The sequence below is a fragment of the Vibrio sp. McD22-P3 genome (genome assembly GCF_021568915.1).
GTDB classification, from domain to species: domain Bacteria; phylum Pseudomonadota; class Gammaproteobacteria; order Enterobacterales; family Vibrionaceae; genus Vibrio; species Vibrio mediterranei.
In genome coordinates this window covers 1-57,671 of sequence record NZ_JAKGTN010000025.1, presented here as the reverse complement: position 1 = coordinate 57,671, position 57,671 = coordinate 1, and the positions used below count along the sequence as shown (strand labels likewise).

Annotated in this window: 54 protein-coding genes and 12 pseudogenes (1 of these 66 running past the window's edge); 49 read left to right on the top strand and 17 right to left on the bottom strand. The window is 42.7% G+C overall.

Translation table 11 applies throughout. From position 1 onward, the window contains the following. Positions 1-283, bottom strand: the 5' portion of a protein-coding gene (locus L2W36_RS23240) for an MATE family efflux transporter (RefSeq protein ID WP_236111721.1). Its footprint begins 20 nt before the window's first position; the window shows 283 of its 303 coding nt (coding positions 1-283); its start codon is at positions 281-283; its stop codon lies off the left edge, out of view. Positions 284-666: 383 nt separating this feature from the next. On the opposite strand from L2W36_RS23240, the pseudogene L2W36_RS23235 reads away from it, so the two are divergent. Beyond that, a pseudogene (locus L2W36_RS23235) lies at positions 667-1,413 on the top strand (transporter substrate-binding protein); the annotation flags it as partial. A gap of 502 nt (positions 1,414-1,915) precedes the next feature. On the opposite strand, the gene L2W36_RS23230 reads toward L2W36_RS23235, so the two are convergent. Then, positions 1,916-3,358, bottom strand: coding sequence for an SEFIR domain-containing protein (locus L2W36_RS23230; protein WP_236111720.1), 1,443 nt, complete (start codon positions 3,356-3,358; stop codon positions 1,916-1,918). Between the two features lie 402 nt (positions 3,359-3,760). Here L2W36_RS23230 and L2W36_RS23225 point away from each other — a divergent pair. Continuing rightward, a pseudogene (locus tag L2W36_RS23225) lies at positions 3,761-4,121 on the top strand (DDE-type integrase/transposase/recombinase); the annotation flags it as partial. A 78-nt stretch (positions 4,122-4,199) separates the two neighbouring features. Here L2W36_RS23225 and L2W36_RS23220 read toward each other — a convergent pair. The 4 genes and pseudogenes from L2W36_RS23220 to L2W36_RS23210 form a co-directional block, all read right to left on the bottom strand. Then, positions 4,200-4,886 (bottom strand): EAL domain-containing protein, encoded by a 687-nt coding sequence (locus L2W36_RS23220; protein WP_236111719.1) that lies wholly within the window; start codon positions 4,884-4,886, stop codon positions 4,200-4,202. Between the two features lie 290 nt (positions 4,887-5,176). Next, positions 5,177-6,084 (bottom strand): annotated as a pseudogene (locus L2W36_RS23215) (IS5 family transposase). A 67-nt stretch (positions 6,085-6,151) separates the two neighbouring features. After that, positions 6,152-6,456 (bottom strand): annotated as a pseudogene (locus L2W36_RS27570) (hypothetical protein); the annotation flags it as partial. A gap of 2 nt (positions 6,457-6,458) precedes the next feature. Next, positions 6,459-6,989, bottom strand: a complete 531-nt coding sequence (locus tag L2W36_RS23210) for a hypothetical protein (protein ID WP_236111718.1) — start codon at positions 6,987-6,989, stop codon at positions 6,459-6,461. A gap of 243 nt (positions 6,990-7,232) precedes the next feature. Here L2W36_RS23210 and L2W36_RS23205 point away from each other — a divergent pair. The 26 genes and pseudogenes from L2W36_RS23205 to L2W36_RS23085 form a co-directional block, all read left to right on the top strand. Continuing rightward, positions 7,233-7,423: pseudogene (locus L2W36_RS23205) on the top strand (hypothetical protein); the annotation flags it as partial. 1,004 nt (positions 7,424-8,427) lie between these two features. Continuing rightward, positions 8,428-9,132, top strand: coding sequence for a helix-turn-helix transcriptional regulator (locus L2W36_RS23200; protein WP_236111717.1), 705 nt, complete (start codon positions 8,428-8,430; stop codon positions 9,130-9,132). Positions 9,133-9,141: 9 nt separating this feature from the next. After that, positions 9,142-9,357 carry a type III secretion system needle filament subunit SctF gene (gene sctF, locus L2W36_RS23195; RefSeq protein ID WP_236111716.1) on the top strand — a complete coding sequence of 72 codons (216 nt, stop codon included), beginning with the start codon at positions 9,142-9,144 and terminating at the stop codon, positions 9,355-9,357. Beyond that, positions 9,354-9,671 (top strand): EscG/YscG/SsaH family type III secretion system needle protein co-chaperone, encoded by a 318-nt coding sequence (locus tag L2W36_RS23190; protein WP_236111715.1) that lies wholly within the window; start codon positions 9,354-9,356, stop codon positions 9,669-9,671. Before sctF ends, L2W36_RS23190 begins: the two co-directional genes overlap by 4 nt. Next, on the top strand, positions 9,649-9,954 hold the full coding sequence (gene sctI / locus L2W36_RS23185) for a type III secretion system inner rod subunit SctI (RefSeq protein ID WP_236111714.1): 306 nt from the start codon (positions 9,649-9,651) through the stop codon (positions 9,952-9,954). The genes L2W36_RS23190 and sctI overlap by 23 nt, the downstream gene beginning before the upstream one ends. After that, positions 9,951-10,679 carry a type III secretion system inner membrane ring lipoprotein SctJ gene (gene sctJ / locus L2W36_RS23180; protein ID WP_236111713.1) on the top strand — a complete coding sequence of 243 codons (729 nt, stop codon included), beginning with the start codon at positions 9,951-9,953 and terminating at the stop codon, positions 10,677-10,679. Before sctI ends, sctJ begins: the two co-directional genes overlap by 4 nt. A gap of 2 nt (positions 10,680-10,681) precedes the next feature. Then, complete coding sequence (locus tag L2W36_RS23175; RefSeq protein ID WP_236111712.1) at positions 10,682-11,260, top strand: type III secretion system domain-containing protein; 579 nt, start codon at positions 10,682-10,684, stop codon at positions 11,258-11,260. Then, the gene (locus L2W36_RS23170) at positions 11,257-11,907 is read left to right on the top strand and encodes a type III secretion protein (protein WP_236111711.1); all 651 of its coding nucleotides are present in this window, start codon (positions 11,257-11,259) and stop codon (positions 11,905-11,907) included. The genes L2W36_RS23175 and L2W36_RS23170 overlap by 4 nt, the downstream gene beginning before the upstream one ends. 16 nt (positions 11,908-11,923) lie before the next feature. Then, a complete protein-coding gene (locus L2W36_RS23165; protein WP_236111710.1) occupies positions 11,924-12,937 on the top strand; it encodes an HrpJ domain-containing protein in 1,014 nt (337 codons plus the stop codon). Positions 12,938-13,016: 79 nt separating this feature from the next. Next, complete coding sequence (locus L2W36_RS27395; protein WP_268980828.1) at positions 13,017-13,139, top strand: hypothetical protein; 123 nt, start codon at positions 13,017-13,019, stop codon at positions 13,137-13,139. Between the two features lie 227 nt (positions 13,140-13,366). Next, a pseudogene (locus L2W36_RS23160) lies at positions 13,367-13,824 on the top strand (DDE-type integrase/transposase/recombinase). Between the two features lie 147 nt (positions 13,825-13,971). Then, positions 13,972-14,190, top strand: coding sequence for a hypothetical protein (locus tag L2W36_RS23155; protein ID WP_236111709.1), 219 nt, complete (start codon positions 13,972-13,974; stop codon positions 14,188-14,190). Between the two features lie 3 nt (positions 14,191-14,193). Beyond that, entirely contained in the window at positions 14,194-14,910 is a 717-nt protein-coding gene (locus tag L2W36_RS23150) for a hypothetical protein (protein WP_236111708.1), read from the top strand. A gap of 445 nt (positions 14,911-15,355) precedes the next feature. After that, positions 15,356-15,712 (top strand): hypothetical protein, encoded by a 357-nt coding sequence (locus L2W36_RS23145; protein ID WP_236111707.1) that lies wholly within the window; start codon positions 15,356-15,358, stop codon positions 15,710-15,712. Positions 15,713-15,714: 2 nt separating this feature from the next. Further along, positions 15,715-17,760: an EscV/YscV/HrcV family type III secretion system export apparatus protein gene (locus tag L2W36_RS23140; protein ID WP_236111706.1), complete on the top strand. Its 2,046-nt coding sequence runs from the start codon at positions 15,715-15,717 to the stop codon at positions 17,758-17,760. Then, positions 17,744-19,063 (top strand): FliI/YscN family ATPase, encoded by a 1,320-nt coding sequence (locus tag L2W36_RS23135; protein ID WP_236111705.1) that lies wholly within the window; start codon positions 17,744-17,746, stop codon positions 19,061-19,063. Before L2W36_RS23140 ends, L2W36_RS23135 begins: the two co-directional genes overlap by 17 nt. A 4-nt stretch (positions 19,064-19,067) precedes the next feature. Then, the gene (locus L2W36_RS23130) at positions 19,068-19,460 is read left to right on the top strand and encodes a hypothetical protein (protein ID WP_236111704.1); all 393 of its coding nucleotides are present in this window, start codon (positions 19,068-19,070) and stop codon (positions 19,458-19,460) included. Further along, a complete protein-coding gene (locus L2W36_RS23125; RefSeq protein WP_236111703.1) occupies positions 19,453-19,899 on the top strand; it encodes a hypothetical protein in 447 nt (148 codons plus the stop codon). The genes L2W36_RS23130 and L2W36_RS23125 overlap by 8 nt, the downstream gene beginning before the upstream one ends. Then, positions 19,892-20,716 (top strand): hypothetical protein, encoded by an 825-nt coding sequence (locus L2W36_RS23120; protein WP_236111702.1) that lies wholly within the window; start codon positions 19,892-19,894, stop codon positions 20,714-20,716. Before L2W36_RS23125 ends, L2W36_RS23120 begins: the two co-directional genes overlap by 8 nt. Positions 20,717-20,912: 196 nt before the next feature. After that, positions 20,913-21,095 carry a hypothetical protein gene (locus tag L2W36_RS23115; protein ID WP_236111701.1) on the top strand — a complete coding sequence of 61 codons (183 nt, stop codon included), beginning with the start codon at positions 20,913-20,915 and terminating at the stop codon, positions 21,093-21,095. Positions 21,096-21,653: 558 nt separating this feature from the next. Continuing rightward, positions 21,654-22,304 (top strand): type III secretion system export apparatus subunit SctR, encoded by a 651-nt coding sequence (gene sctR / locus L2W36_RS23110; RefSeq protein WP_236111700.1) that lies wholly within the window; start codon positions 21,654-21,656, stop codon positions 22,302-22,304. Further along, positions 22,301-22,570, top strand: a complete 270-nt coding sequence (locus L2W36_RS23105; protein WP_236111699.1) for an EscS/YscS/HrcS family type III secretion system export apparatus protein — start codon at positions 22,301-22,303, stop codon at positions 22,568-22,570. Before sctR ends, L2W36_RS23105 begins: the two co-directional genes overlap by 4 nt. Further along, positions 22,571-23,353, top strand: a complete 783-nt coding sequence (sctT, locus tag L2W36_RS23100) for a type III secretion system export apparatus subunit SctT (protein WP_236111698.1) — start codon at positions 22,571-22,573, stop codon at positions 23,351-23,353. A 2-nt stretch (positions 23,354-23,355) separates the two neighbouring features. Next, positions 23,356-24,408: an EscU/YscU/HrcU family type III secretion system export apparatus switch protein gene (locus L2W36_RS23095; protein WP_236111697.1), complete on the top strand. Its 1,053-nt coding sequence runs from the start codon at positions 23,356-23,358 to the stop codon at positions 24,406-24,408. A gap of 169 nt (positions 24,409-24,577) precedes the next feature. Beyond that, positions 24,578-24,850, top strand: a complete 273-nt coding sequence (locus tag L2W36_RS23090) for a response regulator (RefSeq protein ID WP_236111696.1) — start codon at positions 24,578-24,580, stop codon at positions 24,848-24,850. Positions 24,851-24,904: 54 nt separating this feature from the next. Continuing rightward, positions 24,905-25,225, top strand: a complete 321-nt coding sequence (locus tag L2W36_RS23085) for a LuxR C-terminal-related transcriptional regulator (RefSeq protein ID WP_236111695.1) — start codon at positions 24,905-24,907, stop codon at positions 25,223-25,225. A 223-nt stretch (positions 25,226-25,448) separates the two neighbouring features. Here L2W36_RS23085 and L2W36_RS27390 read toward each other — a convergent pair whose 3' ends face one another. Beyond that, positions 25,449-25,571 carry a hypothetical protein gene (locus L2W36_RS27390; protein ID WP_268980826.1) on the bottom strand — a complete coding sequence of 41 codons (123 nt, stop codon included), beginning with the start codon at positions 25,569-25,571 and terminating at the stop codon, positions 25,449-25,451. Between the two features lie 14 nt (positions 25,572-25,585). After that, complete coding sequence (locus L2W36_RS23080; RefSeq protein ID WP_236111694.1) at positions 25,586-28,366, bottom strand: two component system sensor kinase; 2,781 nt, start codon at positions 28,364-28,366, stop codon at positions 25,586-25,588. 1,014 nt (positions 28,367-29,380) lie between these two features. On the opposite strand from L2W36_RS23080, the gene L2W36_RS23070 reads away from it, so the two are divergent. From L2W36_RS23070 to L2W36_RS23040, 7 genes are read left to right on the top strand one after another with little or no spacing between them, the layout of a single operon-like run. Next, a complete protein-coding gene (locus L2W36_RS23070) occupies positions 29,381-29,956 on the top strand; it encodes a secretion protein EspA (protein ID WP_236111693.1) in 576 nt (191 codons plus the stop codon). A gap of 48 nt (positions 29,957-30,004) precedes the next feature. Continuing rightward, entirely contained in the window at positions 30,005-30,775 is a 771-nt protein-coding gene (locus L2W36_RS23065; RefSeq protein ID WP_236111692.1) for a secretion protein EspA, read from the top strand. Positions 30,776-30,784: 9 nt separating this feature from the next. Then, entirely contained in the window at positions 30,785-31,258 is a 474-nt protein-coding gene (locus L2W36_RS23060; RefSeq protein ID WP_019274671.1) for a SycD/LcrH family type III secretion system chaperone, read from the top strand. Then, a complete protein-coding gene (sctE, locus tag L2W36_RS23055; RefSeq protein ID WP_236111691.1) occupies positions 31,251-32,690 on the top strand; it encodes a type III secretion system translocon subunit SctE in 1,440 nt (479 codons plus the stop codon). Before L2W36_RS23060 ends, sctE begins: the two co-directional genes overlap by 8 nt. A 14-nt stretch (positions 32,691-32,704) precedes the next feature. Beyond that, positions 32,705-33,295: a pathogenicity island effector protein gene (locus tag L2W36_RS23050; protein WP_236111690.1), complete on the top strand. Its 591-nt coding sequence runs from the start codon at positions 32,705-32,707 to the stop codon at positions 33,293-33,295. A gap of 53 nt (positions 33,296-33,348) precedes the next feature. Continuing rightward, on the top strand, positions 33,349-33,825 hold the full coding sequence (locus tag L2W36_RS23045; RefSeq protein WP_236111689.1) for a type III secretion system chaperone: 477 nt from the start codon (positions 33,349-33,351) through the stop codon (positions 33,823-33,825). Between the two features lie 32 nt (positions 33,826-33,857). Then, a complete protein-coding gene (locus L2W36_RS23040; RefSeq protein WP_236111688.1) occupies positions 33,858-35,522 on the top strand; it encodes a hypothetical protein in 1,665 nt (554 codons plus the stop codon). A gap of 358 nt (positions 35,523-35,880) precedes the next feature. Here L2W36_RS23040 and L2W36_RS23035 read toward each other — a convergent pair. Continuing rightward, positions 35,881-36,468: pseudogene (locus L2W36_RS23035) on the bottom strand (IS6 family transposase). 437 nt (positions 36,469-36,905) lie between these two features. On the opposite strand from L2W36_RS23035, the gene L2W36_RS23030 reads away from it, so the two are divergent. The 6 genes from L2W36_RS23030 to L2W36_RS27565 all read left to right on the top strand — a co-directional run bounded on the left by L2W36_RS23030 (position 36,906) and on the right by L2W36_RS27565 (position 42,448). Further along, a complete protein-coding gene (locus tag L2W36_RS23030) occupies positions 36,906-37,499 on the top strand; it encodes an efflux RND transporter periplasmic adaptor subunit (RefSeq protein WP_236111687.1) in 594 nt (197 codons plus the stop codon). Positions 37,500-38,023: 524 nt separating this feature from the next. Beyond that, the gene (locus tag L2W36_RS23025; protein ID WP_236111686.1) at positions 38,024-38,650 is read left to right on the top strand and encodes an efflux RND transporter permease subunit; all 627 of its coding nucleotides are present in this window, start codon (positions 38,024-38,026) and stop codon (positions 38,648-38,650) included. Between the two features lie 57 nt (positions 38,651-38,707). Beyond that, complete coding sequence (locus L2W36_RS23020; RefSeq protein WP_236111685.1) at positions 38,708-39,766, top strand: DUF418 domain-containing protein; 1,059 nt, start codon at positions 38,708-38,710, stop codon at positions 39,764-39,766. A 109-nt stretch (positions 39,767-39,875) separates the two neighbouring features. Next, positions 39,876-40,769, top strand: coding sequence for a LysR family transcriptional regulator (locus L2W36_RS23015; protein ID WP_236111684.1), 894 nt, complete (start codon positions 39,876-39,878; stop codon positions 40,767-40,769). After that, entirely contained in the window at positions 40,766-41,662 is an 897-nt protein-coding gene (locus L2W36_RS23010; protein WP_236111683.1) for a LysR family transcriptional regulator, read from the top strand. Before L2W36_RS23015 ends, L2W36_RS23010 begins: the two co-directional genes overlap by 4 nt. A 294-nt stretch (positions 41,663-41,956) precedes the next feature. Continuing rightward, positions 41,957-42,448: a DUF723 domain-containing protein gene (locus L2W36_RS27565; RefSeq protein ID WP_443088406.1), complete on the top strand. Its 492-nt coding sequence runs from the start codon at positions 41,957-41,959 to the stop codon at positions 42,446-42,448. Positions 42,449-42,847: 399 nt separating this feature from the next. Here the strand turns inward: L2W36_RS27565 and L2W36_RS23005 are convergent. The 8 genes and pseudogenes from L2W36_RS23005 to L2W36_RS27385 all read right to left on the bottom strand — a co-directional run. Continuing rightward, positions 42,848-45,754 (bottom strand): annotated as a pseudogene (locus tag L2W36_RS23005) (alpha/beta fold hydrolase); the annotation flags it as partial. An 834-nt stretch (positions 45,755-46,588) separates the two neighbouring features. After that, positions 46,589-46,831: pseudogene (locus tag L2W36_RS23000) on the bottom strand (hypothetical protein); the annotation flags it as partial. 296 nt (positions 46,832-47,127) lie between these two features. Then, a pseudogene (locus tag L2W36_RS22995) lies at positions 47,128-47,691 on the bottom strand (IS6 family transposase). A 105-nt stretch (positions 47,692-47,796) separates the two neighbouring features. Further along, on the bottom strand, positions 47,797-48,444 hold the full coding sequence (locus L2W36_RS22990) for a two component system response regulator (protein ID WP_236111682.1): 648 nt from the start codon (positions 48,442-48,444) through the stop codon (positions 47,797-47,799). Between the two features lie 987 nt (positions 48,445-49,431). Next, a complete protein-coding gene (locus L2W36_RS22985) occupies positions 49,432-49,638 on the bottom strand; it encodes an ATP-binding protein (RefSeq protein WP_236111681.1) in 207 nt (68 codons plus the stop codon). Next, positions 49,610-49,822, bottom strand: a complete 213-nt coding sequence (locus L2W36_RS22980; RefSeq protein ID WP_236111680.1) for a histidine kinase dimerization/phospho-acceptor domain-containing protein — start codon at positions 49,820-49,822, stop codon at positions 49,610-49,612. The genes L2W36_RS22985 and L2W36_RS22980 overlap by 29 nt, the downstream gene beginning before the upstream one ends. A 108-nt stretch (positions 49,823-49,930) precedes the next feature. Next, the gene (locus tag L2W36_RS22975; RefSeq protein WP_236111679.1) at positions 49,931-50,128 is read right to left on the bottom strand and encodes a HAMP domain-containing protein; all 198 of its coding nucleotides are present in this window, start codon (positions 50,126-50,128) and stop codon (positions 49,931-49,933) included. A 527-nt stretch (positions 50,129-50,655) separates the two neighbouring features. After that, positions 50,656-50,790 (bottom strand): hypothetical protein, encoded by a 135-nt coding sequence (locus tag L2W36_RS27385; RefSeq protein ID WP_268980824.1) that lies wholly within the window; start codon positions 50,788-50,790, stop codon positions 50,656-50,658. Positions 50,791-51,079: 289 nt separating this feature from the next. On the opposite strand from L2W36_RS27385, the gene L2W36_RS22970 reads away from it, so the two are divergent. The 8 genes and pseudogenes from L2W36_RS22970 to L2W36_RS22935 form a co-directional block, all read left to right on the top strand. After that, positions 51,080-51,469: a hypothetical protein gene (locus L2W36_RS22970; RefSeq protein WP_236111678.1), complete on the top strand. Its 390-nt coding sequence runs from the start codon at positions 51,080-51,082 to the stop codon at positions 51,467-51,469. Further along, positions 51,466-52,920, top strand: a complete 1,455-nt coding sequence (locus L2W36_RS22965; RefSeq protein ID WP_236111677.1) for an EscC/YscC/HrcC family type III secretion system outer membrane ring protein — start codon at positions 51,466-51,468, stop codon at positions 52,918-52,920. Before L2W36_RS22970 ends, L2W36_RS22965 begins: the two co-directional genes overlap by 4 nt. A 12-nt stretch (positions 52,921-52,932) precedes the next feature. Next, entirely contained in the window at positions 52,933-54,138 is a 1,206-nt protein-coding gene (gene sctD / locus L2W36_RS22960; RefSeq protein ID WP_236111676.1) for a type III secretion system inner membrane ring subunit SctD, read from the top strand. An 8-nt stretch (positions 54,139-54,146) separates the two neighbouring features. Then, positions 54,147-54,335 (top strand): EscE/YscE/SsaE family type III secretion system needle protein co-chaperone, encoded by a 189-nt coding sequence (locus L2W36_RS22955; RefSeq protein WP_236111675.1) that lies wholly within the window; start codon positions 54,147-54,149, stop codon positions 54,333-54,335. A gap of 56 nt (positions 54,336-54,391) precedes the next feature. Beyond that, entirely contained in the window at positions 54,392-54,736 is a 345-nt protein-coding gene (locus L2W36_RS22950) for a hypothetical protein (RefSeq protein WP_236111674.1), read from the top strand. 85 nt (positions 54,737-54,821) lie between these two features. Continuing rightward, positions 54,822-55,389: pseudogene (locus L2W36_RS22945) on the top strand (IS6 family transposase). A gap of 546 nt (positions 55,390-55,935) precedes the next feature. Continuing rightward, a pseudogene (locus tag L2W36_RS22940) lies at positions 55,936-56,698 on the top strand (IS91 family transposase); the annotation flags it as partial. A 424-nt stretch (positions 56,699-57,122) separates the two neighbouring features. Next, positions 57,123-57,671 (top strand): Ig-like domain-containing protein (locus tag L2W36_RS22935; RefSeq protein ID WP_236111673.1); only part of this gene is annotated, 549 nt, incomplete at its 3' end.

Genomic DNA, 57,671 nt, shown 5'->3' with positions numbered 1-57,671 from the left:
CGCTATCAGTCAGATTGTTGACCCATCGATGGCTGAAAACACGCCAAGTAGCGGGGAAAGCTTTGACGATCTCTTCTGATGTCATCATTAACAATACTACCGGAAACGACCAGTCAAAGAACATCGCACCAATACCTGCAGCAGCGACTTCCTGAGTACCTAATTGACTGATCATTAAACTATCAACAAACCCCAAGCTGCTCATCAGTAAGCTTTGCAAAGCGATAGGCACGCCGAGCACCAATACACGTTTGATAAATTCGCTAAAGGTTTGTTGTTGCATCGCTTTCTCCCTGCTGTCTGTCTTATTAAATTAATAAGAATCAACATGGTATGCAATCAGTTACCTTAGATGAGATGTCGAGTTAGTCGCAATTTTTCTTATATGGAAGCGTTAACCAAGGAGGCTTTTTCTAGCTTGAGGCTAAAGAACAAAGACAGGTGATAAATATTGCGAGAGATATCGCTAACTTGGTGAAATTCTACCTGTGATTGCACCAATATGCAGCGCGCCAGAATGAGTATTAAGCTTCAATCTGGAGTTGGTTGAGATAAAGGCCTTAATATTCAGTTGGTTGAGGTTGTGTAATTATCCTTATCATATCTGGCATTCTTCTTGAAATATGAAAGTTAGACATAACTATTCATAATAAGGAGATATCCAACATGAACATGACGTTCAAACTTAAACTTGCTGCAGTGAGTGCTTCAATGGCGCTTGTATCGGGTATAGCAGTGGCTGAGGAAGAAACGATTAAAGTCGGAGTATTGCACTCCTTATCTGGCACCATGGCCATCAGTGAAACCACGCTAAAAGATACCATCTTAATGCTGGTGGAAGAGCAAAATAAAAAGGGCGGTTTACTCGGGAAGCAGCTAGAAGCTGTGGTTGTCGATCCTGCTTCCAACTGGCCATTGTTTGCGGAGAAAGCTCGCGAGTTAGTGGAAAAAGAAAAAGTAGATGTGGTGTTTGGTGGGTGGACATCGGTCTCTCGTAAGTCGATGTTGCCCGTTTTTGAAGAGTTAAACAGCATCTTATTTTATCCAGTGCAGTACGAAGGCGAAGAGTCTTCGAAGAATGTGTTCTACACTGGTGCCGCGCCGAACCAGCAAGCCGTTCCTGCCGTTGACTACCTGATGACCGAACTGGACGTCGAGCGTTGGGTGCTGGCAGGGACGGACTATGTTTATCCGCGCACGACGAATAAGATCTTAGAAGCTTACTTAAAAGACAAAGGCGTCAGTGAGAAAGACATCATGATCAGTTACACGCCATTTGGTCATTCTGATTGGCAGTCGATTGTTTCAGACATTAAGAAGTTTGGCTCTGAGGGTAAAAAAACGGCGGTGGTTTCTACGATTAATGGCGATGCGAATGTCCCCTTTTATAAAGAGTTAGGCGCGCAAGGTGTCGTGGCATTATGTACACTCGATTTGTTGACTTAAGTGAGTGACCCCATAAACTTTAGCATAACGAGAGCCCTTATTAAAATATATTTTATGTCAACAGTGACAACAAATTTCGCTTTCACTCTCCCTTGAAAATCACTGCCAATAATAGAGTTGCTATAGATTTTGTTGACATAGTTTTGATTCACATCTCAAAAACACTCAAGCAAACTCATCTTTAAACATATCTGATAGATCACATTCTCTTTGGGTGCTTCCAACGTTGAGTGTCCCCCAAAGTATTTTACTTTTTCTTGTTTTGTTGTTATCGAGGAAGTTAAAGTTTGAAACTAAGACTCCACCAACACGGCAATCCAAAGACCGTGTGGCAACAAAGTTCGAAACTCACTTTTGGACAAAAGTGCGTTAGAGGTGACCCTGCTTAAAATCAAAAAGAGGTCATATCGACCTCTTAGGTGGATTCGTACTCTCGGTTCTAGAAGACTTACAAACTAAGCACTCGAACTCACTTCACTGTATCTAACTTATCTAAGTTCATCAGGAGACCAAAATCAGGAGCGTAGAAAAAGAAACGCGCTTGATATTGACTTCTTTTCTGTAACTCGTCTCCTAATTTTTGCCTCAATAGATTTGCATCTTGAATGCCTGTTATTACAGCCAGATTAGAATAGTTCTTGTGTTGAGCAGCTCGTAAGAAGAAAGGCAACTTCTCATAGTGTTCAGCGTAATGAAGTGTTGCGGGATACCAATGGACTTCTTGGAGCATAGACATCATAAAGACTAGAGTTTCTGCCTCTATTAAGTTTTTAAAAGTAATGTCTTGTCTATCAGCCTGTCCTTTAAATAACTCTGCCACTGGAGATAAGAGGTTATCATTAGGTCTTAAGACCTCTTGTAGTGAATCTGCATTCCCATAGAATGTGCTAAAGCTCTCAAGTTCAGTACCTCTTTGAACAAGTTCTGGTGGAGCCATGTAGCTAGAAGTGAAGAGTTCATGAAGAACTTGATAGCACCTAACCTTTAAGAGAGCTGCCACTATATAGAGGAATGACTCATATAAGAAAGCTTTAGGAGCATCACTCCATCTTTCATTCCAGTAGCTCAATTCGAGTGGTCTCGTTTTCATCTCTCTAAGCTTCTCAAGAAGTCCAATAATATCCTGAGCTAGCTCTTGCTCATTTGTTACATTACCTTCAAGAAGAACCCAATCACATATCTGATTCCTGACTACTTTTAGCTTTCCGCAATCTTCGAGTACCTTGCTAGGGAAGCTACTTTCATCTGGACGTTCTTTCACTCTAATCTCTTGGACATAAGTCACCACCGAGTCAAAGAAGTCCTCTCTATACATTCTTAAACCTTTCTTCTCTTGAAGAACAGCTTGCTTTAATGACTCAAACTTAGCTCTAGCTTCATTAGCTGGTAGAGGTGTATCACTTGTAATGTAGGCAGGAACAGCACCTTTCTTTGGTTTCACATGAAGAGGCTTACTGTAAAGGAGTCTTACTAGTTGCTCCCAGTTTTCATTGACAGCTTCAGGAGTAGAGAAGTTAATGCCAATTCTTGCATCCATGAATACAGGAGCAACAGGCTCACCATTGTCTTCAAATTCACACAGTATAGGAATGAACTTGCTTTGCTTTACCTGAGAGTAAACTTTACTTGAGATGATAGTAGACTCAGTACCAACTCCCTTCTCTCTAGCATCAGCTCTCTCTTTGTACTTAGAATCACATACAACTAGAACATGAGTCACGTCTGGGTCAGTTACCATAGACTCCATGAAAGCATACTTATTATCACCTTCATTCAAGTCATAGATATCAAGTATTACTTCTACACCATCACTAATTAGCCTATCAGCCCACAGCTTAACCATCCCTTGATGATGTGTACTAGACCAGCTATACGAGATAAAGACTTTTGGTTGCTTGAGTTCTTCTGTCATCAATGCCACTCCCAGAAACAATCTACTTCTAACAAAACATTATCTTACAATGGAATCTATGCCACAAGTTTGATGTCTACCTATAACTTTAAAGGATGTTCCATAGCCACACCAAAACTGACTACAAATTACAGCAAAACGTCACATTCGCTAGGGTAATAAAGCAAAATCAATATTTTAGTTGCAGCATTTATTCGTAACAGCCCTATAACATAGTCATACCTAACTGAGGGCACTAGTTCCGAATATCATAAGATAGCGTTTGAACTCCTTGTGATAGTTTTATCAGAAAGATGGTACTTTGATAGAAAGGGCATAAGAACTATGCATTTGAATCCCCTCAAACTAACTTTGGGGCAAAGACTCAGAATTTCTTCTTTCTCCATCTAATCCTGCTGTTCAATGACTAATCCCGAATTTAAATGGAAACATTTTGCCCCTGAAATCACCTTATGGTGCCTACGCTGTTATGGTTTAATTCCAATGGGCTACCCTAACCTCAGCGACATGCTGCAAGAGCGAGGAATTTCGGTTAACCGCTCGACCATTTATCGTTGGTTCATTGAGTATGCTCCAGCACTACGCAAGAAATTACGTCGTCGTCAATTCATCCGTTACGACACTTCGTGGCAGCTTGATGAAACCTGTGTAAAGGTGAAAGGAAAATGGCATTATCTGTACCGAGCTATTAACAAACAAGGAGAGAGGCTAGACTTCTATTTCTCCCACAAACTATCAGTTCCTGAAGCGGTGTCTGCGCCACGCACCTAGTAGCGGCAAACATACTTTTTAACAATGTTTAGTAGAACGCAAAGACGCTACCTAAAGTAAACAGAACAGTCTATTCACAATTGAAAAAAGGTAAATAGGAAGCCTTATTATAAATATTTGTCTTCGCGTTAAGAGGTCTACTTAAATAAAACCCCTGGTGTGCATATACTCCACTCTTCTTACATATTATTAATTGTTCAAGGCTTTCAATCCCCTCTACGATTAATGAACAGTCATGTTTTGTTAAGAGGTTTACAAGCCTATGTAAATGTTCCAAGACTGAGTCACTTTTAATCGCGCTCCAAAACTCATGTTTATCTAGCTTCACAAAACTGAGATTCATCTGGTTTAATAAACCGTTGTCAAAGTTCGATAATGTTATATCATCCAGTACTAATTTAATACCTGCGTCACTAATCAACTGCAGATTATTCAAGGATGAACTATCGAGACTATCATATCCTCGCTCTGTAATTTCTATGTAATCTCCGCTTTTAAGACCTCTGAGTAAAATATGAAAAGTGGATCTGTGTTTAAGTAATCGTGGTTCAATATTGACCCCGACTGGGCTACTTGCCCTTGAAATACATACCACGTTCATCTGTTCTCGGAGTAACTCTAAGAGGACGTTTTCCTCTGCGCTTTCGAAGAAATAATCTGAGTCATAGTCGGTTACACGTGTAAGCAGCTCGTTATAGAGTACGCCATATGGTGTAAAAGCGGGTTGAAAAAAATAGGTTGCGTCTAAGTCTAACATGAGATTTCGTTACCATAAAGATAAAGACAGGAATGTATATCTAATTCTGAGGCTAACCCAAGTTAGAACCTATCTCATCAAACTACTCTTTTACGGAATACTCATGGGCGGAATTTTGCAGTTTAATATGAGTGTACTGCTCAGATTACACTTTAGCCGGTAACTACGGCAAGACTAGATACAGAAAGTTGTACTTTATGTAGGTTGTAAAAATGGAAAGGTAGTATATTGAAGGGGGCTTTGTTACTTAATTCGGTGAGAAAACATGTTAGCCCCATATTGTTCACTTCTTAAACAACATACAGAGTTTTAGGCATACCAGGCCCTGTAAGCTTGTTCAACGCTTTAATCATAGCGTAAAGTCTCACCAACCTGAGCATTGTAATTTCTTAGGTTTAGCTTCCCGCCTAGCAGCTGTTTTACTCGGTACATTGCAGTCTCTGATAGAGAGCGCTTATGATAACCATACCGCTTTTTCCACTTCTTATCGGAGCCGTAGAGCTTTTGGCAACCTACCGCTAAGTTACGAGGATGCCCTTGTTCCCAGAAAGCTGCTCCCTCCCTTGACGGGATAAGCGGAACAGCACACTTGAACTGTATGGCACCATGTTAATTCCGTGTGTCATAAGTGCCATCGCCTGATATCTCAATGATTTTGCGACGTGTTTGCTTAAGTAGGTTGGGAAGCACTTCGGCATCGGTAACGTTAGATAACTCAACTCTGCTACGACTATTTCGTGGGTGTTGGTATCTACCGCGACATGTAGTTTACGCCAACCCCTACGTTTCCTGTCAGTACCATGCTTCTTGACCTTCCATTCACCTTCACCATAAACCTTAAGACCAGTGGAATCAATGGCTAGGTGTTGGATTGCTCCTCGAGTTTTGGGTTTAAATGAAACCTCAACGGCCTTGGCTCGACGACTTACACATGTGTAGTGCGGGCAAACAAGCGGGATGTTAGCCAGCTCAAATACGGAGTCAAGAAAACCTTGTAGCGCTCCCAATGGCATAGAGAAGACGCGTTTCACCATCAGAGCGGTAGTAATGGCTAAGTCGCTGAATCGGCGTGGTCTACCTCGCTGCATTGTTTTTTTTGCTTCCACTCGGCAATCGCTTCGTCATCAATTCAAAAGGTCAGAGAACCACGGTTGATTGACGCCTTCCAGTTAGTTGTTTTGTAACGAGGTTTAGGGATGAGGCTACAACGATTGATGGGTATAGCCGATCAGATCGTAGCTTCTTGAATTAGTTCCATCACATCAAAGCCATTCTCCTTTCACTTTGATATAGGTCTCGTCCATACGCCATGAGCTAGATACTGGCTTTTTCGACGCCTTGCCTTGTGCTCTAGGGTTGGTGAAAAGTAAAGAGTACAACGATTAATCGTTGCGTGGTCAACGGTTACTCCACGCTCCCTCTGAATCTCCTCAATTTCACAATAACTGAGTTTGTAAGCTAGGTAATAGCGATTGGTTTCAAGCATAACTTCGGAGGGAAAGTGATAGCCTTGAGCGTGAATATATGTACCACGTTGTTTAGTGCGCCCAAGGCATCCATTTTTAGTCATAGCTATTGGGAAAAGGTATCGAGTTCTATATCACCTTTCGATGTCAATACTCGTTGAAGCTCACGCTGTACCACCGCATATTTTGTCAAAAATTGTAGTCTGACTCCACTGACAAAAGACGCTTGCTGAATTTCTACGTACTCCATCAAAGCGTCTGCTAATTCGAGATAAATCTGAGCCTTGACATAAATTTCTAAGGTTCCTTTATTCGTGTCCCCGCGTATGTCTTTGGAATAAATATCGGCGATATAGTAAAAGGTTAGCGCTTCATCAAGTATCTCTCCGAGTGTTTTATTATGTACGATCTTTTCAAAAATCGTACTGACCGCCGAGCCAACATATGGCATTCTTCCAAGAAGAATAGCTACGACTTTTTTGTAGGCTTCTCTAGAGTTTTCTTTAAGCATACGTTCTGATACTTGAAGTTTCGCCACTTCATAATTTTTTCTAACAAACGTTTCGACAATATTACGGCCTGCCAAACGACTCTTCTCTGCAGAGAGTATTTGGGTTAATGCAGTTTTAGATAACATAGATTTTTCCTCGGTTACAAAAATAAAACTTTGTTCTTATTCATCTAAGTTAAATGTAGTTTCTACAATAAAACTAACCCCATCCGTAAACATGGAAAGGAACGTTAAGGCTTTTTAGACGTCTCGAATGGAGTAAACGCTTCCAACTCTATTATATCTACGATGCTCGTAAGTTATATGTAAAAAAAAGATTGTAATTACCCCCTTACTCGTGGATTCAATAGTCTGAGGGGAGTTTAGTTAACCATTCAAGGATTCGAATCACTGCGAATGCTGAATAAGGTCAACTAGGTTTTTGGTTGAGAAAAAGTGTTCTGAAAATTCTAATACGGGAGCGATCTACTTTTATGATTAGTTTGTTCAATGTTGAGATTGTTTCAACTAAAATTAGTCCTCCCTGCCTAAAGCTCACTTTAAGATGTTTTTTGCAATAAGCCCGTTTTTACTCCCTACAAGCAATAGGGAAATGTTGTCTTTAAGCTCGGTTTTACTTTGTTTTCGAATCAAGATAATTTACAAAATACTACTTATTCTTGTTGAATAACAATATCTAGAAGATAGAAAGAAGACCATAAAAAAATCGAACCAGTAATAACTAGTGTTAATGCAATATCCAACATCATTAACTTCAAAGAAAATGACAATAGAGCAAGTGAGATAATAAAAAGGATGGTAATCAATGTGTTTGAAACCAACTTATTGCCCCTGTGCCAATTGTAGTACTTGCTTCTTAATATTTTTAGCATTCTTCTTATTCCACTAATCTAATAATAAATCACTGTCTACGAAATCTACTACTTTTCAAATTTCACGCAAGATAGTAACTATGCCAAAAGAGGGAAAAACCTCTGATAGCAGCAAATCATAGAGTTTATATTGCCAACACTTCTTTATTTAATAAGGAAGATATTTCCAACCTATACACTTACTTATCCTACGGAATTATCTAGCTGTCCGTTAGGCCACTACGACAACTAGCATGGCTGGAACATGTATATGTTGTTGGTTTGGGTGCAGTTATCGTTTTAACAACTTGACTCTTGAGCTCAGGGGGCCATTTTAGTGATTTAAAAAGAATCTACAATTTAACTATTTCTTATAGTTCCATACCCAAGTTTATCAGACGTACGTTTTATCCATAAGAGATAGGATGTATCTTTTATGTATAGCATTTTTACTAATAAAATCACTAAGTACTTTTTGAACAATTCACTTAATACTATGAAACAAAAGTATGAGCTATAGCGTGTTGATATATCTAGACTTTCATTCCATCTATGAAGAAGGTTCTGTTGTAAGGATACGGCGTAAAGTCATTCAACCCCTTATAAATAAACACTTTCCACCCCCCCCTAAAGCAGAACTCAGGTGTTCACCCGATATCGATCTTGCCTTGACCTAGGCAAACTGAGCACAAAAACAACAGAAGGTCATTGATATGAAAGCATTACAAGTGGTGTTGTTTTATAAGCCTGGTCATATCGATTATCACGGAAAGCGAACAGAGGTGGCAGCGAACCAGATCGTTATGGTCGGGGAAGAGGCCGAAATACATGCGGCAAACCGCAATGACTGGATGAGCGTATTCTTTTATCCGGGTGAAATTTGCTTAGTTTATCCATTATTAACAGACCTTATTAAATCCAGCGATACAGCTTTTCAACCCGCAGTTGGTGAAGTGAACGCGGTTCCTGTGTTTGATGAACTGGTGAATGTCATTCAGCAGCTTCACAAAGTGAACAAAGCAGTGATGTTGCGGTTCGTCTTTACCTACTGCCTTGAGATGGACAAGCCTTACTTCTCCAATCTTCTTAACCTATATGCGAATTCTAATGAAAAAGTTTTTGATTTTGTAAACAAGCATTTATACGAGCAATGGACAGTATCTCGCTACGCCGAAAAGCTTGGAATGGAAGTGACTAAGCTCAACACAGCTTTTTACAAATACTACGGCCAATCAACTAAAACCTGGCTGACCGAGCAACGCCTAAAGTATGCAAAACAGGTGATTTTAGAAACGGATTGTAGGATCGCAGACGTCGCTTTTGATGCCGGTTTTAGTAGCCACTCCCACTTTATTGGTGCTTTCAAAAAGCGCTACCAATGCACCCCATCCGAGTTTCGTGCGGATAGCAAAAGATAGGAGGTCGATATGGACCTTAATGCGATTATCAACGAATTGTCCCAGATGTCTGCTCAATCAGCACAGGACATTAAAACCAAAATGGCACAAGCTAACCCCAACAACCCAGATCAAATGCTGCAAGCCCAATTTTCAGTGCAGCAGTATTCCAACTTTCTAGGGTATGAGAGTGCCTTGATCAAAGCAGTCAAAGACATGGTGCAGGGGATCATAGCGAAGATATGAACAGTTCAAACAAACAACTGCTTGTTGAAGCAGCACTGGCAGCGGCAAACCATAGGCTAGAAAAACATGCACTTAGCATCGTAAATGCTTTCCCTTTACTGATTGAAGATGAAGAAGACAGGCGAGTTTGTGCCAGCTTGATCTACTTTGCTCTCGACAAAAGAGCTCAGGCAATTCGCTCTCTGAACGGGTTACATACACCTCAAGCTGAGGGTTTGCGTTATCTGTATGTGTCGACCACTGAAAGTGCAGACACACGAAAAATTTGTTCACTGATTACCGGAGGTCAACATGGAACTGAGTGCAATTGCTAAAGCAACCTCTTTAGCTCTGGATAAGCGGACTGAAACAGTCAACCCAGATAAAGCTATGGTGGGTAAGTTCAGCCAGTTAATGCAACAAGGAACTCAGGAAACAGCCAAGCTCAATGACATTGTCGGCCCAATGCCTAACTCAAACGCTCCTATGGGAATTTCACCCGATCAGGCTATTCAGAGCCAAACTATGGTGACAAGAGCTTTAGTGGAAGTCGACCTTGCAGCCAAAACCGCTGGTAGCCTGTCTCAATCGATCAACAAGCTGGTGACAATGCAATGAAGAAGTTCAAATGGCTAGCCTTGGTAATGGCTTTGCTGCTGACAGGTTGTAAAGTCGAACTCTACCAAAACCTGCCGCAGTCTGAAGCCAACCAAATGATGGCGTTGCTTATGCTCAATCATATTGATGCAAGCTCTGAAACTGACGCAAAAACGGGCAAGGTAACGCTGAGGATCGAGAAAAATCAATTTATTAATGCGGTTGAATTGTTAAGACAAAATGGATATCCGAAGGCCGAATACGTTGGTATCGAGCAGCTATTTCCTTCCGGTCAGCTTGTCTCTTCCCCTGCTCAGGAAGACGCCAAGATGAGCTATTTAAAAGAGCAACAATTGGAAAGAACCCTATCTAGCATGGATGGTGTTATCAGCGCACGAGTATCAATTGCTCAAAGCGATAAGAGCACCAATACAGGACGTTCAGCACCCAGTAAAAAATCGGCTGCTGTGTACATCAAGTATTCACCGGAGGCAAACTTAGGCAATTCAGAGTCTCAGATACGGAATCTGATTAAAAATGCGGTGCCTGATTTGCAATACGAAAACATCAGTTTGTTCATACAACCCGCAGACTTCCGTTACCAGCCAGTCGTTCAACCTAACTCCGATTGGGAGGATGTCCAGAACTGGCTCATCGCAAACAGAATTCCGGTAACCGTTGGTTTAGGTAGTGTGGTTATTACCGGTGTAGTTGGGTTGGGGTTAAGCCGAAGAAAAGAGGGTTGAAGATGTTTGTTGATACAATATCGCAGAACAAAATGCTAAGGCAGGCCACCACAAGGTTGCACCCTCAATGGTGGTCAGAGCTGGATTTGGAGACTCTACACTCTGTTCAAGAACATAATCAATTGGTGAACAAGAGACTTGATAACGTCATTCTAAGCCGAGCAGGGTGTCAGTCAGTATGGCTAAGTGAATGCTCAGAGGAAATGAATAAGTGGCTGTCTGTTTTGCCAAGAATCTCTCTAATTGCGACAGCCGCCGGGCTGTTGTCGCAAAACTGCCCGGATTACTTGTGGGATAGCAGCTATCGAAGCGTCTTAAAACAGAAATTTACTCAACCTCAAATTGAACAGTTGATCGCTCTATGGCCAACGGGTAGCGAACCTCCAGCATGGTCAGAAAACGATGTTCTGGAACAAGCTGAGTTTTTTAGTGCCAGCGCCATATACTACCTTTGGAGCGATCAGCCTTTTTGGTTGCTGTTTCGCCTGAGCTTACCGGTACTCGATACACCAATGGCACTTACTCAAGACGACATAGAGCGCGTCGAAAGCTGGATATTCAGATTGGAGCGTTTTTTATGAAGCCATTTGCTATATCAGTAAGGCATTGTGACTTAGACAAATCTAGTGACACGGTTGCCAAACAACAAATTGAATCAGCCATCCGCAGAACATATTGTGAATTGAATGCCCGTCAAAGAATAGCTGCAATCATTCGTCAAGCACGTCTGAAAAGGGATGAGGCCCATCACCAAGCCGAACGTATCCTTCAGGAAGCACACCAAAACGCGGAACAATTGGAATCGACATGGCGAGAACAAGCCCAGCAACAAGCAGTAAAGGAGTCGGTTAGGTGGCTTGTCGAACAAAGGGAGCTTGAACGTAGCCTAATCGAAAACTTGAAAGGCCGGATTCGTCAGCAAGTACGCGATGTTATTGAGCAATGGTCCGTTGAGCAGGACATCAGCCAATTTTTGGTCAAGCGAATAAGCGACCAAATCGCTACTCAAACAACCAAACAAGCTCTGACTCTTTTCGTTCCTCAAGAGCATTACTCGACGATGGAGCAAGAGTTTGGAGAGCATTTAAATGTGCAGATCAACACTGAGTTGAATCGAGCTCAAGCAGAACTGTCATCAAACAGTTTAGTTGTCAGAATCGATCTCGACCAGCAATTGCGAACGCTACTCGATTCGTTCTCCCATCCTAGTCAGCAGTCGACAGCTTAAGAGAGGGGTTTAGAAAATGAGAGTTGATGGAAACGCCAGTGCAGAGCTTCATGCATTTTCTCAAAATACGCCCAATACAGCGCCCGTCAACGAGTCAACCGCCTCGCGAGCGAGCGCAGCCCTTGCTGAAGTGAGAGCAGAAGCGATGGAAGAAACAATGGAAGGGTTAAGCCTTGGGTTGAGTAGCATGATGAAGCGCTTAAACCTAGTCGCTAAAGTGCAAGATCCGATGATGAATGGTATGGAAAAGCTTCTTCAGCAAATGGATGAGATGGCACTCCAGTCTATCAACCGAATCTCTGAGCAACTTTCTCAAATGAAAGACGCTTCTCAGGTGTTTTCTGCGTTAGAAAAGTCGGGCTTAGACAAGGGAAAGGTCGCCTTGGTTTTGACGTCTCTCCTTGGTTTTAAGGGTTTAGACCCAGCGATGAAGAAACAGCTTAAGAAACGCCTTGCTGAACTGCTCGCGGAAGAAGAAGTAGAGCTAGAAATCTTAGCTGCCGCGCAAGGGATAAATGTTGATAAGAATGGCTTACGTGCAGTTCGCCATCTCTATCAACATGCCAAACGAGGTGAAAAAGGCCTAGCGCATTGGTTTGAGCTATTAGAGCAGCATGAAGATAGACGACTGTATATTCGCATTCTTATTCGCTCTATGGCTGAACCGCTTGATGAAGGTCAAAGACGTGACGATATGACCAAAATTGCGGCCACAATTGAAGACTTAAAACGGTTATTGTTGTTTCTTACATTTGAAGACCATTGCATATCTCTGGCTAAGGCGATGGTGTTGGAGCCTCATTCTGTTATGTCCGCCACGATAGAATTGCTTGAGCAGTCCTGGATATATCCAGCCGCACTATCACTGATTATCAATCGGCTAGCGCTGGTTGATGAACGTAAAGTGGTATTCCTAAGACGCTGGAAGGACTTAATGGCGGTAATGGCTGAAGCCTGCTATCGAGATCCGGAACAAAAAGAGCACATTCAGGAAGCGATACTCGAACTTCTAGACGAATGGAATGAATGATCAATCCGTTAAGGGGAGAACGACAATGAATAATGAACTACTGCTAAACCGCCTTGGTGAAAAATGAGGGTTGCCTTTGGTGTTTGACCAATTAAACCAATGCATGTTGCTGATGGATGAGCATCTTATGGTGTCGGTGCCACAAAATGACCAAGATTGGAAGCTGAGATGCATGCTGACGACAGTAGAACCAGAAGCTTGAGGGTAAAACTTTTAAGCGAGCACTGTAGCTTAATCATGTGTTAAGCAGGGTGGGTATTGATTATATACTTTATGAGGAGAGCACCCGCGCGATTCTGTATCAGGTTCTTATTCATTCTCATCAAAACAGTGACGAGATTTTCGAATAACTCATTGAGGGGTTCTGTCGCAAAGTTTCGAATCATCGGTTAAGATTTAGTCAACTCCCATTTGCCACTCAGAGTACTGATGCTTAAAGGCTGTCAATTTCCCTCCGAAGTTATGCTTGGAACCAATCGCTATTACCTAGCTTACAAACTCAGTTATCGTGAAATTGAAGAGATTCAGAGGGAGCGTGGAGTAACCGTCGGGCTCTTAACTTTTCACCAATCCTAGAGCACAGGGCAAGGCGTCGAAAAAAGCCAGTATCTAGCTCATGGCGTATGGATGAGAAATATATCAAAATAAAAGGAGAATGGCTCTACTATTATCGAGCTGTCGTTAAATTTGGCGACGTCATTGATTGCTACCTCAGTTACAATCGGGATGAGGCAGCAATCGATACAATAAATGCCCAACTTTGGTTAACTGGCTTCTTTATGCTGTCACTGATTGAGATATTGAATGTCACATATCTGAACAATATCGTGGAGCAAAGTCATCGCTGGGTAAATCAGAAAACCCGTCAAGCTCTCGGACGGAGGTAATTGGAGGGAGCGAAAGCTAGCGTCCATGGTAAAGAATTATGGACGATATTGAAACGTGACCAAATAGAAATTGAAGGTGACACAGCCTTTGAACGATTTTACGCGCTAGCAGAATAGTCGCATCTGAAGGACGGGTATGAGAAGTCCATGCTCGAGCTAACTCGCTTTGACTGTCAGGTAACAAAGGAAAAAGGCGACCCTAGTGTAAGTGGGAACAGTCTAAAATCTTGGTCTGCGTGGGCAAAGCAGAATGTAGCAGACAATTGGTCAGAGGCTTACCATAAGCTTTATAACACTTTGTCTTCGGGTGAACTTAGTTCTAATTATCAGGGTGTTATGAAAACACTTGGACAACTGCATAACTGAGCAATGGTAGATCCTGTAGAGTCACAAGCACTTGCTGGTAACCTGACACACGCCTATCAGATAATCAGTTCTAACAGTGGTTGGTTTGGCAATGATCTTGCTGCTATGGACTCAACGGTCTTGAAAACGAGCACCATAGAAAATCAAGTTAAAGACATCCTGCTGGGACGTCGAGAGTTTTTGCCTAACCACGAATGTGTGCACCTTGGAGGTTTGGTACAAACGTGGTCAGAGCACAAAATGGCCAACGTAGTTAACCGATATCTTTCCACCAAAGTGATGGTCAATGCTTTGATGGAAGGTATTCATAAGCAAGGCAGCTTCAACGATCGTGCACAAGCTGTTGCGTCGTATGCGATGCAATGTCAGGCTTTTCAAGATGTCGGTACGCTTCCCAGAGATTGTTTCGAAACCAGCAAAGCGGGTGCAATGAGCCGGATATGGCAGGATGCTAAAAATACCTGGCAAGATATGAACTGGAAAGCGAAAGCTATTTCTGTTGCGACCATAGCAGCAGTAACACTATGTGGGGCTTCGATTGTAGCATTAATTGTCTTCGCTATTGTTAGAACTGGTGGACTTGCAATTGCCGCTATTGCGGGTGTTGGTACAACGCCAATTAGTGCTTGTTTTTCCAGAATAGCAATGAACTTAATTGCTGCGACTGACTTTCTTGGAATGAATGATGCGCACAACAGAGCAAAAGAAAAAACGACTTAGCAGCGTGTCGATGAAGTGTTAAGGCGGCTTGCAAACAAAACCAAAGATGATCGGCTATTAGGAGACTTACTAGGTTATTCACGCAAAGATGTTGATCAACTGATACAACTTAGTCATTTACGTGAAGACCAACGAGAAAAATCATTTCGTTATCAGATCTCGAGTATTGCTTCTGAACGTGAGTGGCAGATGATTTAACAGAATACACGCGATAAAGCCGAACTGATAGAAACAGCAATATGTACCTGAAACACTGCTTAAGGATGAGAATTGCGTTATTGATTGGGATAGTTGTTACCAGCAAGTTGAACAAGCGATAGTCAAGCAGACCACTTAAAACTCATGTCGCCTCGGAACAATCCGGGGCTTATTTCAGGTGTAGACCTGATATCCCAAGCACCATAATCGTTGCATCATAGAACCATAGGTAATTTATGCAACGATTATGGATCTTCAAATCACGACAAAAATTGAACAGCTTATTGTGTTGCTCAGGCTGCCAAAAGTTCAGGTTTCAGACATCATAGAGATTCATCAGAAGCCCTTTGGCTTAAGGCTGGAAGTGCAGGGCCCTCGACTCATGCTGACTTCGTGGCTATTGGAGAGTAATGGTCATGATTTGGACAATGCACTTAAGAGAAACCAGCCCGAACGATTCAATGGATTACCTCAACGTATTTTTCCGATTAAGAGCCAACTGTTTATTAGCGTACTATGCCCTGAGCAGCTTGATGCACATCAGTGGTTTCGTATGTGTCAGAAGCAACGTCAGTTTCTGTCGCAGCTAGGTAGAGGAGAGTAGCTATGTCAATCGCCACGCGTTGGTTAGCGAAGGTAGCCGGAAGACAAGATATCATCCTAAGCGCAATGCTGGTGATCGCTGTATTTATGATGATTCTACCTTTGCCGACAACCTTGGTGGACGTACTTATCGCCGTTAATCTGGGGATGTCCATCATCCTGCTTATGATTGCAATCTATATTCGTGATCCGCTGGAGTTTTCAGCGTTTCCTTCCATGTTGCTGATCACCACCTTATACCGCCTCGCGCTAACCATAAGCACCAGTCGACTGATTTTGCTTCAACATGACGCCGGTGAAATCGTGTATACATTTGGCGACTTCGTGGTCGGCGGGAATCTGGCCGTTGGTATTATCGTCTTTGCAATTATCACAATTGTTCAGTTCATCGTGATTACTAAAGGTTCGGAACGTGTTGCAGAAGTCAGTGCCCGATTCTCGCTTGATGGTATGCCAGGTAAACAGATGAGTATCGACGGAGATATGCGTGCTGGAATCATTGATGCGAAAGAAGCTAAACGTCAGCGCTCAGTGGTTCAAAAAGAGAGCCAGCTTTATGGCGCAATGGATGGGGCGATGAAATTCGTAAAAGGTGATGCCATTGCGAGTGTTATCGTGATCTTAACGAACATCTTTGGTGGTATTGCTGTTGGGGTCCTTCAGCACAATATGTCGGCGTCAGAAGCTCTAAATACTTACGCTATTTTATCCGTTGGTGACGGGTTAATTAGTCAGATTCCATCACTGCTTATATCGATTACTGCGGGTTTGATCGTGACTCGTATTCCGGGTGAAACCAAAAACAACCTTGCCAATGAACTGGTTCAACAGGTTTCCCGTCAGCCTTCATCACTCCAGATGGCAGCTGCGGTGATGTTAGTGTTTGCAATCATTCCAGGCTTTCCATGGTTTGTATTTGGCCCTCTAGGTTTAGTGGTGTTGGGTGCGTCTTTTTGGTTAACTCGAAAAGAGAAAAACAAAGAGGATCATCAGGGCTTTGTTGCTAATGAGAATGTTGAAGCCAGTGGTGAGCAAGAAATGATGCCAGGAGCTGTGCCTCTTATGTTGACGATAGGGGAAGACCTGATTGAAGAAAATTTAAGCAAACCCCTACAAAAGCTTAGGTGGAAAATGTTTGAAAAACTGGGTTTACCTCTTCCTGAGGTTCAGATGCAAGTGCTGCGCAATAGCCGTCAAGATGAGTTTGAACTGCTCTTGTATCAAGAGCCGATCATCAAGCTGAATTTGGCGAAACAGAACATCCTGACACTAAAGGGTATCGATGGGGTAGACAGTGAGCAGAATAAGCTGGCGTTTAATCAGCAGATCTTATATTGGCATCCAGTCGAGGCGTTAGAAACCATTCAACTCTCAGGGCAGGAATACTATCAGGGTAACGATATTGTTATTCGCCTTGTTGAGATAGCGACTCAGCATTACGCCAAAGAGTTTTTAGGCGTGCAGGAAACGCGTTATCTGATGGATTCTATGGAAATGCGTTATACCGAACTGGTCAAAGAGCTGCAACGCTTATTGCCTGTCAGCAAGGTGACCGAAATTCTCCAGCGTCTGGTTGAAGAAAACATCTCAATCCGAGACTTACGTACAATCTTCGAAACGCTTGTGGAGTGGGCGTCGAAAGAGAAGGACACCATTATTCTGACTGAGTACGTGCGTGTGGCTTTACGTAGGCATATCCGACGCAAGTTTACTGTTGAACAGGGCTGGATTCCGATGTTGCTGATTGGTCACAGTATCGAAAATAAAATCCGTGAATCTATTCGTCAGTCAGCGGCTGGGGCATATAGCGCGTTAGATCCAGAAGAAGAGCAGAAGATCATTGCGTTAATCAAGGATAAATTGCCTGGCCACATGCCTTGTGTGCTGCTGACATCATTGGACGTACGACGCTATCTGAGAAAGATCGTAGAGCCAACTATGCCGATGACACCTGTGTTGTCTTTTCAAGAAATAGGCGACGATGCTAGCATCAAAGTGATCGCGCAAGTCGATACATTAGCGGAGGTGCCAAATGCAATTGCCGGATAAAACGTATTTAGCCGAAGCGCTCAATCAGCAACTGTTTCCTGATCTGCCTCTGGCACCGACATTTCGCCAATTTGGAAAAACTCTGGAAGTCACGTCGACGTTAATTCGTTCCACCTTACCCGGAGCAAGGCAAGGCGAGCTATGCATGATTGGTAACGATCTTAAAGCAGAAGTGGTGGCCATCAAAGGTGAAGAGGCATGGCTATCACCTTTTCGCTCAACAACCGGGATCGCAACAGACATGAATGTAGAGCCAATGGGGCATGGTCACAGAGTGATGGTTGGTGAAGAACTACTTGGGCGTGTGGTAGATGGATTTGGGCACCCGATGGATAAGAGTAACTGGGTTGGTAAGTGGCGAGAAAATCACGGGGAAGCCCCCGATCCATTAAAGCGTAAGTTGATCAGTAAAATCATGCCGACTGGGATCAAGGCTATCGATTCAACGCTCGCTTTAGGCATAGGACAGCGCGTGGGTATTTTTGCCGCAGCTGGTGGCGGTAAAAGTACACTTCTTGGCATGCTAGCGGGTCACTGTGAAGCGGATGTTGTCGTGTTGGCCTTAGTTGGAGAGCGGGGAAGAGAAGTCCGTGAGTTTATCGAATATTGCCTTCCACCAGCCGCGAAAGAAAAAACAGTATTGGTTGTTACGACGTCAGATAAGCCACCTCTAGAACGGATGAAAGCAGCAGTAACAGCAACGACGATTGCAGAGTTTTTTCGTGACCAAGGTAGGAATGTTCTGCTTATGGTTGACTCATTAACTCGTTTTGCGCGAGCGGGTCGTGAAATTGCCCTTGCCGCAGGTGAACCACCTGTAGCTAACGGGTTTCCGCCGAGTGTGTTTGTTCAACTTGCTTCTTTACTTGAACGTGCCGGTCCGGCGCCTGTCGGGAGTATTACTGCTATCTACACTGTGCTGGTGGAAGGAGACAATATGAACGAGCCTGTTGCAGATGAAGTACGCTCAGTTCTTGATGGTCATATTGTGTTAACACGCAAGCTAGCTGGCGCGGGACATTATCCAGCGATAGATGTTAATTCAAGTGTAAGCCGCGTTATGGATCAGATTGTCACTGCCCAGCACAAAGATGACGCCAAGCACCTAAGGCATTTGATAGCGCTCTATCAGGAAGTACAGTTACTCATTCGAGTCGGTGAATATCAGCCGGGTCAAGACCCTACCACAGACGAGGCAGTTGCTAAATTTGACTCAATCGAACGCTTTCTCTGTCAGGGGGCGAATGAACCTTCACCGTTCAAAGAGACACTTCTGCAGTTACATCAATTAAACGAAGGGTAAATGAATGGCACTATCTAGTCAGGAAATTAATCTTATCGAACAACTGCTTCATGTACGTAAACTTAAAGAAGAACGACTACAAGCCCAATGGAACCAGCTCAATGAACAACAAAATAAATGCAAGCATGAAAAACAACGCTCGTATCAAGAGTGGCTTGTTTCACGGGAGGTATTAAAAAACCCTCTGCAAACTGTAGACGTTATGGATCGTAGCCAACTGAACCAACTCCAAGGAGAAAAGCGGAGTCAGTATATTGAAGAGCGTTCTAAAGCTGATTCAGTCGAGGACTGGCATAAACGAATCGAGCAGTTGGAATGTGAAAAGTCAGAACTGTGGAGCCAGAAAACAAAGCTGGTAAGAGGCCAGGAAAAGCTCAGAGATGTGCTGGATGAGTAACAAAATTGAACATGTGAATAGTACTGCTTGGCGTGTTGAAGGCGTTGCTGGTCGTCATGAAGCCGACCCTGAGCTTAGACAGCGATTTACGACTCTACTCCGTACACTGCAAGATGTAGAAGCACAAACCGATAAACTAGATACATCCTCGCGGTTGCCGCATTCCATTTTAAATGAATTATCCGCAGTGAATCATGTGACCAAATGGGGCAATGCAGAGCTACACAGAGGTGAAAATAGCCTTTCGTTTAAATTGCTCAATGGCCCGATGTCGGGCTTAGTGATCTTTGCTCAATGGGACGCGCAAGGCGTTTTGTTAACTCTGAAGCCCAAGAATCAAAAACAGCAAGGTGCACTAAATCGAGTCATGCCGAAAATAAAAAGCGGTCTTAATGAATCCGCGTTAAAAATGACAATAGAGGTAAACCGCTATGAATGATCTAATTGAATTGAGCAAGGTGATTGGCATTGGTTTAGAAAACCAGCAGTGTCAGCTGTCGTTACAGAAAGTTTCGGGGGAAGGTCAGTTTTGGTCATATCGAAGTGATTCAAAAAGCGGCATATGGTGCAGTCATTCCGACTGGAATCAGGGTATTACTGATATAACATCTATCGAATCGTTAAGTATGATCCCCGAAGATCTTTTTCCCACACTCGTCGCTGCAATGTTTTCCGCGGTGAGCATTCCGTTTGTCAGAGAAATCAGTACGCAAGGGGCAGAATGTTTCCTGCTCGATGGTATCTATCCGGTCGTACAGTGTCAGGGTTATCAGTTTGTGTTGGTTGGATTAAGCGCTGCATGGCTACAACGCCTGACTACGAATTGGACGCGTTGCTCAGCGCAAAGCATTAAAGTTAGTGTGCCGTTGGTCGCAGGATACACAACGGACATTAATTCAATCTCACAGGGTAATGGAGTATGGTTAAAAGAAGGTGTGAACCCTGATGAAGGTAAAGCTATTTTGTGGTGGGACAAACCGCTAGCAATCGTTCAGTTTGAGGGAGAACAGACATGGTTTGTGGAACAGGTATTCCCTTCATACTCATTTTCTGAAGCGGTCAGTTATGTTCAGGTTGCCTCACTCGAAGTTGATTTTTGTACTTTGGTTCAATTAGTCGAAGGGCAATCTATCGAAGCTCCGCTGACGTGTGAAACCACGAGTAAACTCTTGTCCGGCAACCATTGCATTACCTCAGGCGAGCTCTTAGTCAGCCAGGATGGAGTGGTTTTCTACGCGAACAATACTAATATATAAGCGGCTTAAATCTAACGGAATTTTTGGGCTGAGCTAGTTGGTTTGACTCAGCGACTTGTTGCATCGCTCGTATTTTGAGCAGTGCAAGAATCAGGAGGCTTCTACTGATATAATACAGTTTTAGCCTCGATTCTCATTTATCCATGCCAAACAAGTTTAACAATTCAAAGTGTCACTACTACTCAAGCAAACCTATATGATGACGAATTGGTCTGAATACAACCAATCATTGGTTAACCGCGGACGAATCGATATTTGGATAAACGAAGGACTCTTAGATATATTGAACCATAATGACCGTACTTATGGCGGCACCGACTCTAGCCCTCACTACACTGGTGAAGCTATAACAATATGTCATGAAATCCGAATGATATAACGCTTACCGCTGCGTCAAACGGTTTTGCCCAAATTTTATCTTCACACATAGTATGTCGTAGAAAAGGCGTTATCATTACGACAACATATCGAGTATAAAGCAACTTTTGCGACAGAACCGCAAAGCGCAGTTTTCGGAAACACGGTAGGCTGAATTTGAGGGTAAGACTAACGTGCGAAATTCGGAGGTGAATTCGTCGATTGAAACAACGTTGATACCGTTATTGTCTCCGTTGAGCAGAATAATGTTGTGGTAGTCCTCCGCTTAGAAAGCGAGGTAGTGCGTGTCAACATCCTGATAAGAAGGGCTTGCATTGGTCAACTCCGTCATGGTGATTGCGACTAGTCCAAGACTAAGCGTTCGTATATTCATTTTCGTATGTCCTCTAAGGTCTATTAAGCTTTAAAGGATGTGTCTAAGGTTCAGAACTGATTGATTATAAAGTTACATCCCCATTTTTATTCAATTCCATGTCATTTATATCTCAGGTCCAGACCTGATATTAAGTAATGGCTATCCAGTGCAAACTCAACATATAACCATCGTTGGGAAGTGTTTATGGCCTTACTGGATAATCCAATTCAACTGATCGCAGTATTATTTTTTATGTCACTTTTGCCATTGTTTGTGGTCATGGGGACATCATTTTTAAAACTCTCGATCGTGCTGTCCATGTTGCGAAATGCTCTGGGTATTCAGCAAATTCCGCCAAATATGGCAATTTTCGGCTTAGCTCTAATTCTGACGATGTTTACGATGGCGCCTGTTGGTTTAGCTATTCGAGATAATTTGGCCGCGTATCCTGTGGATTGGGCGTCACCAGAATTGTTTAGCCAAATCAGTGATCAGATCATCGCGCCATATCATCAATTTCTCAGTCACAACACCAGTGATACCCAAATTCAGTTCTTCTCTGAGATTGGGCACAAAATCTGGCCTGAGCAATACCAAAGCGAACTTTCCAAAGATTCACTATTGGTAATGGTCCCCGCGTTTACCATGAGCCAATTAATTGAAGCGTTCAAAATTGGTTTATTGCTTTATCTGCCGTTTGTCGCCATTGACCTGATAGTTTCTAACATCTTACTGGCGATGGGTATGATGATGGTATCGCCAATGACGATTGCTTTGCCGTTCAAGCTATTGATTTTCATACTAATGGGCGGCTGGAATAAATTGATTGGTCAACTTATGGGGTCTTTCTCATGAACGAAGCGGCAATTATCCATTTTGCGTCTGAGTTGCTTTGGTTAGTTCTCATTCTTTCTTTACCTGTGGTTGTTGTGGCCTCTGCGGTTGGGATTCTGGTGAGTCTGTTTCAAGCACTTACGCAGATACAAGACCAGTCTTTGCAATTCCTTATTAAGTTGGTTGCTGTCTGTATCACCCTTGCTGTGAGCTATCACTGGATGGGGAGCACTTTACTTAACTACGCTGGATTGGCTTTCGATCAGATTGGATACGTAGGGGACTAAATGGCAACTCTGATACAATATGCTCCGATTCTCGCACTTTGCATGATGCGACCACTGGGCATGATGATAATGCTCCCGATTTTCAAAGGTGGAGCAATGGGAAGCGGGTTAATTCGCAATACACTGGTACTGATGTTTGCACTGCCCATCATCCCGATTATGCAAGCTCACCCTGTTGACTTTTCGGCTAAGTCATTGACAGAACTAACATTAATTTACGGTAAAGAGCTCTTGATTGGCCTGATGGTTGGTTTCTGTGCAGCCATTCCATTTTGGGCGATTGATATGGCCGGTTTTGTTATCGATACAATGCGTGGTGCATCGATGTCAGCGGTACTCAATCCGTTGATGGGGTTACAATCTTCAGTGTTTGGTATGTTCTTCACACAGATACTAGGAGTGTTATTTCTAGTTTCCGGTGAGTTTAACGCCTTGCTAACCGCTCTATACCAGTCCTATACCGTTTTACCCCTCGATTCAGCCTTGTCTTTTAATCAGGATCTACTGTCATTTATCAGTCAACAATGGCAGGTGATGTCTGACATGTGCTTGAGCTTTGCAATGCCTGCAATGGTTGTAATGATCATGGTCGACGTAGCGCTTGGATTGGTTAACCGGTCTGTTGAGCAACTCAATGTGTTCTTCCTGTCGATGCCAATAAAAAGTATCTTGGTCGTCTTCTTACTGTTGGTTAGCATGCCTTTCGCACTGTCTCACTACCTAAATCAAATAAATCAGTTTGAAAGCAATATCTCAACGCTGTTCCAATTATTTGAGGGGTAGGTATGGCAGAGAAAACCGAGAAACCGACCCAAAAATGCTTACGTGATGCGCGAAAAAAAGGCCAAGTCATCAAAAGCAATGAGATTGTGACAGGCTTTCAGATGGCAGTGATTCTCTATTACTTCATTATTGAAGGACAAGGCATGATGGAGGCGATTTGGAAAATGATCGATCTCGCCATCACTTCTATCGGTTTGCCACTTAAAGTAGCGGCAGAAACCGTGATCGCGGCACTTGCATATATCTTGATTCGATTTATTGCTGGCTTAGTCTTTATTTTGGTGATTACCGTCGCGTTTAGCTGCATGGTTCAGACTGGTCCTGTTTGGGCGTCTGAAAGCTTAAAACCAAGTTTTAACAAAGTGAATGTCATCAACAATGCAAAAAACATCTTCTCAATGAAAAGTTTGTTCGAGCTGTGTAAGAACATGCTTAAGATTTTGGTTCTCAGTCTGGTCTTTTATTACCTGTTACACCAGCATGTGAATATGTTCCAGTATTTGCCAACATGTGGCGTAGATTGCGGCGTAGAGATCATTCTTACGCTGATCAAATGGCTGTGGGGCGCCTTCCTTGTTTGCTACCTTGTTTTTTCCGTTGGGGATTATGCTTTCGTCCATTTCCAGACAATGAAACAGCTCAAAATGTCGAAAGAAGACACTAAACAGGAATATAAGGAAACAGAAGGTAACCCTGAAGTGAAGCAAAAACGTCTCGAACTACAAAGGGAAATGGCGAACGGATCTTTAGTGTCTAACGTGAAGAAATCGACAGTCATTGTTCGTAACCCTGCGCACATTGCGGTATGTCTCTATTACCAACAGGGTGAAACGCCGTTGCCAATAGTTTTAGACAAAGCGCAAGAACATATGGCTATGCATGTTGTTGAAATAGCGGAGAAACACGAGGTACCGCTGGTCGAAAACATTCCGCTAGCGCGAGCCTTGTATCACCAGGTTGAGCCCGGTCAGGTCATTCCCGAATCATTGTTTGAGCCAGTTGCCGAGTTACTTCGCGTGGTAATGAATGTCTCTTACGACGATAGAGAAGACTAAATATGTCTGGCGATTTACCTCGTTATGAGAACCCATGTCACCTAAATGAAAAACGCCCTTGATAACTGCACGTTGAATGATAGATTGAACATAGATAACAATAATAAATTCGTAGCAGTTTAGTTATATTGAACCTTATATACATCGATTTCTGACGTGGAGAATGACGATGATATTTGGAGAGTATTCACATTTAAAAATCTTGGTCGTGGATGATCATGACCTTATATTCGACGGTTTAAAGGGCTGCCTGTCTCCATATCCAAATTTGGAGTTAGTAGGATTCGTGACAGATGCGCTTAGGGTATACGAGGAGTGTCTTAAGCTCAAACCTGATATGGTCTTCATGGACCTTAATCTACTCGGTATGTCTGGTGTCGAAGCAATTCGACAGTTAAGTAAACGTTGGCCGGATATGATGATTATCGTATTGACAGCCTGAGAAGAAGAGCGCGAAGCACGTGAATCGTTAGATGCCGGTTCAAATGGTCACGTATTGAAAAATGGTTCTAAGAGTACACTGCTCGCTGCAATAAAGAGCGTGAAACGAGCTAAGAGTTTTCTCGACCCAGCTTTGGACGCCAAACAAATTGAGGCACTAAGTGGTGTTGAAGAAGGGGGATATCCCGGTTCTTCAACACCGCGGGAAAAACAGGTACTCAAATTGATCTTCGAAGGCAAACGTAATCGAGATATTGCTGTAGCCCTATTGATTGGTCTGAAAACCGTAGAAACCCATCGGATGAGCATCATGCGTAAGCTAGACGCCCACAATGTTACCGATTTAATGAAATGGGCTCATAGGATGGGTATCTAACTTAGATACAGTTTAACGAAAAGGCGAATTCAGCATTAACAGAGTTCGCCGTTTTTTATGCTTAATTAGTTAGGCACAAGGTTGTGTGTTTAACCCTTTTGCCAGCCGAGCCTGACAAAGCCTAAGCACGGGCGAAACGCAGAGTGCAATCGTGATGATATCTGCAAGCGTATGATAGTGTTGGTACAACATCAAAATGGCATAGACGCCACGCTTACCCATTTTAGTGCTTAGTACCTGTTCTCAAACCACACTTGAAACCTGTAATCAGGGTTAAGGTCAGGCTAATACAACCTATAACTGGAGTGTAGGCACCGCCAGTTGCACCCCATTGTTCGTATGTCATATTTTCCTACTTCGCTATGAATGCGATTGATAGTTCTCTAAAGCTAGGAGCAGAGGCTTAAGCTCCTCGCTTTCAATCTGATTGGTTTGCTCCAATTGTTTCTCTAGATCAGCAGCAGCGCTCGAAACATCATTGATACCAGCGAGACCAGCACTTCCTTTCACGTTATGTAATATGTCCCTGAGTTCTTGCCAATTTTGATCCGCTAAGCTCTCTCGTGCAGCTTGAGCCATATCCTTGAAGTGATTGGCGAGTCGTTGGGTAAATTCGTCTTCAACGAAATCCATAATAGGGGTATCTGAGTCTGTATTGATATCGGGATGCATGTCGCGATCTATCTGAATTCCTGCTGCGACATCAAGAGCTTTTGCTAGCTCTTTCAATGAAACAGGTTTGGTGAGATAGCCGTTCATCAGGTGCATAGACTGATCGTGTTCAGAGTGATTGGCGTTCGCCGTTAGCGCCATAATAGGGCAGTCGGTATCGAGAATAGATTCGCTATCACGCCAGAGTTGGGTCGCTTGATAGCCGTCGATACCTGGCATACGAATATCCATCAATACTAAATCGAAGATATGGCGTTCCCCGGTTTGCAACGCTAGCTCACCGCTCTCTACGCAAATCACTTTTTGGCCTAGTTCAGCCAACATTTTGGTGATGATATTGCGATTAGTTTCAACATCATCAACCAAGAGAACTTTCAATTTCCAATACAACATTTCCTTGGCAGGAACGGTGGTTTTCTCAGTAGAAATACCATGCTGAATTTCGTACAAACGCTTCCAAAGTCGCCAAGGTAGGTAGTTGAGTTCATCATTTTGAAGTGATTCCGAGTGTTTATCGACACAATCTCCGCCCCAAAGTGAAATTTGTGTATGTAGATTTTCTGGCGCATCAATGACGCCTTGTTTAAGGCGGAGTCGCATTCCAGGCTCAGTCAGTGGCATAGCGAAGATAAATGTTGAACCGGCACCAAGCTCACTTTTCAAAGACAAGCTACCCCCCATGATACTGGCAAGTTTGCGAGAGATAGGTAACCCCAGCCCGGTGCCAACCTGATGCTGGGAAGATTGTTTGAATGGTTCGAAAACTTCATCCAGCTTATTAGCTGCAATACCTGGCCCTGTATCTTCAACAGTGAAATATAACATGTCGTCTTTACTATCAATGTAGAGGAAGATGTGCCCTTGCTCCGTGAACTTCGCCGCGTTGCCCATTAGGTTAACTAACACTTGCCTCACTCGGATCGGGTCGAATACGCAGCTTTCAGGAATGTTACCGGCAACAACGGTTTTTAACTCAATAGGCTTGTTGATGACATAGGATTGAATTGTCTGCATTGTTTCATCGACCACTTTTAGAAGGAGATTATTGGCGAGATTAAGTTCGACCTGATCTGCTTCAATTCTGGAAAAATCGAGCAGGTTACTGATGATGCTCAGTGAGGACTTAGCACATGTGTAAGCCGTATTTATTAAGTCAGCTTGTTGTTCATTCATTTGAGTATTGCGTAGTAACTCAAGCGAACCAATGATGCCATTCAAAGGCGTACGTAGTTCATGGCTGATGTTGGTAAGATGCTCGCTTTTTCGAGCAGTCGCCTTTTGAGCAAGTTGTTTTGCATGAGCAAGTTCAACGGCTCGTTGTTCTACTTTAGACTCCAGTTCACCATAGTTGGATTTAATAGTATCGAGCAACATGTTATAAGCACGAGCGATGTCACCAAGTTCATCTTTCCTAGGTTCTGGTAGATGCCGAGAAAACGTTATCTGACGGTAACTTTTAATGATGTCGAAAAATTTACGGATGGTTTGGGCGAGTGATTTCCACAAGATCCACAACATGACCAAAATTATTACAGCAAAAGAGACTAGAGACCACTTAAACTCGTAGTAGAACGGCGTGTAAGCCATCTTTTCAATTCTTGATTTGGGAACCATGGAAATCCGCAACCAATCGGGACCATCGATGAACTTACTTACAACATAATGATTGTCGATTTCAAAAAACTCTCCGACATTTTCTACGCCACCGGCTTTCATGAATTGGCTATTGAGCTGAGCTTTGGTTGGCTCGTCCGGTTTAGACTGAGCATGAAACGGTACAACGCCTTCTGGCGTAAGAAATACACTTTGGTCGCCTTTGGAATTAACATTGGAGACAGTGGCGACATCTTTAATGTCAATGGCGAAGCCAACCTGACGCCCCATCTCATCTTCCGGATTTAAGGTGTAACTAAGGAGAATGTAGACGCTGTTTCTACTGGCATCGTATTTGGGTTCACTCCAGCGAAAGCCGTCTTCCGTATCAAGTTGAGAAAGGTCGACGATCTCATCGACTCGTTGATCAAGGTGAGAACGTTCAATTTCGGGAGCAGCGTAAATAGAGACTTGCCTGTCCGGCTCAATAATGAAGCTATCTAAATAACGATGCTGGTTAGCAATGCCCAAGATTTGTAGCGCCCAAAGTTGTTTGCGCTCTATAGGTAAGTTGGTATCACCGATATTGAACTGATGGGCAACCAACTGTGCGTTAGAGTCCACTTCTATGCTCTGGATCTGCTCAAGGCGCTGCTCAAATTGCTCGATATCATCTTTCGCTTGAGCAAAAAGGCTGCGACTCATCTGCGCTCGAATCTGACTGATTTGGTCGTAACTCTTCAGCGTTTGGTTCAAGGTTCCGTTGTAGGTGTTGTCGAATACATTTATCTGAATCAGTACCCATAGAGCGACAAACACCGATATAAAAGCAATGGTGAGTTTGGTAACCAGTGAAGCATTCCAACGAGTTTTCATGTCTACTCCTGTAGTTATTGATTATTAACGCAATCATTTCTAGATACGCTCTTTCTACCTTAGCGTGAAGCATAATGTAGGATCCATCTTTACCTTGATGTAGATAATAAAACGTTTCCCCTTAGGTGAGACTAAGGTGTTCACCTGATACCGAGCAAAAACCTTTCGATATATACTTAACTCATTAAAGGGTTCTGTCACAAAAATTTCGGATCTCGATTAAGGCTCAGCCCGTTGCCACTGAAAATCTTGATGCTTGAAGGCTGTTACTTTCCCTCCGAAGTTAGGCTTGAAACCTTTCGCTACTACCTATCTTACAAACTCAGTCATCGTGAAATTGAGGAGATTCGGAAGCCTTTCTAAATAAGCCGATAACCCAACATGGTTTCCCCGACAAGGTGGTAATTGACGGCAGTAAAAGCACCAACGTAGCCATCGATGCAATGAATGCCCAACTTTGGTTAACTGGCTTCTTTATGCTGTCACTGATTGAGGTAACGGATATCACATATCTGAACAATATCGTGGAGTAAAGTCATCGCTGGGTAAAGCAGAAAACCCGTCAAGCTCTCGGATGGAGGTAATGGAGGGAGCGAAAGCTAGCCTCCATGGTAAAAGAATTGTGGACGATGCTGAAACGTGACCAAATAGAAATTGAAGGTAACACAGCCTTTGAGCGATTTTACGCGCTAGCAGAATAGTTGTATTTGGAGGACGGGTCTGCCACACCTCTAACTATATTTGTGACAAAATCGGTTCGTCTCTTATTTGTTAATGACCACTATGGTCCCTTACAGGTTAAGCGATATTGTTATGCCGGTTTTTTTGTACTTGTTTCAATATTCGAGAATATATCCAAGAAATTGGTCGAACCACAAGTTCACACTGGTAGGGGATATTAGAAATCAAGGGATAAAACGGGCGGTAATATAGAATTACAAACTTAGATGCTAATTGTGACTTCCAATTTAGAACCCAGTTTGTAGTAATAATTCATTAATAAGAGGAAATATTATGGCTGTTAATCTTAATGATACATCAGTTACTCAAGGTACTAGCATCATCAACTCACAACAAAGTGAAGATATTAAAAATACCATTGCATCACGTGGTGATACTGTACTGTCCGGTGGTATCGCTGTGCTTTATATGTTCATGAATCTGCTGTCTGAAATGGCTGACGCAAAATACTCTCAGATGCAGAAAAAATCTGAAGTGTCGCGCACCGCTCAGGATATGGCAAACCGTGTCGATGAAAAAGTTGCGGAAGCCGCTAAAGAAGGCGATAAAGCCACCAGGCAACTGGATCCTGAAGTGATTAACTATATGAGAGACAACGGGTTTACAGTCGATGGAAAAACCATTGATAAATACCTAGAGGCAAATGGTAAGGACCTTGATCAGGGCAAACTAAAAGCAGTTAAAGCCTCGCTAGAAACCGTATCGAATCGAGCGTCAGATTTCGTTTCACAATCTCAACTTCAATTACAAAAATTGATGCAGACATACAACGTGACCGTCAGCCTTTTAAATAGCATGCAAACCATGTTGGCTGAAATGAATAAATCCATCGCTCAGAATATTCGTTAATTATTTAAACGATAAATCTGTTCAATAAAATAATAGTAAGGAGTTGTTATGCTTCAAGTTGATAACGGCGTGAGTGCTCCTCTGTCTAAAGAAAATGACAAAGTAGAAATTGAAAACACTATTAAAGGCGATAGCGTATTGTCAGGTGGCGTAGCGGTATTGTATTTATTCATGAATCTTTTGTCTGAATTAGCTGATGCTAAATACGGTCAGATGCAAGCCAAAGCGGATGTATCTCGCTTTGCTCAGGATATGGCTAACCGCGTAGATGAAGTGATTGCCCGAGTTGCAAAAGAGGGCGACAAAGCAACAGGTCAGTTACCACCTGAAGTCATCAAGTATATGAAGGACAATGGTTTTTCAGTCGATGGTAAGTCGATTAGCGACTATCTCAAAACCAACGATCCATCAGCTAAATATCTCGACAAGCTAAAAGCAAAAATTGACGCCAGTGGCCCAGAGGGTATGCAGTCATACAGCTGGCAAGATGTTGTGAGCTATATGGATCAACATGGCATTAAGGTCGATGGAAAGCGGGCTTGCGACTACATCTGGAGCCTACCTGAAGTGGGTTACATGTCTGGTCAGCGGATCAACAAAGAACACATGCAGCACATCGCTGACACTCTACAAGCGGCTGGTGGCCTAGATCAGGGCAAACTCAAAGCGGTAAAAGCAGCACTCGATACCGTCTCTAATCGTGCGTCCGATTTTGTTTCCCAATCACAGCTCCAGCTTCAGAAAATCATGCAAACCTACAACGTGACTGTCAGCCTGCTGACAGAGATGAACAAGTCCATTGCACAAAACATCCGATAGGGGGTCGTTATGGTAGAGAAAGACTTTGAAACTTTGCAGACATTCTTGCAACAAGGCGGTTCACTCAAAATGTTGGCTGACGTTGAAGAGAAAGATCTCGATCTTCTGTATCGATACGGAACCCAGCTAATGAACTACGGGGACTACGAAGGTGCCAAGCGAATTTTCTATTTACTAATGAAAATCGACCAGTGGAACTTCGATTACTTCTTTGCACTAGGCACATGCTGTCAGCAACTCAAAGAGCATGAAGAAGCGATTTTCTGTTTTGGTCGCGCAGGCATCGTCAAAGTGGAAGACCCTCGCAGCCCTTACTATGCAGGCAATAACTATCTGGCCGTTGGTAATAAAGAGTACGCCATCAAATCCTACAAAGCGGCACTGCGCGTATGCGATTGTCACCCAGATGGAGTTTGGGATGAGATTGCAGAGAAGGCCAACAAAGCTTTAGCTCAATTTACTCAGGAGGTGCATCATGACTAGTGTTAACTTCAATACTCAAATGCCAGTAACAGGCACATCGGATACTGAGCGTCTTGATAAAACTAAGGAAACCAAAGCGCGTTTACCTTCGTCTGGAACCCCCGGTGGCCTTGTTGATGTAATCGACCGCAAAACAAAAACGGGCGTGGTCAGCTCAGACATAGCAAGTCAGGCATTGCAGCGCGTATTATCGGCATTTCACAAGGGTGACAACGTCACAGTAAGCCAGCTAGAGAAAGCCTCTATGAACGACATGGTTCTTATGGCAGCGAACCTAGGACTTAAGACATTTGGCGATACGGCAAATTCAGCAGCCAAAGCCAGTCGACTAATGACTGATACCCAAGCCGTACTGCGTGACCAACAAGTCAAAGAGTTTCAGGAGCAGCTCGCTAAGCGAATCGAGCAAGCTGAGAAAGCTCACAAAGGCGGTATCTTCGCTGCGATCTTCGACTGGATCGTCGGCGCGGTCGAAGCCATTGTCGGTGTATTCAAATTGATTGAAGGCGCCGCGCGAATAGCCGTAGGGGACGTAGCAGGTGGGGCATTGGATATAGCCAGTGGCGCGGCTTACCTCACGGCAGGTATTGCGGGTATGGTCAAAGCAGCCGCGGAAACAGCAATTCTTTGTGGCGCGGACAAAGAGAAATGTCAGCAAGTAATTGATGTCGCAGGCAAAGTGCAATTGGGTGCGGAGATTGTGGGCATGGCACTGGATATCTTCCAGGCAGGCCGAGCTATTTCAGCCACTCGCTCTATCGCCAAAGGCACAGAAACGGCAATGAAAGAAGCCGCGCCAAAGCTAGTCGAAAGCATCGGCAAAGGCTCGACTCAAGAAGTAACAAACATTGCGCAGCAAGTTGGTAAACAAGTCTCCGAACAAGTGGCAGAGCAGGTCAGCAAACAGTTGATGAGCGGTGTGAGCAAAGGAGTAGAGCAAGTCGCTGAACGGGGTGGCCAAATCGCTAAGTCCTTAGGTAAAGCGTTCAGTGAAGAAGCGATTCAGCAACTCGTGACTAAATCGGTAGAAAAAGCGGCGACTGCGGCCATCGAGAAAGGTGCGCAGGTGACTGCCCAAGAGATCACTAAGCAGGTAACTACCATGGTGCGCAATGATGTCATCAAAACCGTCATCAAAGCGTGTACCTATACCTCACTTGATCTTATTCGTGCATCAGCAGGGTCGGGCAAAGCCATCACCAGCGGCATTGTGACTGAAGAAAAAGCGAAACTTCAAAAACAAATTGAAGATTTGATCCTGAAACAAAACCTGATGGAGTTCTGCTACGACTGGTACGACAAAGCCAAAGAACAGCAATCCAAAACCATCAAAGACTTGGTTGATAAACAAGGCGACACCTTAGATGGTGCAAGCAAAGTGATCAATGAAACAGGCATGTTACAGGCTCGCATTGCCACATCAGCAGTGTAGCTAAGGGGGAAATTATGAGTGAAGTACAAGTTTCAAATAACGCACCAGTGAATGCTGAAAGCTCTACGAACTACGACCATGATGTCTCTGGCAGTGAAGCGATGGATGCGATTGCTCAGCTTAACGAACTGATTGTCAAACTGGCAGAGATCTTTAAAAAACTGCGCAACCTGCTCCAAGAGTATAATCAGAAGCAGCGATTGCTTGGGTGGGATGTGCAAAAAGCGTCGATGGACACTAAACGAGATGCGATTAAGAGTGCTTTTGAATCTGCAGCTTGGTCCGGTGGCTTACAGATCCTGTCAGGGGTCGTTGGTATGGTCGGTGTCGGTGCAACGTCGAAATTTGGCGAAGGGGCGACACACCTAGGTCAGGCACTCGGGAAAAGCGTTGATGGGGCAGGCTCTATGGTCTCAGCTTCCATTACTAAAGACGCTGAGATGGAAAAAATGGACGGCGAATTCAAAGCGATGAACGCCCAAAATTACGCCAAAAATGTCAACGAGCTCAGTGACAAAGCACGTCAAATCTCAGAGCAGATGCGTTCATTGGTCAAAGAGTTGGTCGAACTTCACGGGCGCATCGCATCAGCGGTTCACAACTAATCCGTTCTTTACATAAACCAAATGTACGGTACCGTTCATTCGGTGCCTTACCGATGATGGAAGATATTGAAACTGTTGACATGAACACATTAATTGAGCAATTATTTCAAAAGTTAGTTACACATCTAGGCATCGACAGACTTCAACCCAACGAAGACGGGCATTTTACTTTGATGGTTGATGAGACTCTTTTGCTGGACATTGAGTTGGACCCTAAACGTGAACAACTGATCCTGACATCCCTAGTAGGTTCATTAAGTTCCCAACAAAGCATAAAACAACTATCAAGCTTAATGCAGTTCAATAAAGCCTTGTATAAAGAACTCAACATGTCTCTAAGTCTTGAAGCTCACACAGCGAGTATCGTTCTGACATACAGCGTAGATGCTGGTCTTTGTACAGTGTTTGACCTAGAAAGAGCACTGTCGTGTTTCATCAGTCAAACAGAAAAATGCCATCATTTTTTAGAGAGTGTCCAAGAGGAATCGGTCCCTAAAAACAGAATGCTAAATCCTGCTATCTGCGTTTAATTTTCCTCAAGAATTTATAGAGAGATATAGATATGGCTATACAACTAGAACAGTTTCTTAGTGTTGCTAAAAATAACGCTGTGGTTGCCAATGAAAACAATCAAGGAGAGATCACTTTAAAAAGTGGTCGTTTTGAAGGTAGAACACTTTCTCCTTTTGCAAAACAAGCTCGATCCAATCTTAACCTTCAAACCATGGGGCTCTTCCTCAACGCATTGCAGAAAGAGTACGGGAGTGATATTACCTCACATCTAGCTTCTAAGTTAGATATTACCTCCGGTAGTAAGCCGTTAAGAGGAAAAGTCATCCAGACTATTGTTGGTGAGGCAAATGCCATTAGAAAGGCCATGACCACTTTCAATGCCCAAGCCGCTCATGATTTTGTTGCCTCTCCAAGTGGCGCTCAAAAGTTACTTGCTAACAATGGACACGGACAATGGTTGGCTCCAAGTAATGCAGCAGGAAAACAATTTGAAGGTTTGCTTCACGAGGCATGTGATAAACAACGCCATCAATTGAGTCAACGAGAGATTGCAGGGATCGCCCAAACCGTTATTGATGACATACATCGCCTTCCACAAAGTATTCAAGAAGACTTCATCCAAGTAGCGGATGCATTCAATCAGAAAGATCACTATCAAGTACTTCACAACCTCGATAATTGTGCGCAAAAGATCATGCTACGCGCGCAATTTGACTTAGCAGATGTCGATAAACAAAAGCTTGGCGCTGACGATAAGAGTGGTTACCAGCAACGTACTGTGTCTGAATTAACGCAAAGCCTATCTCAGACTCAAGCCAGTGATTTACTCAACTCCATTCTTAATCATCCAACCAGTAAAGAACTGGTTCAATTGCTCAACTCTCCAGGATTCAAAATGCAAGTGATGGATGATCTAGAGCAAGCTGATATTCCACATGAAGAGCAGTTGCTAACACTGACCAAACTGTGCCGAACTGAAACACTGCTTGATGCCCTAATTACAGAGTTGGATAAACGCGGAAATGGCAGTGACAAAGCATCACAACGTTTAAATGATTGGATAAATTACTATGGGCAAGGTGTTGGTTCCGGTGAGATTTCGGCATCAGACCCTGAGTTTGCTTCTGCATTTTTGACGATGCAAGCCAATGACAACCACTTAAATCTTGACGATTGCGGGCTCACTAAAAAGCCTGTTGCGGCGCTAACCAAACAATATGTCACGCTGACTAACCTTATTACCGTAACCAATGCACTAAAAGAAATTGGCGCAAGAGTGGATGAAAAACGCAGTGAGCAGTTTGAGAAAGACTTTGGTCGTGCAACCTATCTCGTTGATGGTGTACAAATCAGTCGCAATGAAGATACAATTTTGGATGACATCAGCAAAATGCCTACAGACGTAAGCTACTTCGCCAACCAAGAGTTGTTTGCAAGCGTCCTTATCTCTTTAATGAATGAAGAGGGCATCACGCCAGTAGGCGACCCAACATCCACATTCAATTTGTACAATAAAGAAGATGGTACAATAGAGCTTCATGCCCAATTGGACATGCAACTTAAAATGATGATTGGTTTGAACGAAGAGCCATTAGATCCGGATAAAAGCTCGCTGCATCTGGAGGTCAATTTAACGATAGCAGCGCACAATAACCAAATTGATGCCAAGTTAAATGGACCAATTAATATAGACTATCGAGCCACTCCTCTTTAATCCCGCATAATGAGATTCCAACAATATCCAAGCCTCGATATTGTCGGGGCTTTTTGTTAGCTTGGAATGCGTCAGTTTTACGGGTCTAAGCTCGCCAACTACCTCTTTGAAGGTAAGGAATCTCAAGCATTCCTTATCAAGGTTATCGCATCAAAATTAAACTCCTTATAAACCTTTAACCGAGAAAATTAAAACCAAATAAGTTGAGTGTGACGACTTTTTAAGCAAATTTAGGCATATTTCATTACTTTGGACGTAACTAGGTTTTGTCGCAAATATAGTTAGAGGCGTGGTAGACCCGTCCTCTCAGCATCGTCCACAATTCTTTACCATGGAGGCTAGCTTTCGTTCCCTCTAATTACCTCCATCCGAGAGCTTGACGGGTTTTCTGTTTTACCCTGCGATGACTTTCCTCCACGATATTGTTCAGATATGTGGCATCCAATATCTCAATCAGTGACAGCATAAAGAAGCCAGTTAACCAAAGTTGGGCATTAATTTCATCGATGGCAGCGTAGTTTTTTTTACCGTCAATCACCACCTTGTCGGGGATACCATGTTGTGCTATCGCCTTATTTAGAAAGGCTTTCTCGGCTGCCTCAACCCGATTGTACTGAGATAGTAATCAATGACGTCACCAAATTTATCGACAGCTCGATAATAGTAGAGCCATTCTCCTTTCACTTTGATATATATAGGTCTCGTCCATACGCCATGAGCTAGATACTGGCTTTTTCAACGCCTTGCCTTCCTTGTGCTCTAGGATTGATGAATAGTTAAGAATCCAACGGTTAATCGTTGCATGATCCACGGTTACTCCACGCTCCCTCTAAATCTCCTCAATTTCACGATAACTGAGTTTGTAAGCTAGGTAATAGCGAATGGTTTCAAGTATAACTTCGGAGGAAAAATGACAGCCTTTAAACACCATGATTCTGAGTGGCAAGTGGAAATTAGCTGAATCCCAACCGATGATGCGAAATTTTGCGACAGAACCAATAAAAATACTGTTTGTTAACCGATTGCAAAAGCTCTGCTTCTGAAATCTGCAAATACTTAGATGTTTGAATAGCGCTTAAATATATCGTTTTTCAGATTTTATTTCCCAAAGTCAATCTTTAATGCTTTGCCCTATGATTACGTATCTATTGATTTGTCCAGTGTATAAATCATGTTTTCAAAGCTCATTTTCGTTTAATTTATTTTTTTGTCTGATTGTCAATTATTGTTCCAATCTAACTATGCGAACCAAGTTAGTGCATAATCATCCTTTTAGCTTTTTATCTGAGTATGAGTTCAACTTAGATATAGTGCGGGTAAGGACTCAAAGGTTTATCAATGTACTACCAGAAAATAGTGGGTTGCACGATGCTAAAGGTGTCAATGGCTATCTCTTTAATAACTGGGATATGGGGGTGCAGTGAGGAGCAAGCTGTAGCCCAAATAGACATCCTTAAAGTTAAAGTGTTGAAAGTAGTGAGTAGGGAGCTGACTCTAAGTGAAGAATTTGTTGGCAGTACACAGACTACACAAGATATTAAATTGAAGTCTAAGGTTCGTGGCAATCTGATGAACATCAACTTCGAGGAAGGGAGCACAGTCAATAAGGGTGAACTTCTATTTGAATTAGGCCCAGCGCAACACTTTGTCGCTCTCAAATCCGCAATAGGTCAAGTAGTTCGTTCTAAAGCAGATTATGACACCTTAGTGCTTAACTTGAAACACGGTCAAGGACCTATCGAAGATAAGTACATCAGTCAAGCCGATTATGACAGGCTTGTTTCAATGAGATTGCAAAACTCTGCTGCATTACAAAGTACTATTGCAGAACTAGATGAAGCTAGATTGGAGCTAAGCTATACAAAAATATATGCCCTTTTCTCTGGAAAGGTTGGGAGAACAAAGGTCTTCGTTGGAGATTTGATCACCTCTGAACAAACAGAATCGGCCAATTTAGTACAGTTAGAGCCAATTTGAGTTAATTTTCGGTTGCCTGAAAAAGTGCTCGTAGAAGTTAGGTATCAGGGGACTGATACCTCTTGGCAGTCTAATATTAAGAAGTTGCCAGTAAAACTCCGTTTTCCCGACGGTTTGAGTTTTGGAGAAATAGAGAGTATTGACAACCGAGTTGATCCAACTACTGGAACCTTAGAAGTAAGGGCCGAATTTGCTAATAAAGAGCAGGGGGTGGTACCTAGTTTAAATGTTACAACAATCATTGCAGCACCAAGTGTTGAACAAGTCATGCTTATACCTCAGAGAGTTGTTTAAGAGGACTTGCAAGGGCGTTATGTGTTAACGGTAGATGGTAACAAATTGGTAAGGCGGAAGAACGTAAAGCTAGGGAAATGGTACGGCATAGACTGGGAACTAGAAGAAGGGCTTTCAAAAGGGGAGCTTGTGATAACCGAAGGCCTACAAAAAGTGCGGGTAGGTGTACAAGTTGAGTACGAATTAGAACAATCTCAACCTTTTAATGAAGATGAATTGTACAGGTCTAGATGATTAGTAAGTTTTTTATTCACAGGCCTAAGTTTGCTTTCGTTATTTCCATAGTACTTACATTAGCAGGGTTACTTTCGATACCGATGCTACCTGTTGCGGAGTTCCCAAATATTTTTCCTCCACAAGTTTTAGTCACTACAAACTGTCCTGGAGCAAGTGCTGAAGTAGTTGCTGGTCCGAGTCTCGCTACCACACTTGTATTAGTGGCTGTGTTTGTCTCAACTGCGGTCATGCCCGATATCACTGGTAAAATGTATGCACAATTTTCGATTGCTATCTGTATAGCTATATTAATATCATCGGTTAATGCTCTTACGCTAAGCCCTACTCTTCGCGCGTTATTACTAAGCACTCCAAAAAACAAGAAGAATGGTGCATATGTTAAGTTTAATGTTGCTTCAGATAAAGTTACTAGTAAATACACTTCTTTTTTTTCTAGTATGGTAAGAAAAACGACTTTTGTCGGTTGTATCTACTTAGTACTGCTAGGCGTAACCGCATACCTATTTACTTCGTTGCCAAACAGGGTTCGTCTATTGAAGATAAGAAAGCTCTTTTCATTTATGTACAATTACCTAATGGGGCATCAATCAATCGAACATTTTTTAGTTAATATAGTTTAGTGTTAAGATTTTTATGATTTAGTACAACCGCATAGTTATATTTTTGAGGGCCTGTGTATGCATAATATAAGTCAAAGAATGGAAGGATTGGATTTTGCAAGATTCATTGCATTTTTCGGCATGGTTATTGTTAATTTTAAAATAGCTATGGAAGTAAAAGAACAAGGAGGTGTAATAGAATTATTTTTATTTGCTGTTGAAGGAAAAGCCGCTGCAACTTTTGTTGTTTTAGCTGGCTTAGGGTTTGGCATAGCCTGTAGTAAAAGAATGCCATCGCTCGATGCTACATTAAAAAAGTCCGCATTTTTACTCTTAATTGGCCTTCTAAATATGTTAGTTTTTGATGCGGACATACTACATTATTACGCTCTGTATTTTTTAATTGGATTTTTCTTTATTGATTTTAAAATGAGAAGCTTAGTTACTTCAATAATCTTATTCAATATTGTGTTTCTTGTTTTGTTTTTTACTTTTGATTATGATAAGGGATGGAGTTGGGATAACTATACATATGTGGGTTTTTGGACTGGTAGTGGTTTCGTTCGCAACCTGTTTTTTAATGGGTGGCATCCTGTTTTTCCATGGATGAGCTTTTTTATCTTCGGTATAATATTAAGCAGGTTAGTCCTTTCTCATAAAAGAACACAAGCTAAATTGGTGATATTTGGTTTGCTAGGTTCTCTACTTGCAAGTATATTGAGCGCTTGTTTTAAAGAATATAATCTTTATTTGTTCTCTACTGAACCGATACCCCCAGTACCTTTTTACATACTAACGGGGATTAGCTTTTCTAGTCTAATTCTTGGCTCTTGTTTGCTGTTATGTCAATCAACGAGAGTGTTTAGATATCTCAAGTACTTTTGTCCCGCAGGACGACAGACTTTAACGCTTTATTTAACTCATATCTATGTAGGAATGGGATTATTAGAGAGCTTTGCAATGATTGGAAATCAAACTCAAACTACGCTAAGTGCTCTATTTTGTTCATTAATTTTCTGTAGTTTATCTTCTGTTTATGCTTATGTGTGGAGTAAATATTACACATATGGCCCAATAGAATGGCTTATGCGTTTTTTCGTAAAGTTGTCCTTTAGCAGATACTTAAGACCAAAGTAGGAATCCCTTTCGGAGATGGAATCCATCTCGATTTAGTGGCACGTTTGTTGATAAGTTGAACATCACGTAAATAAAAAGTTATTCAGCTTTCTCTCTTAGTGGTAGCTCTATGAAAACCAAAAATTTCTTACAACAGTTAGATGTATTCGTATTGACAGTTGACCATAAATCATTTTCAGCTGCGAGTAGAAAACTAGGACATGCCCAGTCATATATTAGTAATATCATTTCTTCCCTTGAGGAGACTCTGGGGTTTGCATTGTTTGAAAGAGAAGGACAGTATCCGACACTAACCAAAGAAGGTAATTGGGTATATTCTCAAGCGGTTTCAATTGTTAGCCAAAAGGATCATATATTAAACAATGCCAGTAAAGCTCTTAAGATGAAGGAAACCATCAGCATTATGGTCGAAGAGTGCCTCACTCATTCTTTTTTAGTCGACTCTCTGTCCGATTGCTTGCACAAACAGAAGGGCGCTGCGCTTAACTTGAAAAGTGGCCATTCTTCGAAGATCATAGAGTTAGTTTCTAAAAGCTCAGTGGATGTTGGTATCGTCTCTCGTTTTGATTCATATGACACTAGAATTCTTTCAATTCCATTACCATGTGTCCCATTAGGTTTTTATGCTTCAAGCTTTCATGCTCTATCAAATGAAAATGACATTACCATTGAGGTTCTTAGATCGCATCGGCAGTTGTTACTGGACACAAGTAATGATATGTCATCACTGATGTATAACATATCTAATGACATATGGAGAGCTGACAGTTTAATGAATGTAGCTACTCTCATTAGTAAAGGGTTTGGATGGGGAATACTTCCAGTGTCTTTTGCAGATGGTTTTGTCGCAAATAGAAAGATGGTAAAGTTGAAAAGCCCCATTGGCTTGGTATCTAACTATAATAACTGTTCATTAATTTTGAACCAAACAACTCAGAATCGACCTATCATAAAGGGTATACTAGAGCTGTTTATTAAACCACATGCGGTAAGATATGTATGAATACACTAAATACATTAAATATTCAAACAATAGAGACATTTGTAGAGGTAGTAGAGTCTAAGTCGTTTTCTGCAGCCGCTAGAAAACTGGGTAGAGCACAGTCTTATATAAGTAACTTAGTCTTCGAGCTTGAAGATTGGTTTGGAGAGCCGGTTTTTGACCGCCAAGGTCGCTATCCTATTTTAACTGAGAAAGGACACGAACTTTACTTTGAAGCGAAGGCTCTACATGAAGCTAGGTTGCTTTTTACGAAGAAAGCAAAATACATCTCTCTAGGTGAACACAATAGTTTCGCTTTTGCTAGTGATATGATGAGCGAGTTCCCTGAAGGAGAACAGCTCTTACATAAAATAAATACGTTGTATCCTAATGTAGAATTACGTCTGACAAATCCGAGCGGTGATAAAATACTAAGACTTCTTTATGAAGGCGTTCTAGACGCAGCAGTGATATCAGGACATGTTAGCTTTGACCATATACCTAATATAGGAGTATTACCATTATCTAATACTCCGGTTTATTGCGTTGCTTCCAACAACCATCCATTGATGAAAAACAAGAATGTGACAGTTAGTGAATTAATGCAGCACCGACAAATTATTGCTTGCAGCCATCTTCACTTAAATGAGGGTAGGCAGCCCTTACTTAAAATCTCGTCTTCTATTTGGGAGGCTGATTCCGTTTATGATGCTGCCACATTAGTGGCTCACGGCTTTGGTTGGGCGATATTGCCTGAACATATAGTCAATCTGTTTGAAAGCAACAATTTATTAATAAAGGTGTCTTTGGCTGAAGGGGTTTTACCACAAACCATATCATCGACGTTAGCTTGGAACAGAGATAGGCAGAATAACCCTATCTTAAAGACGATCATTAATACATTAAATAAATAATCAATAGAAATGTTGCAAAGAGAAGGACTCTTGACAATAAAAGAATTCTCTCAATGTGAATAGAATCCTCAGATTATCGTATGGTTTATCTGTGCAAGCTTCAGTAAAAGGTTATGGGCTAGATGAATCGAAATACGGTTTTGTCGCAAACATAGTTAGAGGTGTGGCTGACCCGTCCTCCGTTTACCTCGATTGATATCTTGATGGTTAAGGTTGAATTTCTTAACCATCAAGATATAAAGTAAACTTGTCGAGAAGGGTGATTTTACTGCACATGGATATGGAGTACTCATAATGGACATCTTAGATTTAGATAGTGACGAAATGAGAATACAAAAAAGAGTGAGCAATATAGATTCGACCCGGAAAGCAACCAAAGAGTTCTTTCTTCAACAAGCCAACAAAAAGTTTAATCGACGATACGACTACCAATATGTCGATTACTATAATAACCGAACGCCAGTTACTATCGTGTGCCCTGTTCACGGACAGTTTGAACAAACACCGTCCGGGCATCTACGCTCTAAAACCGGATGTGCTCGATGCTCCTTCTCTCGTTGTTCGGATGAAAGTCGTCATACGAAAGAATACTTTCTTGCTCACGCAGAGCAAAAATTTGGAGATAGATTTGGCTACCAGGATGTCGATTATAAAGGCATGAAGTATCCCGTCAGCATTTATTGTCCAATACACGGAAAGTTTACGACGACTCCATACAATCATATTAGCTCGAAGTTTGGTTGCCTCCAATGCGCTAGAGATTACACCAAACAGTACCTACGCTAATCATAAAAGGTCATCGAGAGTGATATACGATTTAATGGTTAATGGTTAATGGTTAATGGTTCTGTCGCTAATTGGAGGGAGCGAAAGCTAGCCTCCATGGTAAAGAATTGTGGACGATGCTGAAACGTGACCAAATAGACATTGAAGGTGACACAGCCTTTGCGCGATTTTACGCGCTAGCAGCATAGTTGTATCTAGAGGATGGGGCTGCCACGCTTCTAACTATATTTGCGACAAATTCCACCTTTTTGCTCTGCACCCCAGTTACCTTTAACAAGGAGATTAACCAACTGTTTAATGCTCATATCTTCACTGAAGTCGCCAACTATATCCTTCTACATGGTATTTAGGAAATCTTTGCTGGTCGCCTGCTCCTACCGCTGCTTATTCTGCATTGATTAGGCCTGAAATAATTTGATTCGCATACTGACTCATCAGGCGATTGCCTGCTTCATGGTCATAAAAGGTTTGCTCACCCGACACCTCGAAGCCAGAAATGGCCAGTTTGGCACGCAGTTTCTCACCTTCTTCACCCAAACCTTCATTGTCTGTGAGTAGCAGAATTGGCGTCTTTTTTGGCAAGCCTTTTAGGTTCTTCTCCACCGAGAATTGACCGTTAACCACTTTCGCAATCGAACCCACAATACCAGCAGGGTTCGCCACTTCATGAGCGGTGATGGCTTTGGTCATGCTTGGCATAGGACGATCAAGCAATAAGCCCGACACCGCTTGGCCACTTTGTGCTGCATAACTAGCTAAATCTGCGGCAATTGGAGCGCCCATTGAGTAGCCGTGAAGGGTGATGTTGCCTGGGTCAATACCCTTATCATTCACTAGGTACTTGAACATGGTACGAGCGTCTTGGTAAAAGCCTTTTTCGCTTGGTCTACCATCGCTTTCACCATAGCCACGTAGGTTGACTGTGAGCATGTCGATACCTTGTTCTTGGTAGTGGCTGCGAATCGCACTCGCTTGCTCTTCAGCAGACGAACCAGAACCATGCAGGAACAATACAACTTTGCCGCTTGCCGTGCGCGTTTCACCTTCGCTTGAGGCCGTTCCCTGATGGTAATAACCCGTTAGACGGCCTGCTTCCCCTTTTAGGGTGACTTTCTGCGACTCACCTTTTTCTAATGCATGGTCAAGTAGGGTTTGGGTGATGCCATCAATCTTACGACGTGCGTCTTTCTTACCGTATAACTCATTGTTGAGGAATCGAGTCAGCGGGCTAAGAGATTCTTTATCGCGCGGTGGTGTACCATCATTTTCAATCACCACGTTGTATTTGTGCTTCTCACTGCCTGACACGTCATCAAGAACATCATTGACTTGATGACTTTGCTTCTTTGCGGCAATCTCAAGCCGAGCTTCCTGCAGTGCCTGACCAAAGTTGAAAAGCTCTGTCGGTGTCCAAACTCCAAACTTAGGTCGCCATGTATGGCCGATAAGTTTGTCAGCCCCACCCGCTTTCAACACTTTTGCGACTATACTTGAGCAGTTCTTGCTCAACAACTGATAGCGAGCATCCGGATCGTTACGTAAACGATTCCATTTAGCTTGCATCGCCGCCACATCTAACCCTTCTAAGTTAATGCGAAACACTCGACCATCATCCGCTTGGCTAGCCTTAAAGATTTCGATTTCTTCCAGAGCTCTTTCAGCAAACAGGCGAACCACGTTGTCGATACGTTTTTCAACAAGGACTGGTTCACCACTTGCCTGAGCTTCTTTTTGTAGCTCTTGAGCAAAACGGTTTGCTACGTCCATCATGTCGTAGCTGGTGTCATTCCATTGGTCGACGAATGGCTGGAAAACATGCGCAGGAAGGCCTGTCGATACAAGCATATCCGGATCGCCCAGTAGCACACTTGCATAAACTTCAGAAACATCTTTGTACGCAGCATCAATACCTTTCGCGGCGTTGAGTTCTTCGATAAAGCGTTTCAGCTTAGTTTCGCCATCGCTCAAGCCAAAGGCATCATTTTCTTCTGATGCTATATCATGCTCAAGTGTATTATTTTGATGTGCCGGTTGACTGAAGTCGCTCCAACGTAGTTTGAGATCCTGCTGATATTCTGTCGCGACATTGAAGAGATTGCGGATACTAGATGACTTACTACCTATTGGCCACCAACTCACGTAATTTTGTTTGTTGAAGTCAGCCACGGCATGAGCGTCGATTTGCATACGCCCTTGGCAAATTTGCAATGCGGCGTGACCTAGCGCGCTGTGAACACTCGGCTTCCAGATGTACATGGTCGCGCTCACTGGCGACATGTGCTGTTCAATTGCTTGGTGTACTTTGTTTAACCCAGCAATATCAATACCATTACCATCTTTTGCCAGATTGTTTGCAGGTAGCTCTGCAAAGATAGTATCGGCAATGGCTTGATCATATTCATGACTTACTGCCGCTTTTACTTTTTCGAGTGCTGCATCGCTACCGCCTAGCTGATCAATATTGGCAAGATTGCCTTTACTCCTAGCGACGAAATTGCCATTTTCATCCAGATACAGATGTCTACTATCTTGTAAGTTGGTATTATCAAGAAGAGCATATAGACGGCTAAAGCTATCGTGCGCTTTGGTGTTTTGCTCAGGGAACGCTAGAACAGAGACTGCTTCCAGATGGGAATTCACCTGATTTAACAGTAAGTTCATCGCTTCCAAACGACCAGAATCTGGATGCCCGAGTACATAACTTTCAATCTGTTTGCGTAGGTTAAGCAGTTTTTCCACAGATTCTAGTTCGTAGTCTGCGTGTTCAACCGTACTCGCATGATACTCAGTCAGAGCGTCGATCACTTTTTGGTAACTTTCACCACGAACCTTACCGCTTACATGAGCAGCATCAAATATCTCAGTCACCGACATCAACTCTGTGTTGGTATTGTACGACCAAACACCGTCTTCTTTCTGAGCTAAAATTCGAGTGCGGCCATCGTGATGCGAGAGAACCTTGTTATCCATTAAGAAGAGCTCGTCTGGCATCTGCTCGAAATCGTCGAAATTTGCCAAAATAAAGCGCTCAATGGTTTTTTGTTGAGGGGTATCGAGAAAGATGGTTTTGCTTTTATCATCGGTACCCGGCCATAAGCGGACTTCTAAACCTTTATCGCCTTTTTGCACCAAGAGATTACGCTCGGTACGAAGTGAATAGAATGGCAGCGATTCACGCAACATGCTGTCGATTGCGCTTAGTTCAACTAGCGTGTCAGATCTGTTACCATCAGGGTTGTCTGCCAATAGTTCAGCTTGTTGTACGCTGCTCAATGCATTAAAACGCAGTTTGACACCTACGCTTGCTCGGTTTTGCTCACTTTTTTCGACAGCCGCTTCAGACTTCGTAACGGACTCTTTAACTTTGCTGTTATTGTCAGACTGCGACTGCTTCGTCGCAGCCATCTTGTCATTAACTAGCTGCTTAGCTTCGCCATTATTATTAAGAGTGAACTCTGGATTACCTTTTTTCCATGCTTCATTGGCGAATTGAGCCCGCAGAAGTTTTACATCATTCATGCCTCCAACATCGTAATTATTAAGAATGAACTCTCGTGATGGTATTTTGGAGTCGTTCTCAAGATGTATCTTATTACTCTCAGCTAGAAATATATGCTCATCTATCTCGAACCAGTCAGCAAGGTAATTGTTAATTTTATTTAAAACAGTAGTTACTGAACGATGAGCATCAATGAGCCACACATCATCTTTGTCAATAACAGTCATACCTAGCCCATCTAAACTTTCAAGCTTAGCAGATAAATCAAAGGCTTTCATCTGTAAGGATAACCACTTCTGAGCTACTTGCGGAATATCATTCATGCGACTCTTAGCTTCAAGGGTCAATAAATCTTTGCATATATAATCTTGCGCTTGCGCCCTGACACCAGTAAACTCGTTGATTGTACTATCGTAAGATACATTATTTAATGCTCCAACGATTCCATAAATTTTTACATCTTCACTCTTCAAGAACTTGGATAGATTGGTGAGTTCTCTGTGATGAATAGATTCGAAATCTTCTCTAAGGTTGCCATAATCTACGCATTGTCGATCCAATATACCATCTATGCCATAACGAAATGTGAATGCATTGTCTCCATCAATATTATTTATGACTTCAGCATAAAATCTATTTCTGAAAGCATCGCCACTCATTTTACTAAGCTTATAGAATGATTCCATCTTATTCACTGCTGAGTCAACGCCGTTTATTCCCTGATTATGCGTTATCTCGTAAAGTGCGCTTAGGGCTTCCGCTTTATGGGTACGACAAAACCAATCTTTTATTTTATCCCAAACTCCCATTTTAATGGCATCTTCCTTTGAGTTAGCGTTTTTTACGTGATCGATTCTTCCATCACTAATGATTCTGTTGAACATTCCATTAATATTTAGAGACATACATAACCTTGTTATAATTATATTACTAAAATAAGTGGCATATCACGAGGACGTAATATAGCCTTAAGAAAAAGATCTAAAGATGCAATAACCAAAAAAAGATTTGGTTTTGTCGCAAATATAATTAGAGGCGTGGCAGACCCGTCCTCCAGATACGACTATTCTGCTAGTGCGTAAAATCGCTCAAAGGCTGTGTCACCTTCAATTTCTATTTGGTCGCGTTTCAGCATCAGCCACAATTCTTTACTATGGAGGCTAGCTTTCGCTCCCTCCAATTATCTCCATCCGAGAGCGTGACGGGTTTTCCGTTTTACCCTGCGATGACTTTGCTCCACGATATTGTTCAGATATGTGACATCCAATATCTCAATCAGTGACAGCATAAAGAAGCCAGTTAACCAAAGTTGGGCATCCATTGCATCGATGGCTGCGTATTAACTTTTACTGCCGTCAATCACCACCTTGTCGGGGAGACCATGTAGGGCCATGGCCTTGTTTAGAAAGGCTTTCGTGGCTACCTCATCCCGATTGTAACTGAGATTGTAATCAATGACGCCGCCAAATTAACCGACAGCTCGATAGTAGAGCCATTCTCCTTTCACTTTGATATAGGTCTCGTCTATACTCCATGAGCTAGATCATGGTTTTTTTTGACGCCTTGCTTTGTGCTCTAGGATTGGTGAAAAGTTAAGAGCTCAACGGGGAATCGTTGCATGAACCACGGTTACTCCACGCTCCTTCTGAATCTCCTTAATGTCACGATAACTCAGTTTGTAAGCTAGGTAATAGCGAACGGTTTCAAGCATAACTTCGGAGGGAAAGTAACAGCCTTTAAACATCAAGATTCTGAGTGGCAAATGGAAACTAGCTGGATCTTAACCGATGATGCGAAATTTTGCGACAGAACCAAAGTTTACAACAAAACCCGTTAAACTGTATTTAGATTATATACCCATCCTATGAGCCCATTTTATTAAATCGGTAACATTGTGGGCGTCTAGCTTACGCATGATGTTCATTCGATGGGTTTCTACGGTTTTCAGACCAATCAATAGGGCTTCAGCAATATCTCGATTACGTTTTCCTTCAAAGATCAATTTAATTACCTGTTTTTCCCGCGGTGTTAAAGCTGGGATACCTCCCACTTCAATACCACTCAAAGCCTCAATATGTTTGGCGTCCAAAGCTGGGTCGAGAAAACTCTTGCCTCGTGTCACACTCTTTATTGCAGCGAACAATGTACTCCTAGAACTATTTTTCAATACATAACCGTTTGAACCGGCATCTAACGCTTCACGTGCTTTGCGCTCTTCTTCTGAGGCCGTCAATACGATGATCATCATATCCGGCCAACGTTTACGTAACTGTCGAATTGCTTCGACACCGGACATACCGGGTAGATTAAGGTCCATGAAGACCATATCGGGTTTGAGCTTAAGACACTCCTGGTATACCCTTAGCCCATCAGTCACGAACCCTACTAACTCGAAATTTGGATATGGCGAAAGGCAGCCCTTTAAACCGTCGAATATAAGGTCATGATCATCCACGACCAAGATTTTTAAATGTGAATACTCGTCAAATGTCATCATAATTCTCGTTAAAGATGCCCTGGTTCATCAAAAATTACACCTAACAAGAAGAAAAAGGAAAATAATTTTATTGTTCCTAACAGCATGCATAATATAGACAGGCCTAATCTCATTACCCTTAAAAAATGATACCGAAAGTAGCAGTAAGTATAATAAATCTCGACGCTGTTACATTCGCTTTATGCCAAAGATAATGTTTCCTCCCACATGGTTCTAATAATTTTAGCGTCATTATTTCAATTATAAATTCAGTCAATTCGCTGTATCTTACAGTAGTCTACTGTTGTAAGTTAAATCTTTCTAGATAGAAACTATCTTTCTTTGCCTATTGCTGTATATTTGATTTTTCTCCTGCCTTTTTTACCCATCTACTTGGACTCTGTTACGGTGTCGTTGCATTGCTCATATTTTGAGCGATGCAAAACCACGAGGCTTCTACTGATATAATGAAGTTTTAGTAGTCTCGATGCTCACTTATCCATGCCAAATAAGTTTAACGATTCAAAGCGCCACCACATTCCGGATGCTAACATTATCATTCCAACAAAGGATATTTCGCTCTACGATGAACAACGAGACTATCGAGTATGAAGTAAAGCGACGCTAGAAATTGCTGTGAAAGATCAAATGGCCTGACAAAAGAAGCATGGTTATGGACAACGGGCTCATGAAGAATTGGCAATGCAGCGATATAAACGAACATTTGTTAACTAACTCAACTCCACAGCCGAAGTTTTAACAATCAAAAGATGGAAATGATGACTGCTCGCGGCGCCTTGAACCGCTTTAAAGCGATGGGGATGCCTCAAAGTTATCGTTGCGCCTAAGATCTATCAAAAAACCTGAGGCTGGAGCGATGCAACAACACCCTATGACTTAGGTATTTACGCTAAAGAGTTACGATGAGGAAAAACAAATGATACCTATGCCTATAGTTGGAAATAGGCATAGCGAAGATAAATGTTGAACCGGCACCAAGCTCACCTTTCAAAGACAAACTACCCCCATGATACTGGCAAGTTTGCGAGAGATAGGTAACCCCTGTCCGGTGCCAAACTGATGCTGGGAAGATTGTCTGAATGGTTCGAAAACTTCATCCAGTTTATTAGCTGCAATACCTGGCCCTGTATCTTCAACAGTGATATATAACATGTCGTCTTTATTATCAGCCTTGCTTTGTGAACTTCGCTTCATCGAGCACTTTGAGAAGGAGATTACTGGCGAGATTAAATTCGACCTGATCTGCTTCAATTCTGGAAAAATTGAGCAGGTTGCTGATGATGCTCAGCGGGGATTGAGCACATGTGTAAACCGTATTTCTTAAGTCATCTTGTTGCTCATTCATTTGAGTATTGCGCAGTAACTCAAGCAAACTCATGATGCCATTCAAAGGCGTACGCAGTTCATGGCTGATGTTGGTCAGATGCTCGTTTTTTCGAGCATTCGCCTTTTCAGCCAGTTGTTTTGCATGAGCAAGTTCAACTGCTCATTGTTCTACTTTAGGCTTCAGCGCGTCATAGTTGGATTTAATCGTATCAAGCAACATGTTATAAGCACGAGCGATGTCACCAAGTTCATCTTTCCCAGATTCTGGTAGGTGCTTAGAAAACGTTGGCTGACGGTCACTTTTAATGATGCAAACAAATTTACGGATGGTTTGGGCGAGTGATTTCCACAGATCCACAACATGACCAAAATCATTACAGCAAAAGAGACCAGAGACCACTTAAACTCGTTGTAGAACGGCGTGTAAGCCATCTTTTCAACTCGTGATTTGGGAACCATGGAAATCTGCAACCAATCAGGACCATCGATGAACTTACTTACAACATAATAATTGTCGATTTCAAAAAACTCTCCGACATTTTGGTCGCCTTTGGAATTAACATTAGAGACAGTGACGACATCTTTAATGTCAATGGCGAAGCCAACCTGACGCGCTATCTTATCTTTCGGGCTTAAGGTGTAACTAAGGAAAATGTAGACGCTGTTTCTACTGACATCGTATTTGGGTTCACTCTAACGAAAGCCGTCTTCCGTATCAAGTTGAGAAAAGTCGGTGATCTCATTGACTCGTTGATCTAGGTGAGAACGTTCAATTTCGGGAGCAGCGTAAATAGAGACTTACCTGTCCGGCTCAATAATGAAGCTAGCTACATAACGCTGCTGGCCAGCGATGCCCAAGATTTGTAGCGCCCAAAGTTGCTTACGCTATATAGGTAAGTTGGTATCACCGATATTGAACTGATGGGCAACCAACTGTGCGTTAGAGTCCACTTCCATGCTTTGGAACTGCTCAAATAGCTCGGTATCATCCTTCGATTGAGCAAAAAGGCTACGATTCATCTACGCTCGAATCTCACTGATTTGGTCATAACTCTTCAGCGTTTGCTTTAAGGTTCCGTTGTAGGTGCTGTCATGCATTTATATGAAATCAGTACCGATAAACCGGCAAACACCGATATACAAGCAATGGTGTGTTTGGCAACCAGTTAAGCATAATGTAGGATCCACCTTTTTCCTTGATGAAGATAATAAAACGTTTCCCCTTAGATGAGATTAAGGTGTTCACCTGATACCGAACAAAAAAACTCCCGATATATACTGATTTTGAAATCAGAGAAAGAGGTTCTCAATGATCGAACGTTTAATTGCGATGGGATATGTGGATACACATATCTCATCAGATGAGAGCCACTGGCAAGGCCAATGCGCAAGCAGAAGACTTCGATGGCTACAGTCAGAGCATTACCTGACGATCGGTATGCAGATTGAGTCACCACAAAACCATCTTTGGTCAACGCAAGCGTCTCTTGTGCTCGCTGTATGTGAAGAAGGCTGGGATTGCAGCCTAGAAAATCGTGATGATGAGTGGATATTGTGGCGCTGCTACCCAAATAACCTTGACGACGAAACACTTATTTCCTCTATAAAAATGCAAATGGCACTGTCCAGGTATCTGGAGCAAGAACTGTTGGAGCCTGTTCCGGCCAGCAAACCTCGCATTTGGAGGATCAAACTATGAAGAAATTACTATGCTGGTTACTTCTTTTTACGATCAACTTTGCTCATGCTGCGCCGATATCAGCGGTTCAATGGCATGGGGAACCGTTTATGTTCTATAGCCGTGGAACGCCTTTGAAGTCAGTGATTGAAGAAGTGGGTAAGAACTATGGAATCCCGATGGAAGTCAGCAGCCAGATTAGCGAGTCCTTCAGTGGTCAAATTGATGGTCAGACACCAAAACAGATCTTCACTATGCTTGCGCAGCAGTACGGCTTAGTTTGGTACTATGACGGGGATTTATTACATGTTAACAAGGCGAGAGAAGTCACCAACGAGGTGATTTCTCTGTCTTCACTCTCGAATCAGGAAGCTACTCACTACATCGCGAAAGCGGGTTTCATTGATAAAGTAGCGTGTGAAGTGATGCCGATTTCAGGCTTACACGCCATCCAAATCAATGGAGTTCCTGCATGTGTAAACACAGTGAGTAAGTATATTCAACAACTGGATAGCGATTCTAAGCAACATGCGGAATCACAGAAGTCGGTCAAAATCTTCCCACTGAAATACGCTTCTGCAACAGACACCGTGTATAGCTACCGGAGCCAAGACGTTACAGTACCGGGTGTGGTCTCCGTTCTTAAACAAATGGAGCAAGGTGAGGGGCCTGGCGCCACTAATCAAGGCACGACCAGTTTTTCCGCAGACTCACGCCAAAACGCAGTGATCATTAGAACCAACAAGATGGATATGGCGATGTATGCTTCGTTGATAAAACAGCTGGATATCACGCTAACCATGATTGAAGTTTCGGTCACCATTATTGATGTCGACACTTTGGACTTTAACCAACTCGGTATCGATTGGTCTGCTGCCGCGAAATTTGGCGGAGGGAGTGTCACCTTCAACCAAGGTAGCTTGAGCAGTGATAATTTTTCGACTGTGATTGGCAACACCGATAACTTCATGGTTCGACTCAATGCACTAGAGCAGAACTCAAAAGCAAAAGTGTTATCAAGACCTTCTGTTGTGACACTCAACAACGTTCAAGCAGTGTTGGATAAAAACGTAACTTTCTATACCAAGATTGAAGGAGAGAAGGTAGCTAAGTTGGAATCCGTAACTACAGGTTCGCTTTTAAGAGTGACACCAAGACTGGTCAATGAGAAAAACCATAAAAAAGTGATGCTGTCACTAAATATTCAAGATGGCCAACAAGCAAAGCCCGTGAGTAGCAAAGATCCATTACCTCAGGTTGAGAACTCAGAGATTGCAACACAAGCCACACTAAAAACCGGTGAGAGTCTATTGTTGGGCGGTTTCGTTCAGGACAAAGACCATACCGTAGAAAACAAAATTCCATTATTGGGTGATATCCCACTACTAGGAGGACTTTTCCGTAGTACAGACCACAGCATACAAAGCGTCATGCGTCTGTTCCTAATTAAGGCAGAACCCATCAATCAATAAGTGGGAGTGGCTATGGAAAATGGTACCAAACTCTTATGGCTCACAGGCCCAATGCAAGGTAGAGAACTGAGATTACCTCAGGGCGATCTCTCAATGGGGTCTAGCGGTGACATCATGGTGCCACTTGCTGGGCGTGAGTTATTGAATATCAGGGTTGATGAAAAAGGCGTGTTTGTCAGGGATACAGTTAAAGTCTGGGCTAATGGTTCTCTGGCAAATATCGAAGAAGCGTTACCAATGGGAGAGCCGCTAGAAATTTGTGGTGTTGGCCTAGTTCTAGGAAAGACAGAACAAGCATTAGAGTGGCAAAAGTTACCGGCGCATGTGAAAACCAGCCAAAGCAGATGGAGAAAGATGGTGTTGCTGGCTATGACGCTGATTAGCATTGTTCTAATGGTATTTACCTTGATGTTACCGGCTAAAACACAACGCGTGTTCGACGCGCAATTATGGTTACAACATCAACTCAATGTCCCGGCATTACATCAGGTTGAAGGAAACTGGAGCTCTGATGGAGTAGTGGCACTAACAGGTTACTGCGACAACTCAACAGCCATAACCAAGTTAAAAGAAGGGTTGAGACTACATTCGATACGTTTCACTAACACAGCAGTTTGTACCGATACATTGATCAGCAATGTTGACTCGGTATTGAGCGCAAATGGTTATCAGAACATCAACGTTCTTCCATCGCGAAGAATGGGTGAAGTAAGAATTTCAGGTGCAATTCAATCTGGTGAAAAGTGGGATAAAGTAACTCGAGAATTAGAACAAGTTCAGGGGCTTAAACACTGGCAAGTGGCAAACGATATTGGGGGCTATGTGCATAAATTCATTGAAGCACTTAGAGACAAAGGGCTACTTCAAGGCCTGATGGTGGAACGGCGTCAAGACAGCATAATGGTGACGGGGCAGTTTCAAGATGATGTCCGCAGTCGGATTCGTCAGGTGAGTAATGAGTTGGTGGCAAGCACAGGCCAAAGCATTGATGTCCGATTTGAGAACATTCCAGTAAGGGATAATTTGTCCCGTTATCTGTCTGGGCAAATCGTCAGTTTTGGAGGTAACAGCAGTCACCCATTTGTCGAGCTTAGCAACGGAACTCGACTTAAATTGAACAGCAAACTCGATAGCGGTTATGTGGTAAGTTACATTGATTTGAAAGGGCTGGACCTCGATCGAGATGGTGAGCTTATACACATACCATTCATTTTATAGGAGGCGTTATGGCTCGAATTACACAACTGGAATCCATGCTTAAGGAAACCCCTGAAAGCAAAGATGAATTGATTTCTCAGTTAGAAGCCGCTCGAACTGAGTTGAATAAAGGATCAAAACAGACTGCGGAAAGTCTCTACCATGCCATTTACGCAGCTCAAGACGTGATCAGTATTTTGGCTAAGCGATATCAGTAACAATCACTATACATAAACCGAAGTCTACCGTACCACTTTGAAAACTGGAGAAAATTATGGATACATTCAACGACATTAAATCCGTAATGGATGACCTCAACAACCGTCGCAGTATGCTAGCTGAGCAAATGAAGGAATTCGAACAACTGCAGAGTGAAATTCAGGTTCTGGTCGAAAGATCTGCGCATGATCCAGAAGCGCGTAGAAAATTAGAAAAGCTGAATCAGGCATTTCCCGAGGGGCTTCAAAACTCTCAGCAGGGAATCATATCAAAAGTGACTCAGCTTGAGAACAACTTTAAAAGCTTGGAGGAAGGGTTCAAAACCATGGGAGATTCCGAAGCTCAGAAGCCAGAATCATCCCTAAAGCCCAGAAAGCGAGTGTTAAAGAAATATATGTAACTCTCTAAGGTTCGTCGGTTCTATCGCAAAATATCGCATCGTCGGTTAAGATTTAGTCAGCTTCCAGTTGCCACTCAGAATCTTGATGTATCAAGGCTGTCACTTTCCCTCCGAAGTTATGCTTGAAACCGTTCGCTACTACCTAGCTTACAAACTCAGTTATCGTTAAATTGAAGTGATTCGGAAGGAACGTGGAGTAACCGTAGATCACTCAACGATTAACCGTTAGGCTCTTAACTTTTCACCAATCCTAGAGCACAAGGCAAGGCGTCGAAAAAAAACAGCATCTAGCTTATGGCGTATGGACGAGACCTATATCAAGGTGAAAGGAGAATTGCTCTACTACTATCGAGCTGTCGATAAATTTTGCGGCGTCATTGATTGCTATCTCAATTACAATCGGGATGAGGTAGCCACGAAAGCCTTTCTAAATAAGGCGATAGCCCAACATGGTCTCTCCGAGAAGGTGGTAATCGACGGCAGTAAAAGCAACTACGCAGCCATCGATTCAATGAATGCGCAACTTGGGTTAACGGGCTTCTTTTATACTGTCACTGATTGAAATATTGGATGTCACATATCTGAACAATATTGTGGAGCAAAGTCATCGAAGGATAAAACAAAAAAACCGTCAAGCTCTCGGATGGAGGTAATTGGAGGGAGCGAAAGCTAGAGTCCATGGTAAAGAATTATGGACGATGCTGAAACGTGACCAAATAGAAATTGAAGGTGACACTGTCTTTGAGCAATTTTACGCGCTAGCAGAATAGTCGCATCTGGAGGACAGGTCTACCACGTCTCTAACTATATTTGCGACAAAACCCAATTAGGTTATTTGCTGTGGTCGCTTTTCTTATCTTTGGCTGTATTCAAAATCCAATATCTTCACTCAGTCTTTTGTCTATAACATCCAATTCAATGAACTTCAGTTATATGGGACATTTTGTTGATCAACGTACTGTAAATGATTGATTCCAATTTTCTGTTGTAAATGTAAGCATTAATGTGTGACCGGGGTTCGTTTCTCCTAATAGAGCCTTACAACCATCGATATGGCTAAATTCATGGTTAAGAAATTCAATCTTAATCATTAAGATAGCGATGCTATGCATCAAGCTAGGACGCTGTTAATTCATTGATATTCCAATGATTTGGATTGCATTGTCCTATCTTTACGTTCCCCTCCTCTTGATTTTTACGTGGTTCAATACTCAGGCCGTAGACGTCGCCACCGCACACTCAAAGAATTTGTTCCCCGCGCTACGAAGCTCCTATTTGAAAAAGACAATGCTTGGAAAAAGGTGCTTTGGAAACACGCTCAGACTTTTAGTCTCTGGCAGATAACGTGCGTTGAGCGAATGTTATCGTGCGGGACTAACATGATGGGAGCCAAACACTACGACTGTGGAACACCAGACTGTCCGCATACTAAGGTCATTTGTCAAAACTGAAAGACAAAGGCTTGCAGGTCTTGTGGTACCCAATCCACCGAACAATGGATAAGCACTCTGCTTGATGTCATGCCCGATAGTGAACATCAGCACATCACATTCACCATGCCGAGCGAGCTTTGGCCCATCTTCGAAGCCAATCCAACGTTACTCAATGATTTGTTCTCTCTTGCTGCAGACACGCTGCTGAAGTGAGCAAAAAAGCATAGTCTTGAAGTGGGGATATTCGGCGCCCTTAATACTTATGGTCGAGCTCTTAACTGGCATCCACACATCCGTTTATCGGTCACCCGTGGAGGGTTAGATAAACACAACACCTGGAAACCTATCTACTTTAAAAAGAAGCATGTCGAGTATCATTGGCGGCGCACTCTCATTAGGATTCTCAGACAAATATACGACAACCTCAACCTACCCACATCGACCACTAATCACATTCAGGATTTTAATCATGGAACGTCTTTTTTTGCGTCAATATCAACGCCACTGGAATATTCATTTCGCCAAAGAGAGATAGGTACTATCTTTTTGATGGATTTTTCTAGTGGTATGGTTATCAGTACATTCGATATTGAATGTTACTTTCATGAAAAAATATCTCTTATTAGTTCGTTAGCGCTCTTGTGTGTAGTGCTCTGGCATTAGCGTCGGCAGAAGCCTCTCAGCTTTTATTTGGTAATAAGAAGGTGCTTAGCAATGGGAAACAGGCGATTTTACATTCACCAAAGTCGAATTGAGAGCACCGTCCCTGACTTCAAACTTTACAAGTAAATTATATTATGATGAAAAAATTCTTTAAACCCCTGTTTTTAATAGTGACATCCTCACTATTGATACTATTGTCCGGTTGTAATTCAAAAGGAACCTCCTCTCCTGAATCACATGTAAAATTAGAACGTATCGATATCGTCGCATCGCCAATAACGACGAGAGGCGTGAGTGAACTGACGCTTGCGAAAGGTAATAAACAGCCCTTTGAAGCGATTGGTCACTACTCTGATGGCTCATCTCGCACGTTGTCGGATTTAAACGTGAGTAATTGGCACACAAGCAATTCTGATGCAGGACGCTTTGATGAGCCTGGCGTATTCATTGCGACTAACGAGGGTCATACCACAGTGACTGCCACGAAGGACGGCGTCACCAGTAACCCGGTGGATGTGAATGTCTCATCGGCGGTCATCACATCTATTCAAGTGGAGCCTTCAGCAGTGAATTTTCCGCAAAAAGGTCTGACTAAGGAATTAAAGGCAACAGCGATATTCAGTGATGAGACGTCCATTAACGTTTCTGATTCAGTGATATGGAGATCTACCGACACGGCTACGGCTACCGTGTTACCAACTGGTGTATTGACTGCGGTTGAGGTGGGTAACACGACACTCACGGCCTCGAAGGATGGCGTGATTAGCAATACGGTGGATGTGACCGTTTCGGCAGAGACCATCTCATCCATTCAAGTGACACCTTCGCAAGTGGATGTT

What these genes read in the sequence shown, in the direction of transcription:
- L2W36_RS23230 (WP_236111720.1), bottom strand. Translation starts at nt 3,358, where the DNA reads ATGACAGAAGAACTCAAGCAACCAAAAGTCTTTATCTCGTATAGCTGG.
- L2W36_RS23220 (WP_236111719.1), bottom strand. Translation starts at nt 4,886, where the DNA reads ATGTTAGACTTAGACGCAACCTATTTTTTTCAACCCGCTTTTACACCA.
- L2W36_RS23210 (WP_236111718.1), bottom strand. Translation starts at nt 6,989, where the DNA reads ATGTTATCTAAAACTGCATTAACCCAAATACTCTCTGCAGAGAAGAGT.
- L2W36_RS23200 (WP_236111717.1), top strand. Translation starts at nt 8,428, where the DNA reads ATGAAAGCATTACAAGTGGTGTTGTTTTATAAGCCTGGTCATATCGAT.
- sctF (WP_236111716.1), top strand. Translation starts at nt 9,142, where the DNA reads ATGGACCTTAATGCGATTATCAACGAATTGTCCCAGATGTCTGCTCAA.
- L2W36_RS23190 (WP_236111715.1), top strand. Translation starts at nt 9,354, where the DNA reads ATGAACAGTTCAAACAAACAACTGCTTGTTGAAGCAGCACTGGCAGCG.
- sctI (WP_236111714.1), top strand. Translation starts at nt 9,649, where the DNA reads ATGGAACTGAGTGCAATTGCTAAAGCAACCTCTTTAGCTCTGGATAAG.
- sctJ (WP_236111713.1), top strand. Translation starts at nt 9,951, where the DNA reads ATGAAGAAGTTCAAATGGCTAGCCTTGGTAATGGCTTTGCTGCTGACA.
- L2W36_RS23175 (WP_236111712.1), top strand. Translation starts at nt 10,682, where the DNA reads ATGTTTGTTGATACAATATCGCAGAACAAAATGCTAAGGCAGGCCACC.
- L2W36_RS23170 (WP_236111711.1), top strand. Translation starts at nt 11,257, where the DNA reads ATGAAGCCATTTGCTATATCAGTAAGGCATTGTGACTTAGACAAATCT.
- L2W36_RS23165 (WP_236111710.1), top strand. Translation starts at nt 11,924, where the DNA reads ATGAGAGTTGATGGAAACGCCAGTGCAGAGCTTCATGCATTTTCTCAA.
- L2W36_RS23155 (WP_236111709.1), top strand. Translation starts at nt 13,972, where the DNA reads ATGCTCGAGCTAACTCGCTTTGACTGTCAGGTAACAAAGGAAAAAGGC.
- L2W36_RS23150 (WP_236111708.1), top strand. Translation starts at nt 14,194, where the DNA reads ATGGTAGATCCTGTAGAGTCACAAGCACTTGCTGGTAACCTGACACAC.
- L2W36_RS23145 (WP_236111707.1), top strand. Translation starts at nt 15,356, where the DNA reads ATGGATCTTCAAATCACGACAAAAATTGAACAGCTTATTGTGTTGCTC.
- L2W36_RS23140 (WP_236111706.1), top strand. Translation starts at nt 15,715, where the DNA reads ATGTCAATCGCCACGCGTTGGTTAGCGAAGGTAGCCGGAAGACAAGAT.
- L2W36_RS23135 (WP_236111705.1), top strand. Translation starts at nt 17,744, where the DNA reads ATGCAATTGCCGGATAAAACGTATTTAGCCGAAGCGCTCAATCAGCAA.
- L2W36_RS23130 (WP_236111704.1), top strand. Translation starts at nt 19,068, where the DNA reads ATGGCACTATCTAGTCAGGAAATTAATCTTATCGAACAACTGCTTCAT.
- L2W36_RS23125 (WP_236111703.1), top strand. Translation starts at nt 19,453, where the DNA reads ATGAGTAACAAAATTGAACATGTGAATAGTACTGCTTGGCGTGTTGAA.
- L2W36_RS23120 (WP_236111702.1), top strand. Translation starts at nt 19,892, where the DNA reads ATGAATGATCTAATTGAATTGAGCAAGGTGATTGGCATTGGTTTAGAA.
- L2W36_RS23115 (WP_236111701.1), top strand. Translation starts at nt 20,913, where the DNA reads ATGATGACGAATTGGTCTGAATACAACCAATCATTGGTTAACCGCGGA.
- sctR (WP_236111700.1), top strand. Translation starts at nt 21,654, where the DNA reads ATGGCCTTACTGGATAATCCAATTCAACTGATCGCAGTATTATTTTTT.
- L2W36_RS23105 (WP_236111699.1), top strand. Translation starts at nt 22,301, where the DNA reads ATGAACGAAGCGGCAATTATCCATTTTGCGTCTGAGTTGCTTTGGTTA.
- sctT (WP_236111698.1), top strand. Translation starts at nt 22,571, where the DNA reads ATGGCAACTCTGATACAATATGCTCCGATTCTCGCACTTTGCATGATG.
- L2W36_RS23095 (WP_236111697.1), top strand. Translation starts at nt 23,356, where the DNA reads ATGGCAGAGAAAACCGAGAAACCGACCCAAAAATGCTTACGTGATGCG.
- L2W36_RS23090 (WP_236111696.1), top strand. Translation starts at nt 24,578, where the DNA reads ATGATATTTGGAGAGTATTCACATTTAAAAATCTTGGTCGTGGATGAT.
- L2W36_RS27390 (WP_268980826.1), bottom strand. Translation starts at nt 25,571, where the DNA reads ATGACATACGAACAATGGGGTGCAACTGGCGGTGCCTACACTCCAGTT.
- L2W36_RS23080 (WP_236111694.1), bottom strand. Translation starts at nt 28,366, where the DNA reads ATGAAAACTCGTTGGAATGCTTCACTGGTTACCAAACTCACCATTGCT.
- L2W36_RS23070 (WP_236111693.1), top strand. Translation starts at nt 29,381, where the DNA reads ATGGCTGTTAATCTTAATGATACATCAGTTACTCAAGGTACTAGCATC.
- L2W36_RS23065 (WP_236111692.1), top strand. Translation starts at nt 30,005, where the DNA reads ATGCTTCAAGTTGATAACGGCGTGAGTGCTCCTCTGTCTAAAGAAAAT.
- L2W36_RS23060 (WP_019274671.1), top strand. Translation starts at nt 30,785, where the DNA reads ATGGTAGAGAAAGACTTTGAAACTTTGCAGACATTCTTGCAACAAGGC.
- sctE (WP_236111691.1), top strand. Translation starts at nt 31,251, where the DNA reads ATGACTAGTGTTAACTTCAATACTCAAATGCCAGTAACAGGCACATCG.
- L2W36_RS23050 (WP_236111690.1), top strand. Translation starts at nt 32,705, where the DNA reads ATGAGTGAAGTACAAGTTTCAAATAACGCACCAGTGAATGCTGAAAGC.
- L2W36_RS23045 (WP_236111689.1), top strand. Translation starts at nt 33,349, where the DNA reads ATGATGGAAGATATTGAAACTGTTGACATGAACACATTAATTGAGCAA.
- L2W36_RS23040 (WP_236111688.1), top strand. Translation starts at nt 33,858, where the DNA reads ATGGCTATACAACTAGAACAGTTTCTTAGTGTTGCTAAAAATAACGCT.
- L2W36_RS23030 (WP_236111687.1), top strand. Translation starts at nt 36,906, where the DNA reads ATGGCTATCTCTTTAATAACTGGGATATGGGGGTGCAGTGAGGAGCAA.
- L2W36_RS23025 (WP_236111686.1), top strand. Translation starts at nt 38,024, where the DNA reads ATGATTAGTAAGTTTTTTATTCACAGGCCTAAGTTTGCTTTCGTTATT.
- L2W36_RS23020 (WP_236111685.1), top strand. Translation starts at nt 38,708, where the DNA reads ATGCATAATATAAGTCAAAGAATGGAAGGATTGGATTTTGCAAGATTC.
- L2W36_RS23015 (WP_236111684.1), top strand. Translation starts at nt 39,876, where the DNA reads ATGAAAACCAAAAATTTCTTACAACAGTTAGATGTATTCGTATTGACA.
- L2W36_RS23010 (WP_236111683.1), top strand. Translation starts at nt 40,766, where the DNA reads ATGAATACACTAAATACATTAAATATTCAAACAATAGAGACATTTGTA.
- L2W36_RS27565 (WP_443088406.1), top strand. Translation starts at nt 41,957, where the DNA reads ATGGACATCTTAGATTTAGATAGTGACGAAATGAGAATACAAAAAAGA.
- L2W36_RS22990 (WP_236111682.1), bottom strand. Translation starts at nt 48,444, where the DNA reads ATGATGACATTTGACGAGTATTCACATTTAAAAATCTTGGTCGTGGAT.
- L2W36_RS22985 (WP_236111681.1), bottom strand. Translation starts at nt 49,638, where the DNA reads ATGAAGCGAAGTTCACAAAGCAAGGCTGATAATAAAGACGACATGTTA.
- L2W36_RS22980 (WP_236111680.1), bottom strand. Translation starts at nt 49,822, where the DNA reads ATGAGTTTGCTTGAGTTACTGCGCAATACTCAAATGAATGAGCAACAA.
- L2W36_RS27385 (WP_268980824.1), bottom strand. Translation starts at nt 50,790, where the DNA reads ATGAATCGTAGCCTTTTTGCTCAATCGAAGGATGATACCGAGCTATTT.
- L2W36_RS22970 (WP_236111678.1), top strand. Translation starts at nt 51,080, where the DNA reads ATGATCGAACGTTTAATTGCGATGGGATATGTGGATACACATATCTCA.
- L2W36_RS22965 (WP_236111677.1), top strand. Translation starts at nt 51,466, where the DNA reads ATGAAGAAATTACTATGCTGGTTACTTCTTTTTACGATCAACTTTGCT.
- sctD (WP_236111676.1), top strand. Translation starts at nt 52,933, where the DNA reads ATGGAAAATGGTACCAAACTCTTATGGCTCACAGGCCCAATGCAAGGT.
- L2W36_RS22955 (WP_236111675.1), top strand. Translation starts at nt 54,147, where the DNA reads ATGGCTCGAATTACACAACTGGAATCCATGCTTAAGGAAACCCCTGAA.
- L2W36_RS22950 (WP_236111674.1), top strand. Translation starts at nt 54,392, where the DNA reads ATGGATACATTCAACGACATTAAATCCGTAATGGATGACCTCAACAAC.